Source organism: Kocuria sediminis, from assembly GCF_009735315.1.
Taxonomy (GTDB): domain Bacteria; phylum Actinomycetota; class Actinomycetes; order Actinomycetales; family Micrococcaceae; genus Kocuria; species Kocuria turfanensis.
The window spans coordinates 112,566-169,259 of the sequence record NZ_WOGU01000008.1 but is presented as its reverse complement, the minus strand read 5'-3'; the positions used below and the strand labels follow the sequence as shown (position 1 = coordinate 169,259).

The window sequence follows — 56,694 nt, the reverse complement described above, 5'->3', positions numbered from 1 at the left end:
CCGGGAACACCCACTGATATCCCACGGCCGCGAGCCCGCCGGCGAGCAGGCAGTAGCCGAGGTAGACGAGGGCCTGCAGAACGCCGCAGGCGACGTACTCCCAGGTCCGCGCGTCCGCGGGCGGCGGCGTCTCCGGCACGGACGCCAGGGCTGGTGAGGGCTCCTGCGGCCGGTCCTGCTGCGTGGGGTCGTGCAGGGCCGCGGCCAGGGCGGAGACGGTCGGGTGGCTGTAGACGTCCTTCATGGACACGGTCGGCAGGTCCGGCTGCTTGCGCACCCGGGCGCAGAACTTCGCCATCACCAGTGAGTCCGCGCCCAGGTCGTCGAAGAAGTGGGCGTCCACCGGCACCTGCTTCCCGCCCAGCACCGCGGTCAGCACCTCGGCCAGCCGGTCCTGCACCGGCACCGACACCGGCTCTGCCGGCGCCAGAGCTCCGGCCAGCGCCGCGATCGTCGGGTGCTGGTAGACGTCCTTCATGGACACGGCCGGCAGGCCGGGCTGCTTGCGCACCCGGGCGCAGAACTTCGCCATCACCAGCGAGTCCGCGCCCAGGTCACCGAAGAAGTCGGCGTCCACGGGGACGTCGTCCAGCTGCACCACGGAGGCGAGCAGGTCCGCCAGGCGGCGCTCGAGCGGCGCGTCCGCACCGGGCGCCTCGGGCGCCGGTGCGGACGGAGGGCTGCTCCTCGGGGGAACCCTGGGAACCGCGGGAACCGTGCGGCTCGGAGACATCGGAAGGGTTTCGGCGAGCTTCTTCACTGCGAGGGGCTCCTGGGGGAGGACGTGGCCACGGAATCAGTCGCCGGTGCGGCGGTCCGGTGCCGTGGCTCCGGGCAGGGCCGCCGGTCCGGAGCCGCCGGCGCGTCGTCGCGGGCGAGCGCTGCGGCCCCGAAGTGGTCGAGCACCCAGTCGGGCTGGTAGATCGTGTCCAGGTACGGGCGGCCCAGGTCCGGAGAGATGGCCACCGCCGTGACGTCCCGGGCGTGGTGGTCGGTGAGCCAGGTCATGGCGCCGTGGACCACGGTCCCGGTGGAGCCGCCGAGCAGGAACCCGTGCCCGGCCAGGCGGTGGCAGGTGCGCACCGTGTCCAGCTCCTCGACGAGCACCACGTCGTCGACCAGGGACTCGTCCAGCTGGGGCGGTCGTACGCTCATGCCCAGCCCCGGGATCAGGCGGGTGGCGGGCGGGCCGCCGAACGTGACCGAACCCACGGCGTCGACCGCGACGATCCGGACGTCGGGGCGGTGCTCCCGGAAGTACCGGGCGCACCCCATCAGGGTGCCCGTCGTCCCGGCGCCGACGAACAGCACGTCCAGCTCCGGGAACTCCGCGGCGATCTCGGGGGCGGTCCAGCGGTAGTGCGCTCCCCAGTTGCCGGGGTTGCTGTACTGGTTGAGCCAGACGTACCGGTCGTCGGACGCGCACAGGTCCCGGACGTGGTTCAGCCGGGCCCCGAGGAGACCGTCGACCGGATCCGGCTCGGTGACCAGGTCCACCTGCGCCCCGAGCGACTCCATGAGCTGCCGGGTCGCGGGGTTGCAGCGCGGATCGATGACGCACACGAAGCGGTACCCCTTGCTGGCAGCGATCATGCTGAGCGCCACGCCCAGGTTTCCCGAGGAGGACTCCACGAGCACGGAACCGGGGCCGACCCTCCCTTCTCGCTCCGCTCGCTCCACCATCTCGACGGCGGGCTTGAGCTTGATCGAGCCGGCGAGGTTGAATCCCTCGATCTTCAGGTAGAGGTGGTGGCTGAGCACGCCGTCCAGGTCGATGAACAGGCTCGGCTCGTTGAACTGGTGTGGATGCCTGATGATGGGCATGGTTTCCCTCGTTCTGTGGTCGTGCGCTCGACTTGTGGGGCCGCCGAGGGACGGTGCCTCGGGTGCGGGCCGGCGCGTCGCTGGAGCAATCGGCGCCGCAGGGGATCTCCTGTCGGCGTGCCGATCGAGAAGGGTGTCCCTCCTGGGGAGCACCGTCTCGGGTGACCGGTGCAGCGCAGGGCTGCGATGCGGGTGCGATCGACGTCGGTGGGTTCCCTGCTACGGCAGGGTTCGTAGCTCGGGAGTGCCTGCCGCGACGGCGGCGGCCTGGACTGCACTGGGAATTCTTCGCATGGTGGTGTCCCATCCGGGATGGAAGCGAGGACCGCTTCGCGGCTGGTGTCGGCCCGTGGCGCGTTCCCCCGAACGCCTTCTCGAGCCCCATGTCTGATGCGACGTCACCAAAGTAACCGCAGGTCAGGGATCATCGTCCAAGATTTGCAAAGATGACGGACACGATTCGGACACGGTCGCCGTGGAGGGCCGGCGGCCAGGCACCTGCAGCGTCACAAAGCAGCACAGAGCGTTGCAGAGCAGAACGGATCAGACCTCGCCGGGGGTGACGCGCACGGTCAGCGCCGCCCGCACGTCCTCGCGGGCCGGGCTGGGACCCGGTGGAAGGGCCAGGTCCAGGATCCGCCAGTCCGCCACGGGCCGCCCCGGGACGGGGCCGGCCCCGACGTCGTCCACGGAGAGGTCGCGGAACAGTCCCGACCCCAGCGCCTTGAGCAGCGCCTCCTTGCGCGCCCACACCGTGGTCACGGCGGCCGGACGGTCGGCGGCGGGCAGGGCCCGCAGGGCGGCGATCTCGGCGGGGTGGAGCAGGGAGAGCACCTGCTCGGCGGCGGCCGGGTCCTGGACGTGCTCCACGTCCACCCCCACCTCGCGCTCGGCGGTGGCCACGAGCACCAGGTCGCCGCTGTGCGAGAGGGAGAAGCGCAGGGCGTGCTCCTCGAGCCGCGGCTTGGGCCGGGGTCCCCGGGCCGGGACCGGCGGCCCCAGGCGCAGAGCCCCCGGGGCCGCGCCCGTGCGGGCAGCCAGCTCGTGGCGCAGCACGCAGTGGGCCACCACGAACCGGCGCCGGTCGGAGTCGTAGCGGAACGCGGCGGCCCGGGCCCGCTCCTCCTCGTCCAGGCAGTCCCGGACCGACTCCGCCCAGCCGGCCAGTGCGGCCACACGGGCCAGGACCACCCGCACGTCCGCGGCGCCCGGCACCGGCAGCTCGACCGCGCCGGGCACGCCCGGCGGTCGCTCCGTCACCGCGGTCCCTTCGTGACGACCCGCGCACGACGACGCACCGGCCACGGGTCGCTCACCATGACCTGCTCCCCACGACGTGCTGACCTTCGCCGGTGCACCGTGCGGGGCTCATCCGGAGCGGCCGGGCGCGGCGCACGCCATGAGGTCCCCGAGCAGGCGGTCCCGGTGGTCGGCGAACGGGTGGTGGCCACCGGGATACTCCCGCCGCTGGACGGGCCCGGTGCTGACCGGACGCCAGGCGTCCAGGCCGGCGGGGTCCACGGTGTCGTCCTCGGTGCCGCGCAGCAGCAGCAGGGGCGCCCCGACCGGGGCGGGCAACCGGCCGTAGGCCATGGAGGCCCGCAGATCCGCCCGCAGGGCGGGCAGCTGCAGGGCCAGCAGCTCGGGGTGTTCCAGCACCGCCTCGGGGGTGCCGCCCAGCCGCCGGAGCCACCGGACCATCGCCTCGTCCGCGCCCGGGGCCTGCGGATCGAGCCCGGCCCACAGGTCCTCGTCGGTGCCGGCTCCCGCGCCCGCGACCTCGGCGGCGCCCGGGGCGGTCTTCGCGGACAGCGCGAGCAGCGCGACCCGGATCCCCTCCCGGTGCTCGAGCCGCGAGGCGAGCTCGGCCGCGACGGCCGCGCCCATGCTGTGGCCCAGGACCACGAGCGGGACGTCGGCGGCCGCCCCGGGGGAGGCCACCGCAGGTGCCCACGGTGCGGCGGCGACGGCCGCGGCCGCCTCCGCGGCGAGCGCCTCGATCGAGGGCGCCGCGGGCTCCCGGAACCGGGACTCCCGACCCGGGTACTGCACGCCCAGCACGTGGACGTCCTCGCGGACCAGGAACCGCCAGTAGCCGGCGGCGGCGCCCGCGGGCGGGCAGCCCAGCACCCGCAGCCGCGGCGCGCGCTCGGAGGCGCCGCGGCGCAGCCGGTCCTGCGCGGAGAGGTCCACGAGGCAGCGCCCGGCGGCCGGTCGTGTGCTCATGGACAGCTCCCCGTCGCGATGGTCAGGCGTTGGCGGCACTCAGCAGACGGCGGTGCTCAGGAGATGGTGGCCAGGACGGTGCCGGCGGAGACCGTGTCCCCGGGGCTGACGGAGAGCCCCGAGACCGTGCCCGCCTTGTGCGCGGTCAGCGGCTGCTCCATCTTCATGGCCTCGAGCACGAGCACGAGGTCCCCTTCGGCGACCTCCTCGCCGTTGTCCACCGCGATCTTCACGATGGTCCCCTGCATCGGGGAGCTCAGGCTGTCCCCGCCCGCGGCGGCGGAGCCCCCGCGGGAGGACCTCGACTTGCGCGGCTTGGCCGCGGTGCCGTTGGGCTTGGCGGGGCCCGGCAGCGCGGGCAGCACGACCTCGAGGCGCTTGCCGGAGACCTCCACGACGATCGCCTGGCGCTCCTCCGCCTCGGGCCCGGCCTGCGGGACCCCCTCGAACGGCGGGATGGTGTTGTGGAACTCGGTCTCGATCCAGCGGGTGTGCACGGTGAAGGCGGAGTCGTCGGCCGGGGCGAACGCGGGGTCGGCCACCACCGCGCGGTGGAAGGGCACCACGGTGGGCATGCCCTCGATGCGCAGCTCCGCGAGGGCGCGGCGGGAGCGCTCGAGCGCCTGCTGCCGCGTGGCGCCGGTGACGATCAGCTTGGCGAGCATGGAGTCGAAGTTCCCGCCCACGGTCTCGCCGGCCTGCACGCCGGAGTCCACGCGCACCCCGGGCCCGCCCGGCAGGGCGAGGGCCGTGATGCCGCCCGGGGAGGGCATGAAGTGCCGGCCCGGGTCCTCGCCGTTGATCCGGAACTCGATGGAGTGGCCCCGGACCGGCGGGTCGTCGTAGCCGAGGGCCTCCCCGCGGGCCAGCCGGAACTGCTCCCGGACCAGGTCGATGCCGGTGACCTCCTCGGAGACGGGGTGCTCGACCTGCAGCCGGGTGTTGACCTCCAGGAACGTGATGGTGCCGTCGCGGCCCACGAGGAACTCGCAGGTGCCCGCGCCCTGGTAGCCGGCCTCCCGGAGGATGGCCTTGGAGGACTCGTAGAGCAGCCGGTTCTGCTCCTCGGACAGGAACGGGGCGGGCGCCTCCTCCACAAGCTTCTGGTTGCGCCGCTGCAGGGAGCAGTCGCGGGTGGAGACGACCACCACGTTGCCGTGGGCGTCGGCGAGGCACTGGGTCTCCACGTGCCGCGGCGCGTCCAGGAAGCGCTCCACGAAGCACTCGCCGCGCCCGAACGCGGCCGTGGCCTCGCGCACCGCGGACTCGTAGAGCTCCGGGATGTCGGCGCGGTCGCGCACGACCTTGATCCCGCGGCCGCCGCCGCCGAACGCGGCCTTGATGGCCAGGGGCAGCCCGTGCTCGTCGGCGAACGCGAGGACCTCCTCGGCGGAGCCGACGGGGTCGGTGGTGCCGGGGACCTGCGGGGCGTTCACCTTCTCGGCGATGTGCCGGGCGGCCACCTTGTCCCCGAGCTTGGCGATCGCCGCCGGCGGCGGGCCGATCCAGGTCAGGCCGGCCTCGAGCACGGCCAGCGCGAAGTCGGCGTTCTCGGAGAGGAAGCCGTAGCCCGGGTGCACGGCATCGGCGCCGGAGCGGGCGGCGGCGTCGAGGATCTTGTCGACCACGAGATAGGAGTCCGCGGCGGTGGACCCGCCCAGCCCGTAGGCCTCGTCGGCCATCCGCACGTGCACGGCGTCGCGGTCGGGCTCGGCGTACACGGCCACGGAGGCGATGCCCTCGTCCCGGGCGGCACGGATCACGCGCACCGCGATCTCGCCGCGGTTGGCCACGAGCACCTTGGTGATGGGGCGGATGGCGCCGTCCGCGGGGTAGTTACCGGTCACGTCTCACTCCTTGTCGAAATCCTCGGATGCACTGTATTCCCCGCCGTCGGCAATCGCCCAACTGCTCGGCGGGCGGCCGGAAATGCGACGCGGTTTCTGTAGGACTCCTACAAAGACCGGGCGCCGGTCAGCGGTGCGCCGCCCACAGCTCGGGCACGGAGACGCCCGCCCGGCCCAGCAGCGTGCGCAGGGTGTTCAGGCTGAGCCCGACGACGGCGTGCACGTCCCCCTCCACGCGCTCCACGAACGCCGCGCCCAGGGAGTCGATGGTGAAGGACCCGGCCACGTGCAGGGGCTCGCCGGTGGCCACGTAGGCCGCGACCTCGTCGTCGGACATCTGCGCGAAGAACACCTCGGCCGCGGCGGGCGCCCCGCCGCTGAAGCCGCTGCCGCCCTCCGCCGGGTCCCGGGTGTCCACCAGCCAGTGGCCCGTGTGGAGCACCCCGGAGCGCCCGCGCATCGCGCGGATCCGGGCCGTGGCCGTCGCCGCGTCGAGCGGCTTGCCGTGCACCTCGCCGTCGAGCTCGAAGACCGAGTCGCAGCCGATCACCAGGGCGCCGGCCGCCGCCGGCAGCGCCGCCACCGCTTCCGCCTTGGCCCGGGCCAGCACCATCGCGGTCTCCTCGGGCTCCGTCACGCCGCGCTCGGCCACCACGGCGTCCTCGTCGACGTCGGAGACGAGACGGTCGTGGGCGATCCCGGCGTCGGCGAGCAGCTTGGTGCGGGCGGGGGAGCGGGAGGCGAGGACGAGGCGGGGAGTCACCGCTCCAGGATACGCACCCCCGCTCACCGCCCGGTCCGGAGCGCCCCGTCCCGGGGCCGCTCCCGCCCGGACCGCCGTCGCCGGGATGCTCGCCCGGGCTCCCCGGTCGGGCGGCACGCCCGGCCCCGCGACGCCCGGGGCTCGGCGAGCACGGCCGAGGGGCCGCTCCCCGGTCCGGTGCGCGGGGCACCGGGCCGGGGAGCGGCCCCTCGGGTGCGGAGGGGAGCGGGCGGTCAGTACTCGATGACCACGCGGCCCTCGATCTTCGCCTTCTGCATCTCGTCCAGGACCGCGTTCACGTCCCCCAGCGGGCGGGTGCTGTAGGTCGGGTGGATCAGGCCCCGCGCGTAGAAGTCGAGGGCCTCGACCATGTCCTGGCGCGTGCCCACGATCGAGCCGCGGATGGTCAGGCCCTTGAGCACGATGTCGAAGATCGGCGCCGGGAAGTCCCCCGGCGGCAGGCCGTTGAACACGATCGTCCCGCCGCGGCGGACCATGCCGATGGCCTGCCCGAACGCGTCCGGGTGCACGGCGGTCACCAGGACGGCGTCCGCGCCGCCCGGGATCTGCGCGTGCACCGCCTCGGCGGGGTCCTCGGCGAAGGCGTTGACCGTCACCTCGGCCCCGTGCCGGCGGGCCAGGGCGAGCTTGTCGTCGGCGACGTCCACCGCGGCCACGCGCAGTCCCATGGCCACCGCGTACTGCACGGCCAGGTGGCCCAGCCCGCCGATCCCCGAGATCACCACCCACTGGCCGGGCCGGGCCTCCGTCACCTTCAGGCCCTTGTAGACGGTGACGCCGGCGCACAGCACCGGGGCCACCTCGTAGGGGTCGGCGCCCTCGGGGATGCGGGCGGCGAAGCGGGCGTCCACGACCATGTACTGGCCGAAGGAGCCGTCGATGCTGTAGCCGCCGTTGACCTGCTGCTCGCACAGGGTCTCCCAGCCGGTGCGGCAGTTGCGGCAGTGCCCGCACGCGGAGGCGAGCCAGGCGTTGCCGACGAGGTCCCCCTCCGCGAGGTCCTCCACGCCGGGGCCGAGGGCCACGACCCGCCCCACGCCCTCGTGGCCGGGGATGAACGGCGGGGTCGGCTGGACCGGCCAGTCCCCGTGGGCGGCGTGCAGGTCGGTGTGGCACACACCGGTGGAGATGAGCTGGACGAGGGCCTGCCCGGGACCGGGCTGCGGGACGGGGACGTCCTTGACCTCCAGCGGCGCGCCGAAGGCGGTCACGACGGCGGCGGTCATGGTCCCGGGCACGGCGGCTGCCGTGGCCTGCTGGGTGGTCGAGGCCTGCTGGGCGTTCATGGGTGCTCCTTTCGCGGAACGGGACGGAACGGTGTCGGCACCGGGCGCGGTCTAGAAGAAGCCCTGGGCGTCCTCGGAGTAGGAGACCAGCAGGTTCTTGGTCTGCTGGTAGTGGTCCAGCATCATCAGGTGGTTCTCGCGGCCGATGCCGGAGGACTTGTAGCCGCCGAAGGCGGAGTGGGCCGGGTAGTTGTGGTACTGGTTCACCCACACCCGTCCGGCCTCGATGTCCCGGCCGGCCCGGTAGGCGAGGTTGCCGCTGCGGGCCCACACACCGGCACCGAGGCCGTAGAGGGTGTCGTTGGCGGTGCGGATCGCGTCGGCGTAGTCGGAGAACCGGGTCACGGACAGCACCGGCCCGAAGATCTCCTCCTGGAAGATGCGCATCGAGTTCTGCCCCTCGAACACCGTGGGGGAGACGTAGAAGCCCTCGGCGAGGTCGCCGTCCAGGACGTTGCGCTCGCCGCCCACGAGGACCTTCGCGCCCTCCTGCTTGCCGATGTCGATGTAGGACAGGATCTTCTGCAGCTGGTCGTTGGAGGCCTGCGCGCCGACCTGCGTGTTGAGGTCCAGCGGGTTGCCCTGGACCATCTGCTGCACGCGCTCCACACCGTCGGCCAGCAGCCGGTCGTAGATGCCCTCCTGGATCAGGGCGCGGGACGGGCAGGTGCAGACCTCGCCCTGGTTCAGGGCGAAGAACGCGAAGCCCTCGAGCGCCTTGTCGTAGAAGGAGTCCTGGGCGGCGGCGACGTCCTCGAAGAAGATGTTGGGGGACTTCCCGCCCAGCTCCAGGGTGACCGGGATGATGTTCTGCGAGGCGTACTGCATGATGAGCCGGCCGGTGGTGGTCTCGCCGGTGAACGCGATCTTGCGGATCCGCGGGCTGGAGGCCAGCGGCTTGCCCGCCTCCACGCCGAAGCCGTTGACCACGTTGACCACACCGGGCGGGAGCAGGTCCGCGATCAGCTCCATGAGCACCATGATCGACGCCGGGGTCTGCTCGGCGGGCTTGAGGACCACGGCGTTGCCCGCCGCCAGCGCCGGGGCCAGCTTCCACACGCCCATGAGGATCGGGAAGTTCCACGGGATGATCTGCCCGACCACCCCGAGGGGCTCGTGGAAGTGGTAGGAGGTGGTGTTGTCGTCCAGCTGGGAGAGCGTGCCCTCCTGGGCGCGGATCGCGCCGGCGAAGTAGCGGAAGTGGTCGATGGCCAGGGCGATGTCGGCGTTGATGGTCTCCCGGACCGGCTTGCCGTTGTCCCAGGTCTCGGCCACGGCGAGCATCTCCAGGTTCTGCTCCATCCGATCGGCGATCCGGTGCAGCACCAGGGCCCGCTCCGCCACGGACGTCTTCCCCCAGGCGGGGGCGGCGGCCCAGGCGGCGTCGAGGGCGGCCTCGATGTCCTCGGCGGTGCCGCGGGCCACCTCGGTGAAGGGCTTGCCGTTGACCGGGGAGATGTTCTCGAAGTACTGGCCCTTGACGGGCGGCACCCACTCGCCGCCGATCCAGTGCTCGTAGCGGGGCTTGAAGGTGATCTTCGAGCCCTCGGTGCCCGGCTGCGCGTAGACGGTGGTGAGGGACTGCGTTTCAACGCTCATGGTGACTCGCTCCTTGTGCGGGACGGTGCGTCGGGCGGGCTCTGTCGGGCCGGCTCCGCGCCGTGCTGTGACGTGGCTCACGCTACGCAGGCGCACGTTGCACGCACGTTGCACGCCGCCCGTGCGAGCGGCACGCAGGGGCTGCCGGTGCCGCGGGCTTCTCGTGCCGCGCGGGCGGTGCCCGGGTCAGTCGCGCAGCCGCTCGAGCTCGAGCACCGCCCGGGCCCGGGCGGGGGAGCGGGCCGGCAGCAGGCGCAGCAGCAGGGCCCACGCCTCGGCGTCGTCGGCGGCCTCGGGCAGGCCCAGGTACTGCCGCACGGCCTCGGCGGAGCCGTCGGAGAGGACCGCCTCGCGCAGCAGCCCGGACAGGCGGTGGCGCAGCGCCACCACCGCCGGCGCCTCGGAGTGCGGCAGCAGCGCGCCGGAGTACTCCCGCAGCGCCCGCCGATGGGCGCCGCGGTCGAGCAGCTCGAGCACCCGGCCGGCGTCCGAGGGCAGCGGGGCGCGGAGCCGGTAGGGGCGGGAGGCGATCACGGGCCCGTCCCGGGAGTCCAGCAGCCGCCGCAGGCGCAGCACCTCGGCCCGCACGGTGGCCTCCTGGGCGCGGCCGTCCCACAGCTGGGCCGACAGCTCCGCGGTGCTCAGGCCCGCCGCGGCCCGGGAGAGCGCCAGCAGGATCTCGGCGTGACGCTCGGTGAGCTCGAGGGGGCGGCCGGCCAGGACCAGGGCCGGCGGCGCGTCGCCGAGCACGCGCAGCCGGGCGGGCGGGGCGGCCGCGGGCGGTGCCGCGAGCGGCGGGACGAACGGTGCGGGGTCCGCGGTGCGGGCCGCCGGCTCGCGGCGCAGCGCCAGGGCCAGCTCCGCCCGCGCGGCGCGCACCGCCGCGCCGATCAGCGCCCGGGTGGCGGGGTCGGCGGCGGCGTCCCCGCCGGTGAGGTCCACCGCTCCCAGCAGCTCACCGGTGAGCGGGTGCAGCAGCGGGGCCGCGGTGCAGGACCACGGCCGGGCCTCGGGATAGAAGTGCTGCTCCCGGTGGACGGTGACGGGCCGGCGCAGCACCAGGGCCGTGCCCGGGGCGTTGGTCCCCACGGCGTGCTCGGACCAGTCGGCGCCCTCCACGAAGCCCATGTTCTCCGCGCGGCGGCGGGTCTGTGCGCTGCCGCGGACCCGCAGCAGCACGCCGCCGGGGTCGGTGACCGCCACCACGAGGCCGGTGTCCTCGGCCAGGGGCGTGAGCAGCTCGTCCAGCACCGGCAGCAGGGCCCGCAGGGGCGACCCGGCCTCCCGCAGGTCCGTGCGGTCCAGCACCATGCGCGGGGCGCAGCGCTCCGGGGCCGCGAGGTGGCTCAGCGACCGCGCCCAGGACAGCCGCAGCAGCGGGTCCGTGGTCGGCCCCTCCGCCGCTGCGCCCACGCGCCCTCCCCGTCCTCCGCTGTGACCCCGAGCCGTGACCCAGGTCTCGTGCCGGTGCCCAGCGTAGCCCGGGACGCGTCCACGACGAACGAGGGGCGGGGAACTGACGGAATGCGTCGGGCATTCCCTCAGGTCCCCGCCCCTCGGGCAGGTCGGGACGGTCAGCGGGCGGTGCCCGCCGCGGCCGGCTCGGCGGTTCCCGCGGGCTCCGTGCCGTCGGCCGGGGCCTCGGGCACGAACGGGTCGCCGTGACGCGGAGCGTCGTAGAGCGCCCGGTCGAGCAGGCCCTCGCGACGGGCCACGATCGTGGGCACCAGGGCCTGGCCGGCCACGTTGAGCGCGGTGCGGCCCATGTCGATGATCGGGTCCACGGCCAGCAGGAGCCCCACGCCGTCGAGCGGCAGGCCCAGGGTGGACAGGGTCAGAGTGAGCATCACCGTGGCCCCGGTGGTGCCGGCGGTCGCCGCCGAGCCCAGCACGGAGACGAGGGCGATGAGCACGTAGTGGGTGATGTCCAGGTCGATCCCGTAGAACTGGGCGACGAACAGGGCGGCGATGGCGGGGTAGACCGCGGCGCAGCCGTCCATCTTCGTGGTGGCGCCCAGCGGCACGGCGAAGGACGCGTAGGCCCGGGGCACGCCCAGGTTGCGCTCGGTGACGCGCTGGGTCAGGGGCATGGTGCCCACCGAGGAGCGGGAGGCGAAGCCCAGCTGCACGGCCGGCCACACCCCGGAGAAGTACTGCCGGACGGAGAGCCCGTGCGCCTTGACCAGCACGGGGTAGACCACGAACGCGACGATCAGCAGGCCGGCGTAGACGGTGGCCACGAAGGTCAGCAGCCCGCCCATCGAGGTCCAGCCGTACTCGAACACGGCCCGGCCGATCAGGCCCAGGGTGCCCAGCGGGGCCAGGCGGATGATCCACCAGACCACCTTCTGCACCACGGCCAGCGCGGCGCGGACGACGGCGAGGAACGGCTCGGCGGGCTCGCCCACCTTGAGGGCGGCGATGCCCACGGCGGCCGAGACCACGAGGACCTGCAGCACGTTGAAGCTCAGGGCGGTCTGCACGGTCTCCGGGTCCACCACGGTGGAGGAGACCTGCAGGCCCAGGAAGTTGGCGGGCACCAGGCCGGTGAGGAAGGCCAGCCACGAGCCCTGGGTCCCGGAGTACTCCTCGGCGGGGGCGGCGGCACCCGTGCCCGCGCCGGGCTCGACGACGAGGCCGAGCACCAGCCCGACCGTCACGGCGATCAGGGCGGTGATGCCGAACCACAGCAGGGTCTTCCAGGCCAGGCGCGCGGCGTTGGAGACCTCCCGCAGGTTGGCGATCGAGGAGATCACCGCGGTCACGATGAGGGGGACCACGGCGGCCTTGAGCAGGCTCACGTAGCTCGTGCCGATGGTGTCCAGGGCGGTCATGAGCCAGTTCGGGTCCGTGCCGGGGTCGCCGCCGAGACGGTCGGCGACGGTGCCCAGCACCACGCCCAGGAGGAGGGCGAGCACGATCTGCGGCCCGAAGGAGGTCAGCCACCGGGGCAGGCGTCGATTGCTTTCTGCGGAAATCATGTGCCCACGATAGGCCCGCGGAATATACAACACCGAATGACGATGACGAAATGTGACGTCCTTATGGCGGACCTCACAGGTCCAGGGCGTAGGCCAGCGTGTCCAGGCCCACGGACCCGAGCCGGAGGGCCCGCGAGTGGAAGTCCTTGAGCCGGAAGCCGGGACCCGCGGCGTCCCGGGCGGCGTCCCGGGCCTGCTCCCACAGCTGCTGACCGACCTTGTACGAGGGGGCCTGGCCGGGCCAGCCCATGTAGCGCATCCACTCGAAGCGGAGCATGGGGTCCTGCATCACGATGTTCGAGCGCAGGAACCGCCAGCCGTCCTCGGGCGTCCACACCTCACCGGCGCGGGCCCCGCCCAGGGCCTCGCCGAGCTCCCGGGGGATCCGGTACCCGCAGTGGAACCCGATGTCGAAGACCACCCGGGCGGCCCGCAGCCGCTGCGCGTCCAGCATGCCCATCCGGTCCCCGGGATCCTGGAGGTGGCCGAGCTCGTCCATCAGCCGCTCGGCGTACAGCGCCCACCCCTCCCCGTGGCCGGAGACCCACACGCCCATCCGCCGCCACCGGTTGAGCTCCCCGGAGTTGGCCAGCGCCGTGGCGAACTGGAGGTGGTGGCCCGGGACGCCCTCGTGGTAGACGGTCGTGGTCTGCTCCCACGTGGTGAACGTGCCGGTGCCCTCGGGCACCGACCACCACATGCGCCCCGGGCGGGAGAAGTCCGCGCTGGGCATCGAGTACCAGATGCCGCCGTCGTGGGTGGGCGCGATCCGGCACTCGAGCCGGCGCATGGGCCCGGTGATCTCGAAGTGGGTGCCCGCCAGCGCGTCCACGGCGGCGTCGGAGAGGTCCTGCATCCACGCCTGCAGGGCGTCGGTGCCGTGCAGCTGCCGGGCCGGGTCCGCGTCGAGGGCCGCCATGGCCTGGGCCGGGGTGGCCCCGGGGGCGATCCGCCGGGCGAGCGCCTCCTGCTCCGCCACGACCGTGCGCAGCTGCTCCACCCCCCACGCGTAGACCGCCGCCGGATCCAGGACGGCCCCGAGGAACTCCTGCAGGCGCAGGGTGTAGACGTCCGGGCCCACCGCGTCCGCGTGCGGGGCGTGCGCGGCGAGCTCCTCGCCCAGCACCCGGGCGAGGCGGTGGTAGGCGTGCCGGGCCTGCTCGGCCGCCTCGGCGAGCTCCCGGTGCATGCCCTCGGGCACGTGCGGACCGCCGGCGAGCCGGGCGAAGAAGCCCCGGCCGGCGGCGTAGCCCTCGCACTGGCGGGCCGCGTTGCGCAGCTGGACCACGGAGGCGCAGCGGCCCCGGGCGGCGGCCAAACGCAGCCCGGCCACGTAGGAGTCCACGGCCGCGGGCACGTTGCGCAGCCGCCCGGCGATGTGGGCCCAGTCCTCCGGGGTGCGCCGGGGCAGGTCGTCGAAGACGTCCCGGATCTCCTGCACGGGGGAGGAGATGTTGTTGACCTCCCCGCCCCGCAGGCCCTCCTCGTGCAGGAGCAGCTCCAGGCCCAGCCGCTCGCGCAGCGCGTGCACGGTCACCCGGTCGACGTCGTCGGCGGGCACCGCGCCGGTCAGCTCCGCCAGCGTCTCGCGGACGGCCTCGGCGCGGGCCTCCAGGCCCTCGGGGCCGAAGTCGCGGTACTCGGTCTCGCGGCCGGGGAAGCCGTGCACGGTGGCCTGGGCCGGGTCCAGCTCCATGGCGCGCCCGAACCAGCGCTCGGCCACGGCGTCGACGGCCGTGGGCTCACGGTGCCCGGCGCCGAGCGGGGCCGGGACGGCGGAGGACAGGGGGTCGGGCCGTGCAGTGCTCATGCACGCCACAGTAGCGCCGGGTCCCGGACGGTCCGGGCAGTCCCCGGCCGGGACGGGGCCCACGGCCGGGGGTCACCGCCGGGGCCGCGCTCCGCGGGCCAGCCCCGGGACCACTCCCGGGGCCCGCTCCTCCGGTGTCGCCGCTCCGGGTTCACTGCCCCGGGTTCACTCCTCCGGCTTGCTCCGTCGCCACGCGCCGCGGCCCGGGCGCAGGCGCAGCCCCAGCCGCATCCGGCGGAACTGGTCCCGGCGCCCCGGGGAGCCCGCGGCGGAGGACCCGCTCCCGGTCTCGCGGGCGAGCAGCACCGCCGTGACGGCGGCGACCTCCTCCGGGGTCGGGTTGCCGACCACGAAGCGCAGCGCCGGGGTGCCCTGCACGGGCTCGGGGGCGCTCACAGCGGGATGTTCCCGTGCTTCTTGGCGGGCATCGTCGCGCGCTTGTCGCGCAGCGCCCGCAGGGCCTTGAGCACCTGGACCCGGGTCTCGGACGGGGAGATCACCGCGTCCACGTAGCCGAGCTCGGCCGCCTGGTAGGGGTTGAGCAGGCTCTCCTCGTACTTCTGCACCAGCTCGGCGCGCAGCGCCTCGACGTCCTCGCCGCCGTTCGCGGCGGCCTTGAGGTCGCGGCGGTAGAGGATCTCCACGGCGCCCTGGGCGCCCATCACGCCGATCTGCGCGGTGGGCCAGGCCAGGTTGACGTCCGCCCCGAGCTTCTTGGAGCCCATCACGATGTACGCCCCGCCGTAGGCCTTGCGGGTGATCAGCGTGACCAGCGGGACGGTCGCCTCGGCGTAGGCGTAGAGCAGCTTCGCGCCGCGGCGGATGATCCCGTTGAACTCCTGGTCGGTGCCGGGCAGGAAGCCGGGCACGTCCACCAGGGTGAGGATCGGGACGTTGAACGCGTCGCAGTGCCGGACGAAGCGGGCGGCCTTCTCGGAGGCGGCGATGTCCAGGGTGCCCGCGAACTGCATGGGCTGGTTGGCCACGATCCCCACGGTGTGCCCCTCGACCCGGGCGTAGCCGATCATCACGTTGGGGGCGTAGAGCGCCTGCATCTCCAGGAAGTGCCCGTCGTCCACGACGGCCTCGATCACCGTGCGCATGTCGTAGGGCTGGTTGGCGGAGTCCGGGACCAGGGTGTCCAGCGCGGCGTCGAGGTCGGTGACCTCCTCCTCCTGGTCGTGGTCCAGCAGGGGAGCCTCCTGCAGGTTGTTGGCCGGGAGGAACTCGAGCAGCTCGTGCACGAAGTCGAAGGCGTCCTGCTCGTCCTCGGCGAGGTACGTGGCCGTGCCCGTGGTCGTGTTGTGCTGGCGCGCCCCGCCGAGGGTCTCCATGTCCACCTCCTCGCCCGTGACGGTCTTGATGACGTCGGGGCCGGTGATGAACATGTGCGAGGTCTTGTCGACCATCACGATGTAGTCGGTCAGGGCCGGGGAGTAGGCGGCGCCGCCGGCGCACGGGCCCATGATCAGGGAGATCTGCGGGACCACCCCCGAGGAGCGCACGTTCATGTTGAAGATGTCGGCGAACATGGCCAGGGAGGCCACGCCCTCCTGGATCCGCGCCCCGCCGCCGTCGTTGATGCCGATCACCGGGCAGCCGTTGCGGAGGGCGAACTTCTGCACCTTGACGATCTTCTCGCCGTTGACCTGGGACAGGGACCCGCCGAAGACCGCGAAGTCCTGGGAGTAGACGGCCACCAGGCGCCCGTCCACCGTGCCGTAGCCGCTGACCACGCCGTCCCCGGGCAGCTTCTTGGCGTCCATGCCGAAGGCGGTCGAGCGGTGGGTGGCCAGCGCGTCGAACTCCACGAAGGAGCCCTCGTCCAGGAGCAGCTCGACGCGCTCGCGGGCGGTGTTCTTCCCCCGGGCGTGCTGCTTGTCGATCGCCGCCTGCCCCGCGGGGGCCTCGGAGCGGGCCCGGCGGTCGTGGAAGTCGGCGATCTTGCCGGCGGTGGTCGTCAGGTCGTGGATCACAAGCACCTCGTGGTCTGGTACGCGGCCGAGCCGGCGGGCCGAGCGGCCCGGTCGGGGCGGCCAGGGGACCTGCTCACTCTAGTCCGCGGCCGGGGCGCCCCCCGTTGTAGGAGTCCTACAAAATCCGGGCGGGGGCGCCGGGCCCTCAGCCCACGCGGCCGAGGACCACGTTCCAGGGCCGGACGGTCCGCTCGGTGACCACCCCGTGGCGCACCAGCGGGTCCTCGTCGGTGAGCCGCTCGACCGCGGCGGCGTCCTCGGCGGCGAACACCAGCAGCGCCCCGGCGGGGCCGTCGTCGTCGTACGGCCCGGACGCCAGGAGCCGGCCCTGCGCCACGAGCCCGCCGAGGTACTCCCGGTGCTCGGGCCGGCGGGCGGCCAGGACGTCGGCCGGGCCGCCGTAGACGTAGGTGACGGCGAACGTCGTGGGGTTCTCGGCTGCGCTCACGGTGACTCCTGAGGAACGTGCCGCGGTCCTCCGCCACCGGGCGGGGAAGCGCCCAGGCGGCTCCCGGGCAACGCGGCTATTAGTGTGGACGGAACCCGACACTACGCGGAGCGCGCCCGGGCGGACAGCACCGGCCCGCCCGCGTCGCCGGAGACCGCCGACCCGAGGAGCGCCGTGCCCGACCCCCTTGCCGCCGACCTGCGCGACCCCGCCGTGCTCGCCGCCCTGGAGGCCCTGGGCGCCGGGCGGATCGACGTCCTCGACGAGGTCGGCTCCACCAACGAGCAGCTGAGGGCGGCCGTGACCCGGCAGGCGCGCGGACCGGCCCCCGCCCGGCCGTGGACGGACCTGTCCCTCCTGCTGACCGGCCACCAGAGCGCCGGGCGCGGCCGGCTGGACCGGGTGTGGACCACCGAGCCCGGCACCGCCCTGACCTTCAGCGTCCTGCTGCGCCCGGCCGGCGCGGGCGGACGGCCGCTGCCGACCCAGTACTTCCCGTGGCTGACCCTGCTGATGGCCGCGGCCGTGGTCGAGGCCCTGGCGGACGTGGCGGGTGCCGGGGCGCGGATCAAGTGGCCCAACGACGTGCTCGTCGACGGGCGCAAGGTCGCGGGCCTGCTGGCGGGCCTCGTCCTGGACCCGCACCGGGCCCCGGCCGTGGTCCTGGGCACCGGGATCAACGTCGCCCAAGATGAGCTGCCCGTGGCCACGGCCACGTCCGTGCGCCGGGCCACCGGCCGGGACGTGGCGCGCGCGGCCGTCCTCGAGGCCGTGCTGGCCGCCTTCGTGCCCCGCTACCGGCAGTTCTGCGCGGACCCGGCCGCCGCCACGGGGCCCGGCGGGCCGCTGCGCCGCCTCGTCGAGGACCGGATGGAGACCCTCGGGCGCTCGGTGCGCGCCGAGCTGCCCGGGGGCGCCGAGCCCGTCACGGGCACCGCCGTGGGCCTCGGCGCCCACGGCGGGCTGCTGCTGCGCGACGGCGCCGGCGCGGAGCACGAGGTGACCGCCGGCGACGTCGTGCACCTGCGCCCGGCCGCCCCCGGGAAGGCCTGACGGTGCCCGCCCGGCCCGCCCTGCAGCCCGGCGAGCGGGTGCTCGTCGCCACCCGGGCCCACGGCGCCCGCCTGCTGCGCCCCTTCCTCGTGCTGCTGCTCGTCGTCTTCGCGCTCTCGCTGGCGCAGCGGGCGCTCGAGCTGCGCTGGCGCCCCGTGGCGGAGCCCTGGACCACGGTGCACGCCGCACTGGACGTCCTCCTGCTGGTGGCTGCGGCCGCGTGCCTGCTGCGCTGGTGCCTGCGCCCGCTGCTGCGCTGGTGGCGCACCCGCTACGTGCTCACCACCCGCCACCTGGTGCTCGTGCGCCCGGGCGGGCCCCGCCGGGACGTGGCCCTGCCGCTGGAGCAGCTGCGCCGGGCCGTGGTGGAGCGGCCCCGGGGCCCGTCGCTGGGCCGGCGCGACGGGCGCGTCGTGGCCGACTTCGGCTTCCTGGGCGGGCTACGCCTGGAGCACGCCCCGGAGGCCGACCGGCTGGCCGAGCTGATCCGGCAGGCCGCGGACGAGCAGCGCGCGGGCGGATCCGGCGGGGGTGCGGGGGACCGGCGTCCCACTAGAGTGGGGCAGGACGGGGTCGTGGCACCACGCCCGGACCCGTCCGTCCTTTCGCGCCGGCCGTGGGGCCGGCGGACCGTCCCCCAGGAACAGGAGTGACGCGTGGCCAATGAGGACCCGGAGGACCGGGGCGAGCCGGCGCTCGGCCCCCAGACGGAGCAGCTGAACCTCAACCTGCACAACCCGGTGCAGGCCAACCTCTACCGCTCGGACGAGTCCAAGGCGGCCGTCCAGGCCCTGGAGCGCACCCTCCTGGGCTCCGAGCGCGTCCTGCGCCGCCGCGAGGCCGCGCGCCGGGGTGGGCTGTCCCTGCTGTCCTCGCGGAAGGTGTGGCGGGCCCTGGGCTTCCCGAACCTCACCGACGACGACGTGTGGTTCACCGAGCAGGACTCCGAGGCGCTGCGGGTGCTCTCCACCATGGTGCTCGAGGAGAAGGTCACCGAGGAGGCGGCCCTGTCCCTGGTGCGCTCGATCGGGCAGATGACCGACCGCATGGTCGTGTGGCAGGTCGAGGCCCTGGTCGAGGACATGGTGGTGCACGGCGGCATGACCGACGCCGCCGCCCGCCGGCAGCTGCTGCACCTGCTCCCGGACCTCATCGACGCGATCGAGAACCTGCTCGTCTACTCGTGGCGGCGCCAGATGAACGCCGCCGTGCAGCGGCTGGCGATGCGCGTGGAGCGCCCGGACGGCTCCACCGCCACCGGCGCGGTCGACGAGGACGGGCCCTCCTCCATCCTCCCGCTCGCGCGCGGGGTCGGCTTCGCCGACCTCGTCTCCTACACCTCCCTGTCCCGGCAGATGAACGAGCGGACCCTGGCCAACCTCGTGCAGCGCTTCGAGCAGCGCTGCGCCGAGGTGATCGCCGTGGGCGGGGGTCGGCTGATCAAGACCATCGGGGACGAGGTCATGTTCCTGGCCGAGACCCCGCAGGGCGGGGCGCAGATCTCCCTGGCCCTCTCGCGCGCCATCCGCGACGACCCCGAGCTCCCGCAGGCGCGGGTGGCCTTCGTCTGGGGCCGGGTGCTGCCGCGGCTGGGGGACATCTACGGACCCACGGTGAATCTGGCCTCCCGGCTCGTGGCGCTCACCGAGCCGGGCTCCGTGCTCGTGGACGCCTCGACCGCCGCCGTGCTCTCCGGCGACGACCGGTTCATCCTCCTCCCGCAGCCCACGCGCAACGTCCGGGGCTTCGGCGACGTCCAGCCCGTCGCGCTCGCCCAGGGCGCCGGCCCCGGGCTGGAGGTCGACTTCGAATGAGCGCACCCCTCGTCATCCGGGCCGGGGCGGCCACCGACCGCGGTCTGCGCCGGGAGTCCAACGAGGACGCCCTGGTGGTCACCGCCACGATGTGCGCCGTGGCGGACGGGATGGGCGGGCACGAGGCCGGGGAGGTCGCGAGCGCCCTGTGCGTGCGCACGCTCGGGGCGTCCCCGCTGTTCCGGCTGGAGGACTTCCGGGAGTTCACGGTCTCGGAGCCGGACCCGGCCCTGGACATCGCCCGGTTCCGCGCCACCGTGGAGCGGGAGCTGCGGCTGGACCCGGAGATCCCCGACGCCGCGATCGAGGCCGTGCGGCGGGTCCGCTCGGTGCTGTGGCAGGCGGACCAGCACATCCAGAGCGCGTGCGAGGGCCGGGCCGGGACCACGGTGACCGGGGTGTGGCTGGCGCAGCTGGACGGGCGGATGTTCTGGATCGTCTTCAACACGGGCGACTCGCGCACCTACCGGCTCCTGCCGCCCCCGGACGGGACGGGCCAGGGCGACGGCACCCCGGGGCTGGCGCAGCTCACCGTGGACCACTCCGAGGTGCAGTACCTGGTCTCGATCGGCCAGCTGACCTCCGCCCAGGCGCTGGTGCATCCGCGGCGCAACGTGATCACCCGCGCCCTGGGCACCGGCCAGGTGTGGGAGCCGGACGTGTGGGTGCTGCCCGCCCAGCCGGGGGAGCGGCTGATGCTGTGCTCGGACGGGCTGACCAACGAGCTCAGCCCCGCCCACATGGCCCGGGTGCTGGGCTCGGTGCCGCACCCGAAGGAGGCCGCCGACGTCCTGCTGCAGGCCGCGCTGCGGACCGGCGGGCGGGACAACGTGACCGTCATCGTCGCCGACGCGGTGTCCCCGGAGGAGTACGCCGCCTGGGTCTGAGCGCCGCCGTCCGCTGAGCGCCGCGGGGCGCCGTGTCCCCGGAACCACGCCGGAACCTGCCCGGCAGCTCTCCCGCGCATCCCCGGAAGTGGGGGCGATCACGAACCGTCACACCGGTCCGCCCGCCCGGGAACACTCTTTACATTGGGGAACATGGTCGTCTCCCGCCGTTCCCTCGTCCGCTCCGGGGCGCTGCTGGCCGTCTCCGGGGCGCTGGGGGGCGCGCTGGTCCGGCCGGGGGCGCAGGGCTCCGGCTTCGTGCTGTGGGGCTCGTCCTCGGCCGCCAGCGCGCTCCACCGCGAGCACCCGCCCGGCTACGGACCGGTGCGGATCGACGTGCTCCTCTCGCGCCTCCTGGGCGTGCCCGGGACCTGCCGGGCCGTGGGCGGGGACGAGTCCTGGCAGACCCTGGCGATGCGCAGCTACGACCACCCCTACCGCCCCGACCTCAGCGCCGAGGGCTGGCGGCTGCCGGTCCAGGGGCAGGTGGTCGTGCCCACCGCGGACGGGCGGGCACCCGACGGGGCGCCCCCGCTGCCCGGCACCGTTGACGGGGTGGTCTGCTCGATCCGGGCGGTGCCGGGCCGGGAGGGCGCGGTGGTCCTGCGCCGGCACGTGCCCGGGCCCGCCGTCGAGCTCGGCCCCGGCCCGCGCAGCTGGTGGCACACCGACCTGGAGAGCCGCCACCGCGGACAGGTGCACCTGTTCTGGACGGGCAAGAACAACATCGAGGACCCCGGACGGGTGCTCGCCGACACCCGGGCGGCCTGGGCGGTGGAGCCGGCGCGGTCGGTGGTGATGGGCCACTGGCACACCTGGCGGGACCGCCGCGGCACGGCCGGCTGGGAGCAGGTGCGCGCCGTCAACGCCGCCTACCGGGCGGAGTACGGGCCCGCCTACCACGACACGATGGCGGACCTGTGCGACCCGCAGCTGTGGGCGCTGCCCGCGCTGCGTCCCTACCGGATCGGCGAGTCGCCGGAGGACCGGCGGTGGCTGGCCCTGGGCCTGCCGCCGTGCTCGGTGGTCGCCGGCGACCGCAAGCACCTCAACGCCCTGGGCAACACGCTCGTGGCCCACGGCCTGCACCGCCGCCTCACCGGCCCGGCGGGACCGTACTGAGCCGGCGATCCGGGCCGCTGCTCCGCGCCGGCGTTGCCGAACCGTGACGCAGGACTGCTTGCCCGCCGGGGAGACCCGGCCTAACCTACAACCAAATGGTTGTAGAACATGAGCTGACGGACGACGAGGTCGACCGCCTCTTCCAGGCCCTGGCGGACGCCACCCGGCGGGACATCGTGACGCGGGTGCTGCGGCAGGAGCAGTCGGTCTCCGCGCTGGCGGGGCACTACGCGATGAGCTTCGCCGCGGTGCAGAAGCACGTGGCGGTGCTCGAGAGGGCCTCGCTGGTCACCAAGCAGCGGCGCGGCCGCGAGCAGGTGGTGCACGCCGCGCCGGACACCCTCCGCCGGGCGGCCCAGCTGCTGGAGTCCTACGAGGAGCTCTGGCGCGGGCGCGCCCGCCGCATCGACGACCTCCTCGCCGAGGGGGTGCCTCCCGGGGACCGGGGGGCCGAGTAGGAAGGAACAGGACATGCCGGTCATCGACGTGCAGAAGGACGTGGAGGCGCTGGCCCTCACCTTCGTGGCCGAGTTCGACGCGAGTGTCGAGCAGGTCTGGCAGGTGTGGGAGGACCCGCGCCGGCTCGAGCGCTGGTGGGGGCCGCCCGAGTGGCCCGCCACCTTCGTCGAGCACGACATGCAGGAGGGCGGGCGCTGCCGGTACTACATGACCGGCCCCGACGGGGAGAAGGCCGCCGGCTGGTGGACGGTCACCGCCGTGGACACCCCGCGGCGGCTCGAGTTCGACGACGGCTTCGCCGACGAGCACGGCGAGCCCGACCCGGCCATGGGCACCACCCACGCGGTCGTCACGCTCGAGGACGTCGGCGGGCGCACCCGCATGACCACACGCTCCACCTTCGAGAGCGCCGAGCAGCTCGAGCAGATGCTCGCCATGGGCATGGAGGAGGGCATGCGCCAGGCCATGGGCCAGATCGACGGCCTCCTCGTCGGGGCGCGGAGCGGGAGCGACGCGCCGCGCCGCTGAGCTCCCGCCCGCGGCAGGACGGCGCGACGACGCCGCCCCGGGACTCCCGGGACGGCGTCGTCGCGCCGTGGTCGTGGCGGTGGCCGTGGAGGCGCGGGCGCCCGGCTCAGGCCTGCTGCGGCACCTCGGCGACGGGCGCAGGACCCCCGGGCGCCGCTGCGTCGGCCGACGACCGGTCCTCCGGGGCCGGGGTCGCCGGCTCCCCGGCGGGCCCGGCGCCGGCGGCCCGCTTCGCCGCGACCTTCCGCGGCTTCAGCTCGAGCCGGCGCTCGTGCTTGCGCTCGGTCCGCCGCTCCGCCTGCTTCTCGGCCCGGCGCTCCTTCCGGCGCTCGTCCTTGGCCTCCTCGGCCGTCTTCTCGCCGGCGGCGCCGGCCCCTGAGGTGGCGGTCTCCCGGCGGGGGGCCCGCTCCTTGACGGGGGCGTCGCCCGAGGCGCGCAGCCGGCGGTAGTGCTCGGCGGCCTCCTCCTGGCGCCGCGCCTCGATCCCCGTGGCGATCTCGGCCCGCAGGTGCTCCGGGGCGAGCTCGAACGCCGCCACGAGGTCGAGGGCGTGGGGGCGCAGCCGGGCCAGCAGGCGGTCGATGTACTCGTCGAGGCTGCGCCCGCGCCGCATGGACAGCCGGCCGTAGGAGAGGTACCAGGCGAGGTTCTTCTCGATCAGCCGCAGCCCGAACACGTCGCGCAGCCAGGTCAGCACCGTGCGGGTGCCCGGGTCCTCCACCTGGGCCAGCCCCCGGGTGAAGGCCTCCCACTGCAGCAGCTCCGCGTGCGCCCGGGCCGTGGCGATGATCCGGTGCTGGTTCTCGTTGAACAGCGCCGCGGCCTCCGCGCGGGGCAGCTTGGCACTGGGCCGCAGGTTCTCCGCGATCTCGGCGACCATCGTCTCCACCCGGTCGGTCAACAGCGCGTGCTGGGCCGACTCCTCGCGCAGGGCGTTGACCGAGCGGCGCACGTCCCCGGTGTCGCGGAACGCCTGCCCCAGCTTGCGCAGGCCCGAGCGGTGGTAGGTGGCCTCGGTGGCCCGGCCCGCCACGTAGCGGGCCATCACCCCCACGTCCACCTGCTTGAACTCGTCCGCCCAGTCGGAGAGCAGCCGCTTGGCCACGAGCTGGAGCAGCACCGTGTTGTCGCCCTCGAACGTCGCGTAGATGTCGAGGTCGTGCCGCAGGGAGGTCAGCCGGTTCTTCGTCAGGAAGCCCGCGCCGCCGCAGGCCTCGCGGCACTCCTGCACGGTCTCGAGGGCGCTCCACGTGGACAGCGCCTTGAGCGCCGCGGCGAGGGTCTCGAGGTCCTGGCGGTTCTCGTCGGTGTCCTCCCGCCCGGAGAACACGGCGTCGTACTTGTCCAGCAGCTCCTGGTGGGCGAAGTTCATGGCGTAGGTCTCGGCGAGGCGGGGCAGCAGCCGGCGCTGGTGCTGCTGGTAGTCCAGCAGCACCTCCTCCTGGACATCGGAGGAGGCGTTGAACTGGCGCCGCTCGCTGCCGTAGCGCACCGCGATGGTCAGCGCGGCCTTGTTCGCCAGCACCGCGGCCCCGTCCAGGGAGACCCGGCCCTGCACCAGGGTGCCGATCATCGTGAAGAACCGGCGCCCGGGGCTCGCGATCGGCGAGCTGTAGGAGCCGTCGGCGGCCACGTGGCCGTACTTGTCGAGCAGGTGGGCGCGCGGGACCCGGACCCGGGTGAAGTGCAGCCGGCCGTTGTCGATGCCGTTGAGCCCGCCCTTGTGGCCGTCGTCCTCGCCGCCGACGCCCGGCAGGAACCGGCCGTCCTCGTCGCGGATGTCCACGTAGAAGGCGTGCACCCCGTGGTTGACGCCCAGCGTCACCAGCTGCGCGAACACCACGGCCGCGCGCCCGTGCACGGCGGCGTTGCCCAGGTAGTCCTTCCACGCGGCCTTGAAGGGCGTGTGGATCTCGAACTCCTCGGTGGCGGGGTCGTAGGTCGCGGTGGTGCCGATCGAGGCCACATCGGAGCCGTGGCCGATCTCGGTCATCGCGAAGACCCCCGGGATCCGGAGGTCGCGGATGTCCGCGAGCCACCGGCGGTGGTGCTCCTCGGTGCCGAGGTTCAGCACGGCGGAGCCGAACAGGCCCCACTGCACCCCGGCCTTGATCTGCATGGACGGGTCCCCGAGCAGCAGCTCCTCGAAGCCGGAGACGTTGCCGCCGGGATCGTTGTGCCCGCCGTACTCCTCCGGCAGCCCGCGGCTCATGGCGCCGTGCTCGACCAGCAGGTGCAGCTGGCCCAGCACGCGCTCGCGGTGCTCCTGGTAGGTGAGGTTCTCCTGCTGGTGCAGCCGCTCGTCCAGCAGCATCCGACGGGTCTGCCGCCGGATCCCGGCCCAGCGCCCGAGCAGGACCTCGCCCAGGGCGGCGACGTCCACGGCGGGCGCCGGGGAGTCGGTGCGGTCGGTGTCGGCGGGTCGGTCGACGGTGGTGGTCATGCTCGCTCCTGTCGTGGGTGACCGGCGGTGGCCGGTGCGGTGACGGGGTGGTGGGGCCGGCCGGGGTCCGCCCGGCCCGGGACGGTGGTCAGGTGGCGGGCGGCACGGGCGCCCCGGGCGGGCGCAGGCCGTTGACGGCCCAGCCCACGATGAGCTCGGTCATCCGCTCGCGGGAGGGGCGCTCCGCCCCGGCGGGGGTGCTCATCCAGGCCTCCCCTGCGCCGCGGACCATGCCGATCGTGGACGCCGCCCAGTAGCCGAGCACCGGTTCCGCCAGGCGCCGGTCGGCCGGGGTGTGGCGCACGTGCGCCTGCGCCAGCAGGGCGGTGACGGACTCCACGAACTCCTGGATGACGTAGCGCTCCCCGGCGGCCTCGGCCGGGGCCTCCTCCGCGCCGGAGCGCTCGCCGCGGGCCCGGTCGCCGCGGCCGCGCTCGGCGCGGTGGCGCTCGTGGCGGGAGCGGCCGGTGTCGGGGGGCAGGGCGACGACGAAGCGGTAGACGGGGGCGGAGCGCTCGATGCTGAGCAGGTACTCCGCGACCATCGCCTCGACCGTGTCCTCGAAGCTGCCGGCCGCGCGGGCCGCCTCCTCGAGCCGGTCCCGCATCCGGGTCACCGTGTACTCGCCGACGGCCCGCTGCAGCCCGGCCTTGTCCCCGAAGTACCGGTAGTACACGGACTTGGAGGTCTGGCACGCGGACGCGATCTCCTCCATCGAGGCCTGCGCGCCGAGCTCGTCCACGGCGCTGCGGGCCGTGCGGATCAGCTCGATCCGCCGCTGGGCGCGGTGCCGGGCCCAGCGGGAGGAGCGGCCGTCCACGGCCGGGGCCGGCTCCGGCGCGGTCCCCTCCGGGGCGGGTTCGGGTGTGTCGACGTGTTTCACGATACCCAGGGTATCAGGTAATATCGTCCGTGACGTGATCAGCATCACACCACCACCGAGGAGTTCCCTGTGACCGAGTCCACCCCCGAGCAGACCGCCGACCCCACCGCCGAGCACACCACCCCCAGCGGCGCCGGGCGCACCGGCGTGGCCCGGCGCGCCGTCGTCGTCGGGGCCAACCGCATCCCCTTCGCCCGCGCCCACGGCGCCTACGCGAGCGCCGGCAACCAGGACATGCTCACCGCCGCCCTCGACGGCCTGGCCGCCCGCTACGGCCTGGCCGGGGAGCGGATCGGCGAGGTGGCCGCCGGCGCCGTGCTCAAGCACCCCAAGGACTTCAACCTCACGCGCGAGTCCGTGCTCGGCTCGGTCCTGGACCCGCGCACCCCGGCCTTCGACGTGCAGCAGGCCTGCGCCACCGGCATGGAGGCCGTCTCCACCCTGGCCAACAAGATCCGGCTGGGCCAGATCGACTCCGCGGTCGCCGGGGGCGTGGACTCCGCCTCGGACGCCCCGATCGTGGTCAGCGAGCGGCTGCGGCGGACCCTGCTCCAGCTCAACCGGGCGAAGACCACCCAGCAGAAGCTCAAGGCCCTGGCGGGTCTGCGCCCGGCCGACCTCAAGCCGGTGGCCCCCGGCACGGGGGAGCCGCGCACGGGACTGTCCATGGGCGAGCACCAGGCGCTCACCACCGCCCGCTGGGGCATCTCCCGCGAGGCCCAGGACGAGCTCGCCGCCGCGAGCCACCGCCACCTCGCCGCCGCCTACGACCGCGGGTTCTTCGACGACCTCGTCACCCCCTTCCGCGGGCTGTCCCGGGACAACAACCTGCGCCCGGACAGCACGGTCGAGAAGCTCGCCGGGCTCAAGCCCGTCTTCGGGAAGTCCCTCGACGCCGCGGCGACGATGACGGCCGGCAACTCCACCCCGCTCACCGACGGCGCCTCCACCGTGCTGCTCGCCTCCGCGGAGTGGGCGGCCGAGCGCTCCCTGCCCGTGCTCGCCGACATCGTGGACGTCGAGGCCGCCGCGGTCGACTTCGTGCACGGGGACGAGGGGCTGCTCATGGCCGGCGCCTACGCCGTGCCCCGGCTGCTGGCCCGGCAGGGCCTGGCCCTGGAGGACTTCGACTTCGTGGAGATCCACGAGGCCTTCGCCGCGACCGTGCTCTCCACCCTCGCGGCGTGGGAGGACGAGCAGTTCGGCCGCGAGCGCCTCGGCCTGACCGGTGCCTTCGGCACCGTGGACCGCGACCGGCTCAACGTCACGGGCTCGTCGCTGGCCGCCGGGCACCCCTTCGCCGCCACCGGCGGGCGCATCGTGGGCACCCTCGCCAAGCTGCTGCGCGAGCGCGCCGACGAGACCGGGCGCCCGGCGCGCGGGCTCATCTCGGTGTGCGCCGCCGGCGGCCTGGGCGTCACCGCGGTGCTCGAAGCCCGCTGACCCCGTCCCCCCACCGACCAGCACAGCAAGGACCCACCCCATGGCAGACACCTATCTCGACCTCGTCAGCTCCGCCCCCGGCGGGAAGCTCGCCCGGCAGCTCGGCCTGCCGGCCCCGGTCCGGCTGCGCCGGCACCGGCCGGGCGCCCCGCTGCTCCCGGGCCCCGTCCTCGTGCTGGGCCGCGGGGAGGAGGCCGACCGGATCGCGGCGTCCCTGCTCGGCTGGGACCTCGACGTGCGCCGCCACCCCGAGGACGTCCACCGGTTCGGGGCGGTCGTGCTCGCCCTCACCGAGCTCACCGAGCCGGGGGAGCTGGCCGAGCCGGCCCTCGGCCTCGGCGCGGTGCTGCGCTCCCTCGCCCCCGGGGGGCGCGTGGTCACGGTGTCCCGGCCCGCGCCGGGGATCGGCACGGGCGCGGCCTCGGCCACCCCGGCGGCCGCCGGGCCGATCGCCCCGGCGGTGGCCGCGGCGCGGCAGGCGGTGGTGGGCCTGCTGCGCTCCGTGGCCCAGGAGCTGCGCGGCGGGGCGACCGCCAACGGCGTGCTGCTCGCCGAGGGCGTGGCCCCGGAGGCCCCGAGCGTGCTGGGGGCCCTGCGGTTCCTGCTCTCGGGGCGCAGCGCCTTCGTCTCCGGACAGTTCGTGACGGTCGGCGACGACGCCGGGGGGCTCCCGGACGACTGGGAGGCCCCGCTGCGGGGCAAGGTCGCCGCCGTCACCGGCGCGGCGCGCGGCATCGGCGCCCAGATCGCCCGCACGCTCACCGAGGCCGGGGCCCGCGTCGTCGTCGTCGACGTCCCGGCCGCGGGCGAGCCCCTGGCCGCCCTGGCCAACGAGCTGCGCGCCGTGGCCCTCCAGCTCGACGTCACGGACCCGCGCGCCGGGGAGCGGATCCTCGGGCTGGCCCGGGAGCGCTTCGGGCGGCTGGACGTGGTGGTGCACAACGCCGGGATCACCCGGGACAAGCTGCTGGCCAACATGGACACCGCCCGCTGGTCCTCGGTGCTCGCCGTCAACCTCGAGTCCCAGCTGCGGATGAACGAGCAGCTCCTGGCGGGCGAGGGGCTCGGGCAGTCCCCGCGGATCGTCTGCCTGGCCTCCACCAGCGGAGTGGCCGGCAACCGGGGGCAGACCAACTACGCCGCCTCCAAGGCCGGGGTGATCGGCATGGTCGCGGCCACGGCACCGCTGCTCGCCGCCCGCGGCGGCACCGTCAACGCGGTGGCCCCCGGGTTCATCGAGACCGAGATGACCGCCCGGATCCCCGCCGCCCGCCGGCAGGTCGCCCGGCGGCTGAACTCCCTGCAGCAGGGCGGGCTGCCGGAGGACGTCGCCCAGGCCGTGCTCTTCCTCGCCTCGGACGCCGCCGGCGGGGTCAACGGCCAGACGCTGCGGGTGTGCGGGCAGAACCTGGTGGGGGCGTGAGCATGGACGGCGCGGCGCGCGAGCAGGTGGTCCTCACCGACGTCCCCTCCCTCGGCGGGCTCTACGCGCGCGCCGCCGCCGGTGCGGCCGCCGGGGCCGCCGGCCGGACCCTGACCCGCCGGCTCCCGGGCCGACGGCCCGGGCGCGGGACCGGGGCCGAGCCGGTGCTGCCCGCGGTGGAGCACGTCGTCGAGGGAGCGGCCGTCGACGCCCCCGCGCACGAGGCGTTCTGCCGCACGGTCGGGGCGCCCCTGCGGGAGGGCCCGCGCGGGACGGAGGCCTTCTCCGGCTACCTGCACACCCTGGCGTTTCCCGTGGCGATGAGCGTGCTCACCCGCGGCGACTTCCCGCTGCCGGTGCTGGGCATGGTGCACCTGGCCAACGAGGTGGAGCACCGCGGTGCCGTCACGGTGGGGGAGGACCTCACGGTCACGGCGCACGCCGAGCGGCTGCGCCCGCACCGGGCCGGGGCGCAGGTCGACCTCCTCGTCCGGCTGGCCCGGGAGGACGGCGAGCTCGTCTGGACGGGCCGCTCCACCTATCTCGCCAAGGGGGCGCGCGTGCCGGGACCGGTCGAGGACGGGCCGCGCCGGGAGTTCGTGCCCCCGGCGCCGACCGGACGGTGGCGGCTGCCGGCCCGGACGGGACGGGACTACGCGGCCGTGAGCGGGGACTGGAACCCCATCCACCTCTCCGGACCCTCCGCGCGGGCGCTGGGGATGAAGGGGGCGATCGCGCACGGGATGTACTGCGCCTCCCGCGCCCTGGCCGAGGTCGGGGCGCCGGCCGGGACGGGCTTCCGCTGGACGGTCGAGTTCGCCGCCCCGGTCCTGCTCCCGGGCACGGTGGCGGTCGCGATCTCGGACGACGGGCGGGGCGCCGGGTGGAGCCGGTCGGACTACGCGGGCTGGGACCCGCGGCGAGGGCGGCCGCACTTCACCGGAACGGTGCGCCGGCTGGACGGCTGAGGCCGCGCCCGCCGTCGTCGTCCCCGCACGCACTCCTTGACGGAGACAAAGGTGTAAGCGTGTAATTGATGTATGGATGACATCACGGGGTGGCTGGCCGGGAGACTGCCGGACGAGTGGTTCGAGGGCCCGCCGCAGGTGAGCGTGGATCGGGACGAGATCCTGGTCGTCGGAGTCCTTCCGGAACCGACCGCGGGACCGGAGGAGCCGGGGCGGCGGGCGGCGGAGGCGGGACGGATCAAGCGCTTCCGGGAGGAGACCCGGAGCCGGCGGATGCGGATCGCGGACGAGGCGGAGCAGCGCTTCGGGCGGAAGGTGGCCTGGGGCGCCTCCTGCGGTCAGACCCGGGAGGTGTTCACGAGCCTGTCCGTGCCGGTGATGACCCGGCTGCGGCAGCCCGAGCGCATGGTGCTGGACACCCTGGTCGAGGCCGGGGTGGCGCGATCGCGCTCCGAGGCCCTGGCCTGGTCCGTGCGCCTGGTCGGTCAGCACCAGCGGGAGTGGATCGACCAGCTGCGCGAGGCGCTGGTGGCGGTCGAGGCGGCGCGGGCGGCGGGACCGGTCACATGAGCCCGGGTGTGGTGGCGGAGAGCCTCCGGCACCACATCGACGAGGACCGCCGGTCCGGGGGTGCGCAGACCGCCGGCACCGGCCGGCCGGGGCCCGCCGCCCGCCCGGTGGTGCGACGGGGGTGGCGCGCCGCCCCGCCCTCCGCGGGTTGAGCCGGTCGCCATGCGGCGGACGGCCCTGACCCGCGTGCAGCCCACCGACTCCACCCACCGGGTCACCACCCTGGAGCTGTTCTTCGACCTGGTGTTCGTCTTCGCCTTCACCCAGGTGACCCAGCTGATGGCCGACGACCCCACCCCCGTCGGGGCCCTGCGCGGACTGGTCGTGCTCGCGCTGCTGTGGTGGGCCTGGTGCTCCTACGCGTGGCTGGGCAACCAGGCCCACGCCGACGAGGGCGTCGTGCGGCTGACGCTCATCGTCGCGATGGCGGCCATGTTCGTCGTGGCGCTCACCATCCCGGAGGCCTTCGCCGATCTGCCCGGCGGCCTGTTCGCGCCGTTCGTGTTCGCCGCCTGCTACGCCGCCGTGCGCCTGCTCCACCTCGGCTGCTACCTCATCGCCGCGGGGGAGGACGCCGGGCTGCGCCGTCAGCTGCTGCTCACCGCGGTCCCGGTCACGGCGGCCGTCGCGCTGCTCGTGGCCGGCGGCGCACTCGGCCCGCCGTACCAGACCGTGCTGTGGGCGCTGGCGCTGCTGGTGGACTACACCGGCATCTGGCTGGTCGGCACGACCGGGTGGCGGGTGCACAGCCCCGTGCACTTCGCCGAGCGCCACGGGCTGATCGTCATCGTCGCGCTGGGCGAGTCCCTCGTCGCCATCGGCGTCGGCGTCGCCGAGCAACCGGTGTCCGCCGCCGTGATCGCCGCCTCGATCCTCGGGATCGTGGTGGCGACCAGCCTGTGGTGGCTGTACTTCGACGTCGTCGCCCACGTCGCCGAGGGGGTCCTCACCTCCGCGCAGGGCCAGGCGCGCAGCCGGCTGGCCCGGGACTCCTACACCTACCTGCACTTCCCGATCGTGATCTCCGTCATCTTCCTCGCCCTGGGGCTGAAGAAGGTCCTGGAGTACGTCGCCGACACCGAGCAGCACGCCCTCTCCGACGCCCTGACCGGCGTCCCCCTGATCGCGCTCTACGGCGGCGTCGCGGTCCATCTCCTGGGCCATGTCGGCTTCCGCCGCCGCAACGTGGGGAGCTGGAACCCCCACCGCACCGCCACGGCCGCCGTCCTGCTGCTCCTGATCCCCGTCGCCTGGCAGCTGCCGGCCCTGGCGGCCCTCGCCGTCCTGGCCGGCGTCCTCGCGGCCCTCGTCGGCTACGAGGTGGTGCGCTTCCGCCGGCCCCGCGCCCAGGTGCGCCACCACCCGCCCGCCGCGCCCTGACCCGCCCCGCGGCAGCAGGCGGCCGCGGCCGCTGGCCCCGCGGTCGGCTCCGCGGCCCGCCGTGGCGCCACCGCCCGTGTCCGGGTGGTGGGCCACAATGGTCGGGTGAGCCCACAGCAGAGGACAGACGCCCGCCCCGTCGACGCCACCGGCCAGGACCTCAACCCGGCCCCGCCGAGCGAGGACCTCAAGGAGGAGTACGCGGAGCTCGTGGACCGGGTGCGCGCCGCGCGCACCGCGTACTACGTGGAGGACGCCCCCACGATCTCGGACGCCGAGTACGACGAGCTCTACCGGCGGCTCGAGGAGGTCGAGGCGCTGAACCCCGAGCTGGTGGCCAACGACTCGCCCACCCAGGAGGTCGGCGGCGAGGTCTCCACGGCGTTCACGCCGGTGACCCACCTCGCCCGGATGTACTCCCTGGAGGACGTCTTCTCCGTCGACGAGCTCACGGCCTGGATGGCCAAGGCCGCCGCCGCGATCGAGGCGCTGCCGGACGCCCCGGAGCCCGCGTGGCTGACCGAGCTGAAGATCGACGGGCTGGCCGTGAACCTGCTCTACCGCGACGGCGAGCTCGTGCGGGCCGCGACCCGCGGCGACGGCACGACCGGGGAGGACGTCACGCACAACGTGCGCACCATCGCCACGATCCCCACCACCCTCGCCGGGGACGACGTCCCCGAGGAGGTCGAGATCCGCGGCGAGGTCTTCATCTCCTCCCGCGACTTCCGCGCCCTCAACGAGGCGATCGTGGCCGAGGGCCGCGCCCCCTTCGCCAACCCGCGCAACGCCGCGGCGGGCTCGCTGCGGCAGAAGGACCCCGAGGTCACCGCCCGGCGCCGGCTGTCCATGTACGTGCACGGCGTGGGCGCCGCCACCGGCCTGCGCGCCGAGACCCAGTCCGAGGTCTACGGGCTGCTCGAGCGGTGGGGACTGCCGGTGAGCCCCTACTACAAGGTGCTGCCGTCCACGGAGGACGTCCTGGGCTTCATCGAGGAGTACGGCCGCCGCCGCCACGACCTCATCCACGAGATCGACGGCATCGTGGTCAAGGTCGACGACCGCCGCACCCAGTTCCGGCTCGGGCACACCTCACGGGTGCCGCGCTGGTCCGTGGCCTACAAGTACCCGCCCGAGGAGGTGCACACGAAGCTCAAGGACATCCTGGTCAACGTGGGCCGCACCGGCCGGGTCACCCCCTTCGGGCTCATGGAGCCGGTGCGGGTCGCCGGGTCCACGGTGGAGATGGCCACCCTGCACAACCGGGACGTGGTGAAGGCCAAGGGCGTGCTCATCGGCGACACCGTGGTGCTGCGCAAGGCCGGCGACGTGATCCCCGAGATCGTGGGCCCCGTGGTCGCCCTGCGCGACGGCACCGAGCGCGAGTTCGTGATGCCCAGCCACTGCCCGTCCTGCGGCACGGAGCTGCGCCCGGCCAAGGAGGGCGACGTCGACATCCGCTGCCCCAACGCCCGCAGCTGCCCGGCCCAGCTGCGCGAGCGGGTCTTCCACGCCGCCGGGCGCGGCGCCTTCGACATCGAGGCCCTCGGCTACGAGTCCGCCCTGGCGCTGACCCGGCCCGACGAGCCGGAGACCCCGCCGCTGACCAGCGAGGCCCACCTGTTCGACCTCACGCCCGAGGACCTGCGCGACGTCCGGATCCGGCGGGAGAAGAAGTCCCGCGGCACCCCCACGGGGGAGACGGAGTTCGTGCCGTACTTCTGGTCGAAGGGCACCGCCAAGAAGCCGTCCGAACCCACCGCCACCACCCGCAAGCTCTTCGAGGAGCTCGAGAAGGCGAAGTCCCAGCCGCTGTGGCGGGTGCTCGTGGCGCTGTCCGTCCGGCACGTGGGCCCCACCGCGGCCCGTTCCCTGGCCACCGCGTTCGGCTCGATGCAGGCCATCCGCGACGCCGACGAGGAGACCCTCGCCCACACCGACGGGGTGGGACCCGTCATCGCCGCGTCCGTCAAGGAGTGGTTCGCCGAGCCGTGGCGGTGCGAGATCGTGGAGCGGTGGGCGGCCGCCGGCGTGCGCATGGTCGACGAGGTCGACGAGTCGGTGCCCCGCACCCTCGAGGGCACCACGGTGGTCATCACCGGCACCCTCGAGCGCTTCAGCCGGGACTCGGCGAAGGAAGCGGTCCTGGTGCGCGGCGGCAAGGCCTCCGGGTCGGTGTCGAAGAAGACCCACTTCGTGGTGGCCGGGGAGAACGCGGGCACCAAGCTGGACAAGGCCGAGCAGCTGGGCGTGCCGGTGCTGGACGAGGAGGGCTTCGAGCGCCTCCTCGCCGGCGGCCCCGACGCCGTGGCCCCCGGCGGCGCGGCCGAGGACACGGACGGGAACGCGGACGGAAACGTTCACGGGAACGCCGGCGAGGTCGCGGCCGACCCGGGCACGGCGCAGGAGAGAACGGCGCAGGAGAGAACGGCGCACGACAGCGCGGCGGACGCCGCCGCCGACGAGGACGGGGCCTGAGCATGGGACGCCACGACGACGCACTGGACGGTCTCGGCCCCACCGGCGGGGAACTGGAGGAGCTGCTGGAGCTGGCCCTGGCGGCCGCCGAGGCCGGCGCCGAGGTCCTCCGGGGCCGGGACGCCGCACGCCTCGGCGTCACCGGCAAGTCGGGGGAGGGGGACTGGGTCACCCGCTTCGACGTCGCGGCCGAGCAGGCAGTGCTGCGCACCGTGCTGGCCCGACGCCCGCACGACACGGTCACGGGCGAGGAGTCAGGCACGCACCGGCCCGAGCAGCCGTCCGGGATCCGCTGGTCGGTGGACCCGCTCGACGGCACGACGAACTTCATCCGCGGCATCGTCTACTACTGCACGTCCGTGGCCGCCGCCGACGCCGAGGGCAACTGGCTCGTGGGCGTGGTCAACGCGCCGGCCCTGCGCCGGACCTACTTCGCGGTGCGGGGCGCCGGGGCGTGGCTGGAGACGGACGGCACCACCCGCCGTCTCACCGGACCCGAGCCGGGCCGGCCGGGGCGCATCTACGGGACCGGGTTCTCCTACGACGCCGCCCGGCGCGACCGCCAGTTCCATACTTTCCTGAGCACAATGCGCCAGTACACGGACATGCGTCGTCTGGGTTCGGCCGCGCTGGACCTGTGCATGGTGGCCGACGGCACGCTGGACGGATACGGGGAACAGGGTCTGCACGAGCACGACTGGGCCGCCGGCGCGCTCATCGCCGAGGAGGCCGGCGCACTCGTCCGCCGCCCCGTCCTGCCCTCCCCGGCCGACGGCCCGGTGCCGCCCGAGGACCGGCTCGCGGCCTGGATCACCGCACGTGAGCGCGGTATTCCCGGCTGAGACGAGCCCACCCGGCCCCCGGGGGCCGGGTGTGAGATGCCTCTCGTGACTTGACCGAGACAAAACCGTTGCCATAGCGTGACATTCGAAGCGTTCTTCCCGAGGGCATGCCCTCCGCTTCCGGAGCACGGCTCCGAACCGTCGGGTTCCATCACGGCCCGACACCCCCGCGGCGACGGATGGTGTTATACCTCACGTCGAGAGTCAGGGGGGTAGCGCAACAGAAATCGTTACGCTACCGTGATAAACAGCTTCCCCGAGGATCTCCTCCGGGGATCCGGTGTGCCCCGAGCCTGCCTCGAGCACGCCACCAACTCATGCTAGGTGCTGCCGTAACACCGCACGTCGTCTGAAGGGCAGCCACCTGTAAGCACTTACCCGACAACACCTTTGACGGGTAGACGACGGCGCGAAGACATCCGGGGACGGAAACGAGCGCAGGTGGCCCAAGGGAGCATCATGACCAACGCCAACGCTGTTCGTCGCAACGTCCGTCGCGGTGCCGCCGCCCTGATCCTCGGCGGGACCGCCGTGGGCGCCATGGCCCTCCCGGCCAGCGCCGCCCCGGGCTCGACCTGGGACGCCCTCGCCGAGTGCGAGTCCGGTGGCAACTGGAACACCGCCACGGGCAACGGCTTCTCCGGTGGCCTGCAGTTCACCCCGTCGACCTGGGCCGCCTTCGGCGGCACCGGCGCCCCGCAGGACGCCTCCCGTGAGCAGCAGATCGCCGTGGCCGAGAACGTGCTCGACGGCCAGGGCTGGGGCGCATGGCCCGCCTGCTCGGCCGAGCTGGGCCTGAGCGGCAGCGCCGCCCCCTCCACCAACCCGATGGGCTCCGCCACCACCGTGGCCCCCCAGTCCGTCGAGGCCCCGGCCCCGATCGAGGCCGCCCCGGCCCCGGTCGCCGCCCCGGCTCCCGCCAAGGTCGAGGCCGCCCCCGCGCCGGCTCCGGCTGCCGCTCCCGCGGTCGAGTACGTCGCCCCGGCCGCCACCGTGGCCCCGGCCCCCGTGGCCGGCGAGTCCTACACCGTGGTCGCCGGCGACACCCTCTCGATCATCGCCCAGAAGCTGGGCGTCGAGGGTGGCTGGGAGGCGCTGGCCGCCGCCAACGCCGGCAGCATCGCCGACCCGAACCTGATCTTCCCCGGTCAGGCGCTGAACATCCCCGCCTGATCCCTCCCGGGATCGGCACCGCGCGGCCTGGCCGCGCAGCAGCACGAGACGAAGGGCCCCTCCGCGTGCGGAGGGGCCCTTCGTCTCGTGCTGCGGCCGGTCGCGACCGGCCGCAGGCGCGGCGCGAGGCGCTCAGAGCCACAGCCAGGGATCGGCGGGCTCCGCCGCCACGTCCCCGAAGCTCACGGAGCGCTCGGCGCCCTTCACCCGGTACGGCTGGATGATGCGCAGGGACTCGCCCTCGCGGTGCTGGACCTCCACGGCCACCGCGGTCTGCCCGGAGCGGTCCGGCAGGGTCACCGGGAACGCGACGCCCGCGCAGAGGATCTCGTCCCGCAGCTGCTCGGCCTTGTCCCGCAGAGCCTGCAGCGCCGCCTCCGGGGCGAGCTCCGCCACCTGCTCCGGCGGCAGGGCGTCGAGCTCGTACTCGCCGTCCTTGCGGGCGGTCACCAGGAAGGCCGGAAAGGCCCCGTGCTGCCCCAGCTGCTGCTCGGCCACGGCCTGCACGTGGGCCACGACCGTGTCGATGGTCTCGGCGGCGTCCTTGCTGACCCGCTGGCGCCAGGCGTTGGCGGCGTCCGTGGCCGAGGCCGAGCGCGTGGTCCTCCCGGGCCGGGCGCCGGCGGGGCGGTCCTTCTGGGCGCCACGGGCCTTCTTCGTGCGGGCGGGGGTGCTCTTGGCCATGTCCGGGTGCTCCTGTGTGGTGGGTGGGCGTGCCTCCAGGGTATGCCCCCGCACCGGCCCCTCCGTCCGCGCGGGCGGTGGGGCCCGCGCGGCTAGACTGGACCGGAAACCACCCCGACCACGAGCAGGAGTGCGCATGTCTGCGATCACCCGCGAGCAGGTCGCCCACCTGGCGAAGCTCGCGCACATCGAGATGACCGAGGAGGAGCTGCGGTCCATGGCCACGGAGCTGGACCTCGTCGTCGACTCGGTCGCGTCCGTCAGCGAGGCCGCCGGCCCGGACGTCCCGGCCACGAGCCACCCGATCCCGCTGCAGAACGTCTTCCGGGAGGACGTCGTGGGCGAGACCCTCACCGCCGAGGAGTCGCTCAGCAACGCCCCGGACGCCGTCGAGGGCAAGTTCAAGGTGCCCGCGATCCTGGACGAGGAGTAGCCGCATGACGACCACCGGTACCCCCCAGAGCGTCGCCGGCCTCTCGGCCGCCGAGCTCGCCCAGCAGCTCGCCGCCGGCGAGGTCAGCTCCGTGGAGGCCGTCCAGGCGCACCTGGACCGCATCCGCGACACCGACGGCGTCCCCGTCGACCCCGCCGACCGCAGCCGCGGCAAGAGCGGGCTCAACGCCTTCCTGCACGTCAACACCGAGGAGGCCCTGTCCGTGGCCGCCGAGGTGGACGCCGCCCGCGCCCGCGGCGAGGAGCTGCCCGCACTGGCCGGCGTGCCGATCGCGGTCAAGGACCTCATCGTCACCAAGGGCCAGCCGACCACCGCGGCCTCCCGGATGCTCGAGGGCTGGATGAGCCCCTACGACGCCACCGTGACCCGCCGGCTGCGCGCGGCGCGCATGCCCATGCTCGGCAAGACGAACCTGGACGAGTTCGCGATGGGCTCCTCCAACGAGCACTCCGCGTTCGGCGACACCCGCAACCCGTGGGACCTCGCCCGGATCCCCGGGGGCTCCGGCGGCGGTTCCGCCGCGGCTGTCACCGCCTTCCAGGCGCCCCTGGCCCTGGGCACCGACACCGGCGGGTCCATCCGCCAGCCGGCGGCCCTGACCGGCTCGGTGGGCGTGAAGCCGACCTACGGCGGGGTCTCCCGCTACGGCGTGATCGCCATGGCGTCCTCCCTGGACCAGGTCGGCCCGGTCGCCCGCACGGTGCTCGACGCCGCGCTGCTGCACGAGGTGGTGGGCGGGCACGACCCGCAGGACTCCACCTCGCTGCCGGGCCCGGTGGGGCCCCTCGCCGCCCAGGCCCGGGCCGGCGCCGCCGAGGGCGGGCTGAAGGGCCTGCGGGTGGGCGTGGTCCGGGAGCTCACGGGCGAGGGCTTCCAGCCCGGCGTCCAGCAGCGCTTCGGCGAGGCCGTGGAGCTGCTGCGCTCCGCCGGCGCCGAGATCGTGGAGGTCTCCACCCCGAACTTCCGCTACGCCCTGGGCGCCTACTACCTGATCATGTCCTCGGAGGTCTCCTCGAACCTCGCCAAGTACGACGGCGTGCGCTTCGGCCACCGCGTGCTGCCCGAGGACGGTCCGCTGACCATCGAGCGGGTGATGGGCGCCACCCGGGCGGCCGGGTTCGGCGCGGAGGTCAAGCGGCGCATCATCCTGGGCACATACGCCCTGTCCGCCGGCTACTACGACGCCTACTACGGCTCGGCGCAGAAGGTCCGCACCCTGGTGCAGCGCGACTTCGCCGCCGCCTTCGACCAGGTGGACGTGCTCGTCTCCCCGACGGCGCCGACCACGGCCTTCGAGCGCGGCGCCGTCGACGAGTCCGCGGACCCCATGCAGATGTACCTCAACGACATCGCGACCATCCCCACCAACCTGGCCGGCGTGCCCGCGATCTCCGTCCCCGGCGGTCTCGCCCCCGAGGACGGGCTGCCCGTGGGCATCCAGTTCATGGCCCCGGCCCGGGAGGACGCCCGGCTCTACCGCGCCGGCGCCGGCCTGGAGGCCCTGCTCGCCGACCGCTGGGGCGGGCCGCTGTGGAAGGACCTGCCGGACACCGCCGCGCTGGTCCGGGACCTGGTCGCCGAGTCCACCCTGTCCGCACCCGTCCGGGGAGGAGCCCGCTGATGACCCAGACCACCGAAGAGGTCCTGTCCTTCGACGAGGCCATGGAGAAGTACGACCCCGTCCTCGGCTTCGAGGTCCACGTGGAGCTCAACACGCGGACCAAGATGTTCGACGCCGCCCCCAACGTCTTCGGCGACGAGCCGAACACCAACGTCACGCCCGTCTCCCTGGGCCTGCCCGGGGTGCTGCCCGTGGTCAACCGGGTGGCCGTGGAGTCGGCGATCAAGCTCGGCCTGGCCCTGGGCTGCGAGATCCGCCCGGTGTCCCACTTCGCCCGGAAGAACTACTTCTACCCGGACACCCCGAAGAACTTCCAGACCTCCCAGTACGACGAGCCGATCGCCGAGAACGGCTCCGTGGACGTGGAGCTGGAGGACGGGACGGTGTTCACCGTCGAGATCGAGCGCGCGCACATGGAGGAGGACGCCGGCAAGCTCACCCACATGGGCGGGGCCGCCGGCCGCATCCAGGGCGCCGACTTCTCCCTGGTGGACTACAACCGCGCCGGGGTCCCGCTGATCGAGATCGTGACCAAGCCGATCGTGGGCGCCGGCTCCCGGGCCCCCGAGCTGGCGCGCGCCTACGTGACCGTCATCCGCGAGATCGTCAAGAACCTCGGCATCTCGGACGCGCGGATGGAGCGCGGCAACGTCCGCTGCGACGCCAACGTGTCTCTCATGCCCAAGGGCGCGTCCACGTTCGGCACCCGCTCCGAGACGAAGAACGTGAACTCGCTGCGCGCCGTCGAGCGCGCCGTGCGCTTCGAGATCCAGCGGCACGCCGCCGTCCTCGACGCCGGCGGGACGATCGTGCAGGAGACCCGCCACTGGCACGAGGACACCCGCTCCACCACCAGCGGGCGGCCGAAGTCCGACGCCGACGACTACCGCTACTTCCCCGAGCCGGACCTCGTGCCGGTGGTGACGGACGAGGCGTGGATCGAGCGGCTGCGGGCGGAGCTGCCCGAGCCCCCGGCCGAGCGCCGCAAGCGGCTGCAGGCCGCCTGGGGGTTCTCGGACGAGGAGTTCCGCGACGTCGTCAACGCGGGGGTCCTCGACGAGATCGAGCAGACCGTCGCCGCCGGGGCCGCCCCGGCCGCGGCCCGCAAGTGGTGGATGGGCGAGATCGCCCGCCTGGCCAAGCAGCGGGAGGTCGAGATCGCGGAGCTCGGCGTCACCCCGCAGCACGTCGTCGAGCTCGACGGGCTCATCGGCGCCGGCAAGATCAACGACAAGCTGGCCAAGAAGGTCCTCGCCCACGTCCTGGAGGGGGAGGGCTCCCCGGCCGAGGTCGTCGAGCAGCGCGGTCTGGCGGTCGTCTCCGACGACAGCGTGCTCACCGCGGCGATCGACGACGCCATGGCACAGATGCCCGACGTCGTCGCGAAGGTCCGGGGCGGCAAGGTGCAGGCCGTGGGCGCGCTCATCGGCCCGGTCATGAAGGCCACCCGCGGCCAGGCCGACGCGGCCCGGGTGCGGGAGCTGATCCTGGAGAAGCTCGGCGTGCAGGGCTGACCGCCCGTCCCGCCGCGGGGCCGCGGGCCGCTGGAGACCGTCACGGGCTCCGGCGGCCCGCGGCCCCGCGGCGTTTCTCCGCGGCGTTTCGGCCCGCCGTTTCCCCGCGGCGTTCCCGCCCGCCGTGTCCTTGCGGAGCCGCCCCTCGGCCGGGTCCGCCGGGACGGGGCACGGACACCGGGCGGCGTGCGAGCATGGGCGGATGGACCCTGTGCAGGACGTGCTCATCGTCGGCGGCGGCATCGCCGGACTCTCCCTGGCCTCCACCCTGGCCGACCGGCGGGGCAGCGGGGCCGGCATCGTGCTCGCCGAGGCCGAGCCGGCCCTGGCCCACCACACCTCCGGGCGCTCGGCCGAGCAGCTCATCCCCAGCTACGGTCCCGCACCGGTGCGGGAGCTCACCGCGGCCACCGTCGCCGGGCTGCTGGACCCCCGCCCCGCGCCGCCTCGGCCCCTGGCCTGGCCCAGCCGCATGGTGCTCGTGGGCACCGCGGCCGCGCTGCGCGCGGAGGCCGCCCCGGGTCTGCAGGAGCTCTCCCGCCCCGCCCTGCTGGAGCTGTGCCCCGAACTGGCCTCCTCCCCGCCGGGGGAGGTGGCGGGCGGGCTGCTCGACGACACCTCGGTGCGCACCGACGCCGGCGCCCTCGTGGCCTGGCACCGGGCGCGCGCGGCGGCGGCCGGGGTGCGGATCCTCACCGCGGCACCGGTCACGGCGGCCGCCCCCGACGGCGAGGGCTGGCGCGCCGCGGTCGGCGCCCAGCAGGTCCGCGCCCGCCGCGTCGTCGTGGCCGCGGGCGCCTGGGCGGACGAGGTGGCGGCCCGGTTCGGCGCCGCCCCGCTCGGGCTGCGCCCGCTGCGGCGCACCGCCGCCCTCGTCCGCCTGGCCAGGCCCCTGGCCCCGGACCACCCCATGGTCGTCGCCGCGGACTCCGGCTGGTACTACCGGCGGGCCGGGGACGGGGCGCTGGTCTCCCCGTCCGAGGCGGTGCCGAGCGAGCCCTGCGACGCGCAGCCGGTGCGCGAGGACGTCGAGGACCTCGTGGCCCGGCTCAACGCCGTGACGTCCCTGGGCGCCACCGGGATCGAGCGGGCCTGGACGGGTCTGCGCACCGAGTCCCCGGACGGCGTGCCGGTGTGCGGGTTCGACCCGCAGGTGCCGAGGCTGCTCTGGCTGGCCGGGCAGTCCGGCTACGGCTTCCAGACGAGCACGGCCATGGCCCGCGCCGCCGCGGACCTGCTCGTGGGCGGCGCGGTGGGCCCGTGGTGCTCCCGCGAGACCGCCGCCGCCCTGGACCCGGTGCGCTTCCGCAGCGGGCACCCGGCCTCCTGACCCCCCTGCTCCCCGGACGCACGGGCCGGCACGCCCCGGGGAACGCGGAGCGCGCCGCCCGGGCCGCAGGGGAGCCGGCCCCCGCGCCGTCGGGTCAGGCGCCGGCCAGCCCCATCCGGTCGAGCACCCAGGCGTACTCCCAGGCCGTGTCCTTCCACTGCGAGTACCGTCCGGACGCGCCGCCGTGGCCGCCGGCCATCTCGCAGCGCAGCAGCACGGGGTGGCCGGAGGTCGTGGCCTCCCGCAGCGCGGCGACCCACTTGGCCGGCTCCACGTAGAGCACCCGGGTGTCGTTGAGGCTGGTCACCGCCAGGACCGGGGGATAGGGCAGCGGGCGGACGTTCTCGTAGGGGGAGTAGTCGCGCATGTACCGGTAGACGTGCGGGTCCTCGATCGGGTTGCCCCACTCCTCCCACTCCAGGGCCGTCAGCGGCAGCGAGGGGTCGAGGATGGAGGTCAGCGGGTCCACGAACGGCACCGCCGCCAGCGCGCCGCAGTACTTCCCGGGGGCCAGGTTGAGCACCGCGCCCACGAGCAGGCCGCCGGCGGACCCGCCCATCACCAGGATCCGCCGCTCGTCGAGGTCCGGGCGGGCGGCCAGGTGGTCGGTCACCGCCACGTAGTCGGTGAAGGTGTTGACCTTGTGCAGCTTCTTGCCCTCCTCGTACCAGGACCGGCCCAGCTCGCCGCCGCCGCGCACGTGGGCAACCGCCCAGACCACGCCGCGGTCCAGCAGGGACAGCCGGGAGACGGAGAAGCCCGGGTCGGTGCTGTGCTCGTAGGAGCCGTAGGCGTACTGCACCACCGGCGCCGGCACCGTGGGGTCCAGGTCCGCCCGGCGGACGAGGGAGACGGGGATCCGGGTGCCGTCCGCGGCGGTGGCCCAGTCCCGCTCCACCGTGTAGTCGGCCGGGTCGTAGCCGCCGAGCACCGTGGTCTCCCGGCGGAGCACGGGCTCGGCCGGCAGGGCGTCGTCCTCCCCGGTGGCGCCGGCGGGGAAGACGTCGTAGACGCGCGGGGGCGTGGTGAAGGAGGTGTAGGACAGCCGGAGCACCGGGGCGTCGTGCTCCGCGGCGGCCACCCCGGCGGTGTAGAGCTGCTCCGCGAAGGCCGGCTCCACGGCCGCCGCCTGGGCGTCCGTGCCGAGGCCCGCCACGGGGAGCAGCCGCACCCGCAGCGTGGTCTCCGCCCGCACGGAGACGACCAGGTGGGTGGCCGTGACGGCGCAGCCGTTGACCCGCACGGTGTCCGAGGCCGGGACGACGTCGCGCAGGTCCACCTCCGCGATCGGGCGGCCGAGGTCGGCCGGGTCCATGAGCGAGACCCGGGAGTTCGGGGCCTCGTGGTCGTGGGTCAGCAGGATCTGCTCGCGGCCGTCCAGCAGGAAGGGCTCGGCCTCGTAGAGCACCCGGTCGGTGCGCGGCAGCACCACCTGCAGCGGGGCCTGCGGCTCGGCCACCGGCTGGATCAGCTGCTCGGAGAACTCCGAGCACATGGCCTCCACCACGATCCAGCGCCGGTCCGCGGACAGCCCCGCGCCCAGCCACAGGCCCGGGTCGGTCTCCTCGTGGACCACGACGTCCTCGGCCACCGGGGTGCCCAGGACGTGGCGGCGCAGCTGGTGGGGCCGCCAGGACTCGTCCACCACGGTGTAGTACACCGCGCGGGCGTCGGGGGTGAGGAAGGACCCGTAGAAGGTGCCGGGGATCTCGTCGGCGAGCAGCGCCCCGGTGGTGAGGTCGCGCACGCGCAGGGTGAACCGCTCGTCCCCGGTGACGTCCTCGGCCCAGGCCAGCAGCTCCCCGTCCTCGGAGACGTCGAAGCTGCCGAGGGAGTAGAAGTCGTGCTGCGCGGACTCGGCGTTGGCGTCGAGCAGCACCTGCTCGCCCGCCATGGGGGTGCCGGGCTCGACGACGGGCGGGGTCCAGTCCGCGAGGACGTCCCCGGTGGTCGTGGCCGGGACCCGGCAGAACACCTGGTGCGCGCCGCCCTCGACCGTGCGGGAGAAGTACCACCAGTCCCCGCGCCGGTTCGGCACCGACAGGTCGGTCTCCTGGGTGCGGCCCTTGATCTCCCCGAAGATCGACTCCCGCAGCCCGGCCAGGTGGGCCGTGCGGGCCTCCGCGTACTCGTTCTCCGCGGTGAGATGGGCGACCACCTCCGGGGACTCCTTCGCCCGCATCCACTCGTAGGGGTCGGAGAACACGTGGCCGTGGAAGGTGCGCTCGGCGGGGTGCCGGCGGATCTGCGGGGGAAGAGCTGTCATGTGCCCATCCTAGGGAAGGCGCCCCGTCCGCCGCTGGCCGGACCGGGCCCGCGGCGCTGACGGGCGGGCCCGGCGGCCGGCCCGGGCGGTGCCAGAATGGCCGCATGAGCACCCCCGCGCACCTCGCCCCGCGACCGCCGGCCTTCGGCTCCACCCGCGCCGACCTGTGGATGCAGGTGGTCCTGGTGCTGGGGGTCTCCCTGGGCGCCTCGGCGCTCTACGCGGTGCTCTCCCTGGCCGAGCAGCTCGCCCGCGGCCCGCTCTCGGAGGCGCAGGCGACGATGAACCCGCCGCTGAGCCCGCAGCCGCTGCTCGACCTGCTGCGCCAGCTCACGGGCATCGGCCTGGACCTGGTCCCGGTGCTGCTGGCCCTGTACCTGCTCGCCGGATCCGCGGGCGCACTCGGCACGGTGCGGCGGCGGATCGGGCTCGACGCCCGGATGCCGGTCCCGGACCTCGGGCTGGGCACCGTCCTGTTCCTCGTCATGGGCCTGGGCACCCTGGCCCTCTACGCGGCCGGGCGCGCCCTGGGGCTCACCGCGCAGGTGACGACGTCCGGGCTGGCCGAGCACTGGTGGACGGTGCCGGTGCTGCTGCTCTCCGCGCTGCGCCACGCCCTGGTCGAGGAGGTGGTGGTGGTCGCGTTCCTCACCGACCGGCTCACCCGCATCGGCTGGCGCTGGCCGGTGGTGCTGGCGGTCACGGCGCTGTTCCGCGGCAGCTACCACCTGTACCAGGGCATCGGGCCGTTCCTCGGCAACGTGGTGATGGGCCTGGTCTTCGCCGAGCTCTACCGGCGCACCGGGCGGGTGATGCCCCTCGTCGTCGCGCACTTCCTGCTGGACGCCGTGGGCTTCCTGGGCGTCGGCCGGCTGCTCGGCTGAGGCGGGCCCGGCGTGGGAGCCCGCCCCGGCCGGCGGCTCAGATGGTGACGAGCCCGTCGGGGGTGCTGAAGGACACCGAGAGCAGACCGGGCGTGCCCTCCGGGTAGCGCCACTCCACCTCCAGGTCCTCGAGGGCGGTCTCCACGGGCGCGCCCAGCCACTCGGCCACCCGCTCGGGCGCCCCGGCGATGCACATCCCCGCGAGCCCCACGTCGGTGATCCGGGCCTGGGACGGGTGCATCTCCGGGGCCGAGTCGAAGTGCACCATGAACGGCAGCTGGGGGTCGGCGATCAGGCCCTTGACGCCGATCTGGCGCCACTCCAGGCACCGGCCGTCCGGGAACACCCGGTGGCCGGGCACCGCGTGGCGGCCCAGGCGCTGCTCGAAGGGCGCGAGGTCCTCGACCTCGACGACCCAGCCCAGCCAGCCGCCGCCGGCCTCCGAGCGGGCGCGCACGGCCCGGCCGAACGGGGCCTTCTCCGCCGCGGGGTGCTCGAGGACCTCGACGACCTCGACGTACTGGTGGTTGGTGAGGGGGAGGATCATGTTGCGGGTGCCGAAACGGGGGTGCACCCCGCCCTTGACCGGCTCGATCCCGAGCTGGTCGGCAATGCGCTCGGTGGTGGCGGCGAGGCCCTCCGGGCGGCAGGCGTAGGACACGTGGTCGACTCTCATGGGCTCATCGTGGCACCGTGTGACTTTCGTCTCCAAATCGGCCCCCGCCGGGGCGGTCCCCGGCCCGTCCGGCCCGTGCGCGGGACGCTCGCCGCGCCCCGGCTTGACGCCGTGTCGCCCGAATCCGGAGAATGTCGTCCAGGTCATGAGCGCCAGCGTCCAAGCCCCAGCTAGCTGGCCGGCAACCCTCCACCGCGGTGGGGTGCCCTGGGTGAAGACCGGGCTCCTCGCGACCGGCGAGCGAGCAAGCGCGGGTCCTCGGTGCCCGGCCGTCGCACGGCAGCACCACCACGGTCGGACACCGGACCCCTGACACCCGCAAGGAGTCTCCCGGCATGTCCGAGTCCACTGCTTCCACGACCGACCGCCCCGCGACCGCGCTGCCCACCCCGGAGCACCCGGCCGGCTGGTCGTTCGAGACCCAGCAGATCCACGCCGGCCAGCGCCCCGATCCGGTCACCGGCTCCCGCGCCCTGCCCATCCACCAGAGCACGTCCTTCGTCTTCCCCGACGCCCAGGCCGCCGCGGACCGCTTCGCGCTCGCGGAGCTGGGGCCCATCTACACCCGCATCGGCAACCCGACCACGGAGGTCGTGGAGAACCGCATCAGCGCCCTGGAGGGCGGGGTGGGGGCCCTGATGCTCAGCGCCGGGCAGTCGGCCACGACCTTCGCGGTGCTCAACCTCGCCGGGGCGGGGGACCACGTGGTGGCCAGCCCGAGCCTGTACGGCGGGACGTACAACCTCTTCAAGTTCACGCTGCCCAAGCTGGGCATCGAGACCACCTTCGTGACCGACCCGGACGACCCGGAGGCGTGGCGGCGGGCGGTGCGGCCGAACACCAAGGCGTTCTTCGCCGAGACCATCCCGAACCCGCGCAACGACGTCCTCGACATCGAGACGGTCTCCGGGATCGCCCACGAGCACGAGGTCCCGCTCATCGTGGACAACACGGTGGCGACCCCCTACCTCGTCCAGCCGTTCCGCTGGGGCGCGGACATCGTGGTGCACTCGGCCACGAAGTTCCTCGGCGGGCACGGCACCGCGCTCGGCGGTGTGATCGTGGACTCCGGCGCGTTCGACTTCGGCCGGTACCCGGAGCGCTTCCCCGGCTTCAACCAGCCCGACGAGTCCTACGGCGGGCTGGTCTACGCCCAGGCCCTCGGCGCGGAGGGCGCGTTCGGGGTCAACCTCTCCTACATCCTCAAGGCCCGGGTGCAGCTGCTGCGCGACCTCGGCTCGGCGATCTCCCCGTTCAACGCGTTCCTCATCGAGCAGGGCATCGAGACGCTGTCGCTGCGCATGGAGCGCCACGTGGCCAACGCCGGGGAGGTGGCCCGCTGGCTGGAGGCGCGCGAGGACGTGCGCTCGGTGAGCTGGGCGGGGCTGGAGTCCTCGCCCTGGCACGACCGGGCGCGCAAGTACGCGCCCCGCGGCGCCGGGTCGGTCCTCGGGTTCGTCCTCGAGGGCGGCCGGGCGGCCGGGGCGGCGTTCGTGGACGCCCTGACGCTGCACTCCAACGTGGCGAACATCGGCGACGTCCGCTCCCTGGTGATCCATCCCGCGTCCACCACCCACAGCCAGCTGCTGCCCGAGGAACAGCTCGCGGCGGGCGTGGAGCCCGGCTTCGTGCGCCTGTCCGTGGGGCTGGAGAACGTCAAGGACATCCTGGCGGACCTGGAGCAGGGCTTCGCCGCGGCCGCGGCCGTGGCCGGAGGGCAGGGGTGAGCGTGACGGTGCTGCGCGGTGCCGGCGCGGACGTGCGCGAGGACGGCGTGCCGCGGCACGCCGAGATCGGCACGCTGGAGCTGGAGTCCGGCTTCCGGCTGCCGGAGGTCCGGATCGCCTACGAGACCTGGGGCGTGCTCGCCCCGGACGGCTCCAACGCCGTGCTCGTGGAGCACGCCCTGACCGGGGACACCCACGTGGCCGCCGGGCGGGCCCGGCCCGGGGCCCCGGAGGCGCAGCGGCGCGCCGCCGAGAGCGGCGGCTGGTGGGACGGGCTGGTCGGCCCCGGCGCCGCCATCGACACGGACCGCTACTTCGTGGTGTGCGCCAACATCGTGGGCGGCTGCTACGGCTCCACCGGGCCGTCCACCCCGGCCCCGGCCGAGGTGGACCCCGAGCGCCGGCCCTGGGGCTCCCGCTTCCCCCTGGTCACCGTGCGCGACTCCGTGCACGCGGAGGCCGCCCTGGCCGACGCCCTGGGCATCGACGCGTGGCGCCTGGTCGTCGGGGGGTCCATGGGCGGGGCGCGTGCCCTGGAGTGGGCCGTGACCTACCCCGAGCGGGTCCGGGCCTGCGCGGTGGTCGCCGCGTGCGCCCAGTCCAGCGCCGAGCAGCTGGCCTGGGGGCAGGCGCAGAACCTCGCGATCCGCCAGGACCCGGACTTCCGGGGCGGGGACTACTACGACGGGCCCTTCCCGTTGACCGGGCTGGGCCTGGCCCGGCGGATCGCCCACATCACCTACCGCTCCGCCGACGAGCTGCACCACCGGTTCGGGCGCACCCCGCAGGCCGAGGAGCAGGTGATCGGCACCCGTCCCGGGGAGCGCGGGCGCTACCAGATCGAGAGCTACCTCGACCACCAGGCCTCCAAGCTCGCGGGCCGCTTCGACGCGAACAGCTACCTCGCCGTCAACGAGACGCTCATGTCCCACGACGTCTGCCGCGGCCGCGGCACGCTCGAGGAGGCCCTGTCGGTGACCTCGTGCGAGTGGCTCGTGGCCGCGGTCGACTCCGACCGCCTGTACCTGCCGCGCGAGTCCGACGTCCTGGCCGCCGCCCTGCCCGGGGACGTCCGGCGGCACACCCTCACGTCCCCGTCCGGGCACGACGGGTTCCTCATCGAGGCGCCGCAGGTGGGCAAGCTGCTCGTGGAGACCGTGCTGGCCCGGCCCTGACGCACGGCCCGGGGACCCGGGCCGTGCGTCGGGGCCCGGGCGGGCGGCGCCGCGGGTGGCACACTGGTGCCATGACCGACGCCCCCGCCCCGACCGGAACCGCCCCGACCGCGCCCGCCGCCCCGCACGCCGTGTGGAGCACCGACGCCGACGCCCGCCCCGGCACTCCGCTGCTCGTGCTGCTGCACGGCTACGGCTCGCACGAGCACGACCTGATGGGCCTCGTCCCGGAGCTGCCGGGCGAGTTCAGCGTGGCCTCCCTGCGCGCGCCCCAGCCCGTGCAGCTGGGCTTCCAGTGGTTCCCGCTCGCGGCCGACCTCAGCTTCTCCACGGAGCGCGTCGCCGAGGCGGTGGCGCCGGTGGCCGCCTGGCTGCGCGAGCGCGCCGCGGAGCACTCCAGCATCACGCTGCTGGGCTTCTCGCAGGGCATGGCGATGGCCACCTCGCTGGCGCGCACCCTGCCCGGGGAGATCGCGGCGGTGGTGGGCCTGTCCGGGTTCGTGGTGCCGGGCGAGCACCCCACGTTCGCCGACGAGAGGCTGCGCGAGCGCCCCCTGCCGATGTTCTGGGGCCGCGACCCGCAGGACCCTGTCATCCCGCAGCAGCTCGTCGACAGCACGGCGGAGTGGATGCTCGAGCACGCCGACGTCATGAAGGTGCACTACACCGGGGTGGGCCACGGGATCAGCCCGCAGGAGCTGCGCCACGTGCGGGAGTACCTCACGCACGTCGTCCTGGGGGGCTGACCCCGACCGCTCAGCCGCCGGCGGTGATCCGGACGGCGGCGTCCCCGGTCGAGACCACGTCGCCCGGGTGCAGCTGCCGGCCGCGCCGCGTCTCGACCTCGCCGTTGACGCTCACCCGCCCCTCCTCCACGAGGGAGCGGGCCTGGGCGCCGTCCTCGGCGAGGTTGGCCAGCTTCAGCGCCTGGCCGAGCCGGATCATGTCGTCGCGGATGGGCAGATCGTCGGTGTGCCGGGGCGTCGGGGAGCTCGTCATGCCCCCAGTGTCCCAGGTCCTGGCGCCCGGCGGGCCGCGCGGTGCTGCCGGGCCCGGTTCCGCCGGTCGGCGACGGCCTCGGCGATTGGCTACCCTGGGTCGGGGACGCCGCCCGCGGCGTCCCCGACCCGTGACGGCCGACGACGGCCGCATCCCCGGCGCCGACGCGCCGGGCCACGCAACCCACCACGCGCGTCCGCAGCCGGCGGTCGGGCGAGAACCTGGAGTGAACCCCATGGCCCCCAAGTCCACGTTGGACAACGTCATCTCGCTGGCCAAGCGCCGCGGTTTCGTGTTCCAGGCGGGTGAGATCTACGGCGGCTCCCGCTCCGCCTGGGACTACGGGCCCCTCGGCGCCGAGCTCAAGGAGAACATCAAGCGCGAGTGGTGGCAGACCTTCGTGCGCGGGCGCGAGGACATGGTGGGCCTCGACTCCTCGATCATCCTCCCGAAGGCCGTCTGGGAGGCCTCCGGGCACGTGGCGACCTTCACGGACCCGCTGGTGGAGTGCACCTCCTGCCACCGGCGCGCCCGCCAGGACCACCTGATCGAGGCGTTCGAGGAGAAGAAGGGGCGCGCCCCGGAGAACGGGATGGCCGAGATCCCCTGCCCCAACTGCGGCACCAAGGGCCAGTGGACCGAGCCCCAGCAGTTCTCCGGCCTGCTGAAGACCTTCCTCGGCCCGGTCGACAACGAGGAGGGCCTGCACTACCTCCGGCCCGAGACCGCGCAGGGCATCTTCGTGAACTTCAACAACGTGGTCACCGCCTCGCGCAAGAAGCCCCCGTTCGGCATCGGCCAGATCGGCAAGGCCTTCCGCAACGAGATCACCCCGGGCAACTTCATCTTCCGCACCCGTGAGTTCGAGCAGATGGAGATCGAGTACTTCACCCACCCCTCGGAGGCCGGGCACTGGTTCGACGAGTGGGTCGAGGCGTGCTGGAACTGGTTCACCGACCTCGGCATCGACCCCGACCACATGCGCCGCTACGACGTCCCCGAGGACGACCGCGCGCACTACTCCGCCGGGACGATCGACATCGAGTACCGGTTCGGCTTCCAGGGCAACCCGTGGGGCGAGCTCATGGGCGTGGCCAACCGCACCGACTACGACCTCGGCGTGCACAACCAGCACTCCAACGCGGACCTCAGCTACTTCGACCAGCAGACCAACGAGCGCTACGTGCCCTACGTGATCGAGCCCTCGTTCGGGCTGACCCGTTCGATGATGGCCTTCCTGGTGGACGCCTACACCGAGGACGAGGCGCCCAACGCCAAGGGCGGGGTGGACAAGCGCACCGTGCTGAAGCTGGACCCGCGGCTGGCCCCGGTCAAGGCCGCGGTCCTGCCGCTGTCCCGTAACGAGGACCTCTCGCCGAAGGCCCGGGACCTGGCCGCCGAGCTGCGCCGGAACTGGAACATCGACTTCGACGACTCCGGGGCGATCGGGCGCCGCTACCGCCGCCAGGACGAGATCGGCACCCCGTACTGCATCACCGTGGACTTCGACACCCTCGAGGACCAGGCCGTGACCATCCGCGAGCGGGACGCGATGACCCAGGAGCGCGTGGCCCTCGACCAGGTGAAGTCCTACCTGGCCGGGAAGCTCGTCCGCTGATGAGCGCCGCGCTCATCCTGCGCCCCTGGCGCGACGGCGACGACCTGCGCCTGCTGGAGGTGTGGCCGGACCCGGAGACCCCCCAGGCCGCCGCGTTCCGCGCCGTGCTGCGCCCCGACGCCGACGCCCCGTGGTCGCGGACCGTGGTCGCGGAGGACGCCGGGGTGCCGGTGGCCGCCGGCACCGTCTACGAGTCGGCGCTGCACCCCCTGCGGCTGTGGGTCTACGTCGAGGTCGCCCCCGACCGCCGCGGCGAGGGGATCGGCCGGGCCCTGCTGGAGCGGCTGCGCGCCGAGGCCGCGGGCTCGCCCTCGGGCGTGCGGGCGCTGCGCACCAAGGCCGAGCCCGGCTCGGCGGGGGAGCGGTTCGCCCGCGCGGCCGGCCTGGAGCCCGTCCAGGTCTCCACGGTGGTCCGCGTCGGCGCCGGGGCGCTGCCCCTGCAGCCGCTGCGCGAGCACCCCGACGGCACGCCGGCCCAGGCCGTGGAGGACCTGGCCACCGGGTCCGTGGAGCTCACCCGGGCGCTGTGGGAGTTCTACCGCTCCGTGCACGCCTGGGACGAGCCGGCCGAGCTGCCGATCGGGCGGGTCAACCAGCTGTTCCTCTCCGACGCCGCGCACGCGTACGGGGCCGTGGTGCTGCGCAACGGCGTGGCGGCGGGGGAGCGGGGGCGGATCTCGGCCTTCGCCGTCAGCTACCGCCCGGTCGAGCTGGACGCCGCCCCCGGCGGCGACCCGGATCCGGCCGCGGGGCGGGCGGCCGAGGACGCCCCGGCGCACGTGGTGCTCGGCTGGGCCCCGGGGGACGCCGCGGCGGGACCGGCACTCGAGCGGCTGCTGGCGCTGCTGGCCCACCAGCACCCGGTGCAGTTCCAGGTGGACGGGTCCATGGCGCCGCTGACCGCCGTCGTCGAGAACCTGCTCGCCGCCGGCGCGGCCACGGTCGTGGAGACCACCGTGGTCCTCGCGGAGCCGCCCGCCGCCTGAGCGCCCGCGGCACGGGCCGGGCCCCGGGACCGCGCGGTCCCGGGGCCCGGCCCGTCGGCCGTCCGTGAGAGAATTCCCCGGTGATGGATACGCGACCGACCGACACCCTGCCCGGGCCCGCCCGGCTCGACCTGCCGCCGCTGCAGCTGGGCGGCCTCACGATCGACGTGCCCGTGGTGCTGGCCCCCATGGCCGGGGTGACCAACAAGGCGTTCCGCCGGCTGTGCCGGGAGTACGGCGGCGGGCTCTACGTCACCGAGATGGTCACCGCCCGCGCCCTCGTGGAGCGCCGGCCCGAGTCCATGCGGATCATCGACCACGACCCGGACGAGACCCCCCGCTCCATCCAGATCTACGGGGTGGACGCCGTCCACGTGGGCCGGGCGGTGCGCATGGTCGTGGAGGAGGACCGGGCCGACCACATCGACCTCAACTTCGGCTGCCCCGTGCCCAAGGTCACCAAGCGCGGGGGCGGGTCGGCCCTGCCCTGGAAGACCGACCTGTTCACCGCGATCGTGCGCACCGCCGTGGAGGAGGCCTCCCGCGGCGGCGTCCCCGTGACCGTCAAGATGCGCAAGGGCATCGACGAGGCCCACCTCACCCACCTCGAGGCCGGCCGGATCGCCCGTGACCTCGGCGTCGCGGCCGTGTCCCTGCACGGGCGCACCCTCGAGCAGCACTACTCCGGGACCGCGGACTGGGACGCCATCGCCGAGCTGCGCGAGGCCCTGCCGGACGTGCCCGTGCTCGGCAACGGCGACATCTGGAGCGCCGAGGACGCCGTGCGGATGGTCGAGCAGACCGGTGTGGACGGCGTGGTCATCGGCCGCGGCTGCCAGGGCCGGCCCTGGCTGTTCGGGGACCTGCAGGCCGCGTTCGAAGGCCGCCCCGACCGCTTCCGGCCCGGCGTCGCCGAGGTCGCCCGCACGATCTACCGGCACGCGGAGCTGCTCGTCGAGATGTTCGGCGACGAGGCCAAGGGGCTGCGCGACATCCGCAAGCACGTCGCCTGGTACTTCAAGGGCTACCCGGTGGGCGGGGAGCTGCGCGCGCGGATGGCCCAGGTGCCCGACCTCGCCACCCTGCGCGAGCTGCTGGCCGAGCTGGACCTCACCCTGGGCTACCCGGGCCCGGCGGTGGAGGGCCCGCGCGGACGGGCCGGCTCGCCCAAGCGGCCGCACCTGCCGCAGGGCTGGCTGGACTCGCGCGAGCTGGGCGACGCCGAGCGGCTGGGCCTGGTCGCCGCGGAGCTCGACGTCTCCGGTGGCTGAGCCGCCCTTCCCCGACCAGAGAGGACCGGGCATGCCCCACACGTCCATCGAGATCGACCGCACCGGTTCCCCGGCCCCGGGCTACGAGGCCCGCGACGTGGCGCGCTGGGTGGCCGAGGACCACCACAACAAGTACCGCTCCGACTTCGAGCGGGACCGCGCCCGGATCCTGCACTCCTCGGGGCTGCGGCGCCTGGCGTCCAAGACCCAGGTGGTCTCCCCGGACACCGACGACTTCGTGCGCAACCGCCTGACCCACTCCCTGGAGGTCGCCCAGATCGGCCGGGAGCTGGGCCGGATGCTGGGCTGCGACCCCGACGTCGTCGACGCCGCCTGCCTCTCCCACGACCTCGGCCACCCGCCCTTCGGGCACAACGGGGAGTCGGCCCTGCACCGGCTGACCCAGCACATCGGCGGCTTCGAGGGCAACGCGCAGACCCTGCGCCTGCTCACCCGGCTCGAGCCGAAGGTGCTCGACGACGCCGGGGCGCCCGCGGGGCTGAACCTGACCCGCGCCGTGCTGGACGCCGCCTGCAAGTACCCGTGGCAGGCGCACGAGGCGCCGCTGCGCCCGGACGGGACCCGCTCCCCGAAGTTCGGGGTGTACGCCGACGACCTGCCGGTGTTCGAGTGGCTGCGGGAGGGTGCGCCCGCGCGCACGAAGTGCCTCGAGGCCCAGGTCATGGACCTCTCCGACGACATCTCCTACTCGGTGCACGACGTCGAGGACGCGATCGCCTCCGGATACGTGCAGCTGGGCTGGCTGGCCGACACCACGCAGCGGGACAAGGTGCTCGAGATGACCCGGCGGTGGTACCTGCCCGGGGCCGCCCCCGCCGCCCTCGACGCGGCCCTCACCCGCCTGGAGGAGTCCTCCCTGTGGGTGCGGGAGATGGACGGCTCCCGCAAGGACCTCGCCCGGCTCAAGAACATGACGAGCCAGCTCATCGGGCGCTTCGCGATGTCCGCGGTGGGCGCCACCCGGGACATCTACGGCGAGGACCCGCTGACCCGCTACGACGCCCAGCTCGTCGTCCCGCAGGACACGGCGGTGGAGATCGCGGTGCTCAAGGGCATCGCCACCACCTACGTCATCACGGTGCGGGACGCCCAGCCGATCTACGACAACCAGCAGGAGGTGCTCTCCATCCTCGTGGGCGCGCTGATGGACTCGGACGGCCGCTACCTCTCGCACGCCTTCGCCGCCGACTGGCACGAGATCGGCGAGGGCCCGGGGACGGAGACGGCCCGGCTGCGCCTCGTGGTGGACCAGATCGCCTCCCTGACCGACCTCTCCGCCGTGGCCCTCCACGACCGGATCCGGGGCACGCACTGGCGGGTGGGGGACAAGCCGCTCTGGTGATCCCGGCGTCCGGCACCACGGATCCCGTTCAACGGGTGTGAGCTGGGTCTCCCCGGCGGGCGCTTCCTAGAATCGTCGGACCTGTGCTCCTCCTCACAAAAGGGTCTGAACGCCATGAGCTCCTCTCCCGGGTCCGCCGCGCGCGCGGCGTCCACCACCGCCGGGCGGCCCACGCCCGTGCTCCGCTCCCGCGCCTGGGTGGCGCCCCTGTGCTGGACGGCGGTGCTGCTCGACGGCTTCGACGCCGTGGTCCTGGGCGCGGTGCTGCCCTCCATGCTCGAGAGCGGTGCCCTGGGCATGACCACCGCCCAGGGCACCGCCGTGGCCACCGCCGGGCTCCTGGGCATGATGATCGGCGCCCTCGCGATGGGCTACCTCACCGACCTGCTCGGCCGCCGCAAGATGCTCATCGGCGCCGTGGTCCTGTTCTCCCTGCTGACCTTCGCCGCGGCCTTCTCCCCGAACGTGCTGGTCTTCGGTCTCCTGCGCTTCCTCGCCGGTCTGGGCCTGGGCGGGTGTCTGCCCACCGCCATCGCGATGGTCACGGAGTTCGCCCGCCGCGGGCGGGGCTCCAACGCCACCACCCTGGTGATGACCGGCTACCACGTGGGCGCCGTGCTCACCGCGGCGGTCGCCATCGCCGTGGTCCGCCAGTTCGGCTGGCAGGAGATGTTCGTCCTCGGCGCCCTCCCGGCCCTCGTCCTCGTGCCGCTGATGGTCGCCTTCCTGCCCGAGTCCCCGTCCTGGCTCGCGTCGCAGGGCCGCGCGGCCGAGGCCCGCGCGGTGGCCGAGCACTACGGCCTGGACATCGCCCACCGCTCCGCCGCCGAGGAGCAGGCCGAGAAGGTCGGCGCCCGGATGCTGCTGGCCCCGGGCTGGCGCCGCAACTCCGTGGCGATCTGGGTGGCATCCTTCATGGGCCTGCTGCTGGTCTACGGGCTCAACACCTGGCTCCCGCAGATCATGCGCGCCGCCGAGTACGACCTCGGCAACTCCCTCGGCTTCCTGCTCATCCTCAACGTGGGCGCCATCCTCGGCCTGGCGGTCGCCGGCCGGGTGGCCGACCGGATCACCCCGCGGGTGGCGGGCATCGTCTGGTTCCTCGGCTCGGCCGCGCTGCTCGCGGCGCTGGCGATCAAGCTGCCCCTGCTCGGGATCTACGCCCTGGTCCTGGTCACCGGCTTCTTCGTCTTCTCCTCCCAGGTGCTCGTCTACGCCTTCACCGCGGCCAACCACCCGCCGCGGGTGCGCGCCACCGCCCTGGGCATGTCCGCCGGCGTGGGCCGGCTCGGGGCGATCTCCGGGCCCATCATCGGCGGCGCCCTGCTGACCGCGGGGCTGGCCTACCCCTGGGGCTTCTTCGCCTTCGCCGCGGTGGGCGGGCTGGGCGGGCTGGCCCTGGCCGGCACGAAGACCCGCCAGGAGCTGCGCGAGACCGCCCGCTGAGCCCGGCCGCTCCCGGGCGGCACCGGCCGGGCCCCGGCGGCACTGCACCGCCGCCGCTCCCGGCCGGGCGCGTCGGGCCGCGCGCCTAGACTGGTCCCGTGGCAGGACTGATCAGACGCGAGGACATCGACGAGGTGCGCGCGCGCACCGACATCAAGGAGATCGTCGACGGCTACGTCACCCTCAAGAGCGCCGGTATCGGCTCCTGGAAGGGCCTGTGCCCGTTCCACGACGAGCGCTCGCCGTCCTTCCACGTCCGGCCCCAGATGGGGACCTACCACTGCTTCGGCTGCGACGAGTCCGGGGACGTCATCGCGTTCCTGATGAACATCGACCACACCACGTTCGCGGAGACGGTGGAGAAGCTCGCCGCCCGCCTGGGCTACGAGCTGCACTACGAGCAGGGCTCGGGGCCGAAGAAGGAGGAGGTCGG

The 56,694-nt window shown here is 74.4% G+C and carries 49 protein-coding genes and 1 riboswitch (2 of these 50 running past the window's edge); of the genes, 29 read left to right on the top strand and 20 right to left on the bottom strand.

Annotated elements, in window-relative coordinates; translation table 11 throughout:
- From GMA12_RS11225 to GMA12_RS19555, 14 genes are all read right to left on the bottom strand, one after another.
- Positions 1 to 733, bottom strand: the start of a protein-coding gene (locus GMA12_RS11225; protein WP_156269581.1) for a Pls/PosA family non-ribosomal peptide synthetase. The gene continues 2,141 nt to the left of window position 1, outside the view; only the first 733 of its 2,874 coding nucleotides appear in the window; the start codon lies at positions 731 to 733; the stop codon falls past the left edge of the window.
- 23 nt (positions 734 to 756) lie between these two features.
- The gene (gene sbnA / locus GMA12_RS11220; protein ID WP_156269580.1) at positions 757 to 1,824 is read right to left on the bottom strand and encodes a 2,3-diaminopropionate biosynthesis protein SbnA; all 1,068 of its coding nucleotides are present in this window, start codon (positions 1,822 to 1,824) and stop codon (positions 757 to 759) included.
- 543 nt (positions 1,825 to 2,367) lie between these two features.
- Complete coding sequence (locus GMA12_RS19560) at positions 2,368 to 3,084, bottom strand: 4'-phosphopantetheinyl transferase family protein (RefSeq protein ID WP_156269579.1); 717 nt, start codon at positions 3,082 to 3,084, stop codon at positions 2,368 to 2,370.
- Between the two features lie 108 nt (positions 3,085 to 3,192).
- A complete protein-coding gene (locus tag GMA12_RS11210; RefSeq protein WP_156269578.1) occupies positions 3,193 to 4,050 on the bottom strand; it encodes a thioesterase II family protein in 858 nt (285 codons plus the stop codon).
- Between the two features lie 56 nt (positions 4,051 to 4,106).
- Positions 4,107 to 5,897, bottom strand: coding sequence for an acetyl/propionyl/methylcrotonyl-CoA carboxylase subunit alpha (locus tag GMA12_RS11205; protein ID WP_162459750.1), 1,791 nt, complete (start codon positions 5,895 to 5,897; stop codon positions 4,107 to 4,109).
- Between the two features lie 127 nt (positions 5,898 to 6,024).
- Complete coding sequence (locus GMA12_RS11200) at positions 6,025 to 6,660, bottom strand: Maf family protein (protein ID WP_162459749.1); 636 nt, start codon at positions 6,658 to 6,660, stop codon at positions 6,025 to 6,027.
- A 233-nt stretch (positions 6,661 to 6,893) separates the two neighbouring features.
- On the bottom strand, positions 6,894 to 7,967 hold the full coding sequence (adhP, locus tag GMA12_RS11195) for an alcohol dehydrogenase AdhP (RefSeq protein WP_156269577.1): 1,074 nt from the start codon (positions 7,965 to 7,967) through the stop codon (positions 6,894 to 6,896).
- A 51-nt stretch (positions 7,968 to 8,018) separates the two neighbouring features.
- Entirely contained in the window at positions 8,019 to 9,566 is a 1,548-nt protein-coding gene (gene exaC / locus GMA12_RS11190) for an acetaldehyde dehydrogenase ExaC (RefSeq protein ID WP_156269576.1), read from the bottom strand.
- Between the two features lie 186 nt (positions 9,567 to 9,752).
- Positions 9,753 to 10,979 carry a sigma-54-dependent transcriptional regulator family protein gene (locus tag GMA12_RS11185; RefSeq protein ID WP_156269575.1) on the bottom strand — a complete coding sequence of 409 codons (1,227 nt, stop codon included), beginning with the start codon at positions 10,977 to 10,979 and terminating at the stop codon, positions 9,753 to 9,755.
- Positions 10,980 to 11,140: 161 nt separating this feature from the next.
- Entirely contained in the window at positions 11,141 to 12,547 is a 1,407-nt protein-coding gene (locus GMA12_RS11180; RefSeq protein ID WP_156269574.1) for a dicarboxylate/amino acid:cation symporter, read from the bottom strand.
- A gap of 73 nt (positions 12,548 to 12,620) precedes the next feature.
- Entirely contained in the window at positions 12,621 to 14,357 is a 1,737-nt protein-coding gene (locus GMA12_RS11175; protein ID WP_156269573.1) for a DUF885 domain-containing protein, read from the bottom strand.
- A 165-nt stretch (positions 14,358 to 14,522) separates the two neighbouring features.
- Complete coding sequence (locus tag GMA12_RS11170) at positions 14,523 to 14,753, bottom strand: acyl-CoA carboxylase subunit epsilon (RefSeq protein WP_162459748.1); 231 nt, start codon at positions 14,751 to 14,753, stop codon at positions 14,523 to 14,525.
- Positions 14,750 to 16,333 carry an acyl-CoA carboxylase subunit beta gene (locus GMA12_RS11165; RefSeq protein WP_162459747.1) on the bottom strand — a complete coding sequence of 528 codons (1,584 nt, stop codon included), beginning with the start codon at positions 16,331 to 16,333 and terminating at the stop codon, positions 14,750 to 14,752. Before GMA12_RS11165 ends, GMA12_RS11170 begins: the two co-directional genes overlap by 4 nt.
- 145 nt (positions 16,334 to 16,478) lie before the next feature.
- Positions 16,479 to 16,781, bottom strand: a complete 303-nt coding sequence (locus GMA12_RS19555) for a YciI family protein (RefSeq protein ID WP_162459746.1) — start codon at positions 16,779 to 16,781, stop codon at positions 16,479 to 16,481.
- A gap of 174 nt (positions 16,782 to 16,955) precedes the next feature.
- Between GMA12_RS19555 and GMA12_RS11155 the strand changes: the two genes are divergently transcribed.
- The 7 genes from GMA12_RS11155 (at position 16,956) to GMA12_RS11125 (ending at position 22,644) form a co-directional block, all read left to right on the top strand.
- The gene (locus tag GMA12_RS11155; protein WP_156269572.1) at positions 16,956 to 17,834 is read left to right on the top strand and encodes a biotin--[acetyl-CoA-carboxylase] ligase; all 879 of its coding nucleotides are present in this window, start codon (positions 16,956 to 16,958) and stop codon (positions 17,832 to 17,834) included.
- 2 nt (positions 17,835 to 17,836) lie between these two features.
- Positions 17,837 to 18,487 carry a hypothetical protein gene (locus GMA12_RS11150; protein ID WP_156269571.1) on the top strand — a complete coding sequence of 217 codons (651 nt, stop codon included), beginning with the start codon at positions 17,837 to 17,839 and terminating at the stop codon, positions 18,485 to 18,487.
- Between the two features lie 3 nt (positions 18,488 to 18,490).
- Positions 18,491 to 19,648 carry an adenylate/guanylate cyclase domain-containing protein gene (locus GMA12_RS11145; protein ID WP_162459745.1) on the top strand — a complete coding sequence of 386 codons (1,158 nt, stop codon included), beginning with the start codon at positions 18,491 to 18,493 and terminating at the stop codon, positions 19,646 to 19,648.
- Positions 19,645 to 20,535 carry a PP2C family protein-serine/threonine phosphatase gene (locus GMA12_RS11140; RefSeq protein WP_156269570.1) on the top strand — a complete coding sequence of 297 codons (891 nt, stop codon included), beginning with the start codon at positions 19,645 to 19,647 and terminating at the stop codon, positions 20,533 to 20,535. Before GMA12_RS11145 ends, GMA12_RS11140 begins: the two co-directional genes overlap by 4 nt.
- A gap of 153 nt (positions 20,536 to 20,688) precedes the next feature.
- The gene (locus tag GMA12_RS11135) at positions 20,689 to 21,657 is read left to right on the top strand and encodes a hypothetical protein (protein WP_156269569.1); all 969 of its coding nucleotides are present in this window, start codon (positions 20,689 to 20,691) and stop codon (positions 21,655 to 21,657) included.
- Between the two features lie 95 nt (positions 21,658 to 21,752).
- A complete protein-coding gene (locus tag GMA12_RS11130; RefSeq protein WP_156269568.1) occupies positions 21,753 to 22,115 on the top strand; it encodes an ArsR/SmtB family transcription factor in 363 nt (120 codons plus the stop codon).
- Between the two features lie 13 nt (positions 22,116 to 22,128).
- Positions 22,129 to 22,644 carry an SRPBCC family protein gene (locus tag GMA12_RS11125; protein ID WP_156269567.1) on the top strand — a complete coding sequence of 172 codons (516 nt, stop codon included), beginning with the start codon at positions 22,129 to 22,131 and terminating at the stop codon, positions 22,642 to 22,644.
- A gap of 106 nt (positions 22,645 to 22,750) precedes the next feature.
- On the opposite strand, the gene GMA12_RS11120 is transcribed toward GMA12_RS11125, so the two are convergent.
- On the bottom strand, positions 22,751 to 25,087 hold the full coding sequence (locus GMA12_RS11120; protein WP_240898777.1) for an acyl-CoA dehydrogenase family protein: 2,337 nt from the start codon (positions 25,085 to 25,087) through the stop codon (positions 22,751 to 22,753).
- Between the two features lie 88 nt (positions 25,088 to 25,175).
- On the bottom strand, positions 25,176 to 25,970 hold the full coding sequence (locus tag GMA12_RS11115) for a TetR/AcrR family transcriptional regulator (RefSeq protein ID WP_370831278.1): 795 nt from the start codon (positions 25,968 to 25,970) through the stop codon (positions 25,176 to 25,178).
- Positions 25,971 to 26,039: 69 nt separating this feature from the next.
- On the opposite strand from GMA12_RS11115, the gene GMA12_RS11110 reads away from it, so the two are divergent.
- From GMA12_RS11110 to GMA12_RS11075, 8 genes are all read left to right on the top strand, one after another.
- On the top strand, positions 26,040 to 27,413 hold the full coding sequence (locus GMA12_RS11110) for an acetyl-CoA C-acetyltransferase (protein ID WP_162459744.1): 1,374 nt from the start codon (positions 26,040 to 26,042) through the stop codon (positions 27,411 to 27,413).
- Between the two features lie 40 nt (positions 27,414 to 27,453).
- Entirely contained in the window at positions 27,454 to 28,836 is a 1,383-nt protein-coding gene (locus tag GMA12_RS11105; RefSeq protein ID WP_156269565.1) for a 3-oxoacyl-ACP reductase, read from the top strand.
- A gap of 2 nt (positions 28,837 to 28,838) precedes the next feature.
- The gene (locus tag GMA12_RS11100) at positions 28,839 to 29,804 is read left to right on the top strand and encodes a MaoC/PaaZ C-terminal domain-containing protein (protein WP_156269618.1); all 966 of its coding nucleotides are present in this window, start codon (positions 28,839 to 28,841) and stop codon (positions 29,802 to 29,804) included.
- Positions 29,805 to 29,876: 72 nt separating this feature from the next.
- Positions 29,877 to 30,374: an ATP-binding transcription factor AbmR gene (gene abmR / locus GMA12_RS11095; protein ID WP_156269564.1), complete on the top strand. Its 498-nt coding sequence runs from the start codon at positions 29,877 to 29,879 to the stop codon at positions 30,372 to 30,374.
- Positions 30,375 to 30,536: 162 nt separating this feature from the next.
- The gene (locus tag GMA12_RS11090) at positions 30,537 to 31,754 is read left to right on the top strand and encodes a low temperature requirement protein A (RefSeq protein ID WP_156269563.1); all 1,218 of its coding nucleotides are present in this window, start codon (positions 30,537 to 30,539) and stop codon (positions 31,752 to 31,754) included.
- 105 nt (positions 31,755 to 31,859) lie between these two features.
- Positions 31,860 to 34,232, top strand: a complete 2,373-nt coding sequence (ligA, locus tag GMA12_RS11085) for an NAD-dependent DNA ligase LigA (protein ID WP_370831272.1) — start codon at positions 31,860 to 31,862, stop codon at positions 34,230 to 34,232.
- A 2-nt stretch (positions 34,233 to 34,234) separates the two neighbouring features.
- Complete coding sequence (locus GMA12_RS11080) at positions 34,235 to 35,074, top strand: inositol monophosphatase family protein (protein ID WP_156269562.1); 840 nt, start codon at positions 34,235 to 34,237, stop codon at positions 35,072 to 35,074.
- Between the two features lie 459 nt (positions 35,075 to 35,533).
- Positions 35,534 to 36,247, top strand: coding sequence for a LysM peptidoglycan-binding domain-containing protein (locus GMA12_RS11075; RefSeq protein ID WP_156269561.1), 714 nt, complete (start codon positions 35,534 to 35,536; stop codon positions 36,245 to 36,247).
- 132 nt (positions 36,248 to 36,379) lie between these two features.
- Here GMA12_RS11075 and GMA12_RS11070 read toward each other — a convergent pair whose 3' ends face one another.
- Positions 36,380 to 36,931, bottom strand: coding sequence for a hypothetical protein (locus GMA12_RS11070; RefSeq protein ID WP_206064676.1), 552 nt, complete (start codon positions 36,929 to 36,931; stop codon positions 36,380 to 36,382).
- A gap of 136 nt (positions 36,932 to 37,067) precedes the next feature.
- On the opposite strand from GMA12_RS11070, the gene gatC reads away from it, so the two are divergent.
- From gatC to GMA12_RS11050, 4 genes are all read left to right on the top strand, one after another.
- Positions 37,068 to 37,364, top strand: a complete 297-nt coding sequence (gatC, locus tag GMA12_RS11065; RefSeq protein WP_156269560.1) for an Asp-tRNA(Asn)/Glu-tRNA(Gln) amidotransferase subunit GatC — start codon at positions 37,068 to 37,070, stop codon at positions 37,362 to 37,364.
- A 4-nt stretch (positions 37,365 to 37,368) separates the two neighbouring features.
- Positions 37,369 to 39,006, top strand: coding sequence for an Asp-tRNA(Asn)/Glu-tRNA(Gln) amidotransferase subunit GatA (gene gatA, locus GMA12_RS11060; RefSeq protein ID WP_156269559.1), 1,638 nt, complete (start codon positions 37,369 to 37,371; stop codon positions 39,004 to 39,006).
- The gene (gene gatB, locus GMA12_RS11055; protein ID WP_156269558.1) at positions 39,006 to 40,520 is read left to right on the top strand and encodes an Asp-tRNA(Asn)/Glu-tRNA(Gln) amidotransferase subunit GatB; all 1,515 of its coding nucleotides are present in this window, start codon (positions 39,006 to 39,008) and stop codon (positions 40,518 to 40,520) included. Before gatA ends, gatB begins: the two co-directional genes overlap by 1 nt.
- A gap of 202 nt (positions 40,521 to 40,722) precedes the next feature.
- Positions 40,723 to 41,850 (top strand): NAD(P)/FAD-dependent oxidoreductase, encoded by a 1,128-nt coding sequence (locus GMA12_RS11050; protein WP_156269557.1) that lies wholly within the window; start codon positions 40,723 to 40,725, stop codon positions 41,848 to 41,850.
- 94 nt (positions 41,851 to 41,944) lie between these two features.
- Here the strand turns inward: GMA12_RS11050 and GMA12_RS11045 are convergent, their stop codons facing one another.
- Positions 41,945 to 44,116 carry a S9 family peptidase gene (locus tag GMA12_RS11045; RefSeq protein ID WP_156269556.1) on the bottom strand — a complete coding sequence of 724 codons (2,172 nt, stop codon included), beginning with the start codon at positions 44,114 to 44,116 and terminating at the stop codon, positions 41,945 to 41,947.
- A gap of 104 nt (positions 44,117 to 44,220) precedes the next feature.
- Here GMA12_RS11045 and GMA12_RS11040 point away from each other — a divergent pair, with 104 nt between their 5' ends.
- Positions 44,221 to 45,000: a CPBP family intramembrane glutamic endopeptidase gene (locus GMA12_RS11040; RefSeq protein WP_156269555.1), complete on the top strand. Its 780-nt coding sequence runs from the start codon at positions 44,221 to 44,223 to the stop codon at positions 44,998 to 45,000.
- Positions 45,001 to 45,037: 37 nt separating this feature from the next.
- On the opposite strand, the gene GMA12_RS11035 is transcribed toward GMA12_RS11040, so the two are convergent.
- Positions 45,038 to 45,676 carry a VOC family protein gene (locus GMA12_RS11035; protein ID WP_156269554.1) on the bottom strand — a complete coding sequence of 213 codons (639 nt, stop codon included), beginning with the start codon at positions 45,674 to 45,676 and terminating at the stop codon, positions 45,038 to 45,040.
- 141 nt (positions 45,677 to 45,817) lie between these two features.
- A riboswitch (SAM riboswitch) is annotated at positions 45,818 to 45,933 on the top strand.
- Positions 45,934 to 46,011: 78 nt separating this feature from the next.
- Here GMA12_RS11035 and GMA12_RS11030 point away from each other — a divergent pair.
- The 3 genes from GMA12_RS11030 to GMA12_RS11020 all read left to right on the top strand — a co-directional run bounded on the left by GMA12_RS11030 (position 46,012) and on the right by GMA12_RS11020 (position 49,324).
- Positions 46,012 to 47,403 carry a bifunctional o-acetylhomoserine/o-acetylserine sulfhydrylase gene (locus GMA12_RS11030; protein ID WP_240898776.1) on the top strand — a complete coding sequence of 464 codons (1,392 nt, stop codon included), beginning with the start codon at positions 46,012 to 46,014 and terminating at the stop codon, positions 47,401 to 47,403.
- A complete protein-coding gene (gene metX / locus GMA12_RS11025; RefSeq protein ID WP_162459743.1) occupies positions 47,400 to 48,578 on the top strand; it encodes a homoserine O-acetyltransferase MetX in 1,179 nt (392 codons plus the stop codon). The genes GMA12_RS11030 and metX overlap by 4 nt, the downstream gene beginning before the upstream one ends.
- A 71-nt stretch (positions 48,579 to 48,649) precedes the next feature.
- Positions 48,650 to 49,324, top strand: coding sequence for an alpha/beta hydrolase (locus tag GMA12_RS11020; RefSeq protein ID WP_156269553.1), 675 nt, complete (start codon positions 48,650 to 48,652; stop codon positions 49,322 to 49,324).
- Between the two features lie 10 nt (positions 49,325 to 49,334).
- Here GMA12_RS11020 and GMA12_RS11015 read toward each other — a convergent pair whose 3' ends face one another.
- Positions 49,335 to 49,577, bottom strand: a complete 243-nt coding sequence (locus GMA12_RS11015; RefSeq protein WP_075873062.1) for an RNA-binding S4 domain-containing protein — start codon at positions 49,575 to 49,577, stop codon at positions 49,335 to 49,337.
- 235 nt (positions 49,578 to 49,812) lie between these two features.
- Here GMA12_RS11015 and GMA12_RS11010 point away from each other — a divergent pair, with 235 nt between their 5' ends.
- The 6 genes from GMA12_RS11010 to dnaG all read left to right on the top strand — a co-directional run.
- Complete coding sequence (locus GMA12_RS11010; protein WP_156269552.1) at positions 49,813 to 51,195, top strand: glycine--tRNA ligase; 1,383 nt, start codon at positions 49,813 to 49,815, stop codon at positions 51,193 to 51,195.
- Positions 51,195 to 52,181 carry a GNAT family N-acetyltransferase gene (locus GMA12_RS11005; RefSeq protein ID WP_156269551.1) on the top strand — a complete coding sequence of 329 codons (987 nt, stop codon included), beginning with the start codon at positions 51,195 to 51,197 and terminating at the stop codon, positions 52,179 to 52,181. The genes GMA12_RS11010 and GMA12_RS11005 overlap by 1 nt, the downstream gene beginning before the upstream one ends.
- Positions 52,182 to 52,264: 83 nt before the next feature.
- A complete protein-coding gene (gene dusB, locus GMA12_RS11000) occupies positions 52,265 to 53,452 on the top strand; it encodes a tRNA dihydrouridine synthase DusB (protein WP_156269550.1) in 1,188 nt (395 codons plus the stop codon).
- Between the two features lie 31 nt (positions 53,453 to 53,483).
- A complete protein-coding gene (locus GMA12_RS10995; protein ID WP_156269549.1) occupies positions 53,484 to 54,815 on the top strand; it encodes a deoxyguanosinetriphosphate triphosphohydrolase in 1,332 nt (443 codons plus the stop codon).
- Positions 54,816 to 54,929: 114 nt separating this feature from the next.
- The gene (locus tag GMA12_RS10990; RefSeq protein WP_156269548.1) at positions 54,930 to 56,261 is read left to right on the top strand and encodes an MFS transporter; all 1,332 of its coding nucleotides are present in this window, start codon (positions 54,930 to 54,932) and stop codon (positions 56,259 to 56,261) included.
- A 98-nt stretch (positions 56,262 to 56,359) separates the two neighbouring features.
- Positions 56,360 to 56,694, top strand: the 5' portion of a protein-coding gene (gene dnaG / locus GMA12_RS10985; protein ID WP_162459742.1) for a DNA primase. The gene runs 1,540 nt beyond the window's last position; the window shows 335 of its 1,875 coding nt (coding positions 1–335); it begins with the start codon at positions 56,360 to 56,362; the stop codon falls past the right edge of the window.

What these genes read in the sequence shown, in the direction of transcription:
- sbnA (WP_156269580.1), bottom strand. Translation starts at nt 1,824, where the DNA reads ATGCCCATCATCAGGCATCCACACCAGTTCAACGAGCCGAGCCTGTTC.
- GMA12_RS11210 (WP_156269578.1), bottom strand. Translation starts at nt 4,050, where the DNA reads ATGAGCACACGACCGGCCGCCGGGCGCTGCCTCGTGGACCTCTCCGCG.
- adhP (WP_156269577.1), bottom strand. Translation starts at nt 7,967, where the DNA reads ATGAACGCCCAGCAGGCCTCGACCACCCAGCAGGCCACGGCAGCCGCC.
- exaC (WP_156269576.1), bottom strand. Translation starts at nt 9,566, where the DNA reads ATGAGCGTTGAAACGCAGTCCCTCACCACCGTCTACGCGCAGCCGGGC.
- GMA12_RS11180 (WP_156269574.1), bottom strand. Translation starts at nt 12,547, where the DNA reads ATGATTTCCGCAGAAAGCAATCGACGCCTGCCCCGGTGGCTGACCTCC.
- GMA12_RS11175 (WP_156269573.1), bottom strand. Translation starts at nt 14,357, where the DNA reads ATGAGCACTGCACGGCCCGACCCCCTGTCCTCCGCCGTCCCGGCCCCG.
- GMA12_RS11140 (WP_156269570.1), top strand. Translation starts at nt 19,645, where the DNA reads ATGAGCGCACCCCTCGTCATCCGGGCCGGGGCGGCCACCGACCGCGGT.
- GMA12_RS11135 (WP_156269569.1), top strand. Translation starts at nt 20,689, where the DNA reads ATGGTCGTCTCCCGCCGTTCCCTCGTCCGCTCCGGGGCGCTGCTGGCC.
- GMA12_RS11130 (WP_156269568.1), top strand. Translation starts at nt 21,753, where the DNA reads ATGGTTGTAGAACATGAGCTGACGGACGACGAGGTCGACCGCCTCTTC.
- GMA12_RS11125 (WP_156269567.1), top strand. Translation starts at nt 22,129, where the DNA reads ATGCCGGTCATCGACGTGCAGAAGGACGTGGAGGCGCTGGCCCTCACC.
- GMA12_RS11120 (WP_240898777.1), bottom strand. Translation starts at nt 25,087, where the DNA reads ATGACCACCACCGTCGACCGACCCGCCGACACCGACCGCACCGACTCC.
- GMA12_RS11105 (WP_156269565.1), top strand. Translation starts at nt 27,454, where the DNA reads ATGGCAGACACCTATCTCGACCTCGTCAGCTCCGCCCCCGGCGGGAAG.
- GMA12_RS11100 (WP_156269618.1), top strand. Translation starts at nt 28,839, where the DNA reads ATGGACGGCGCGGCGCGCGAGCAGGTGGTCCTCACCGACGTCCCCTCC.
- abmR (WP_156269564.1), top strand. Translation starts at nt 29,877, where the DNA reads ATGGATGACATCACGGGGTGGCTGGCCGGGAGACTGCCGGACGAGTGG.
- GMA12_RS11090 (WP_156269563.1), top strand. Translation starts at nt 30,537, where the DNA reads ATGCGGCGGACGGCCCTGACCCGCGTGCAGCCCACCGACTCCACCCAC.
- GMA12_RS11080 (WP_156269562.1), top strand. Translation starts at nt 34,235, where the DNA reads ATGGGACGCCACGACGACGCACTGGACGGTCTCGGCCCCACCGGCGGG.
- GMA12_RS11075 (WP_156269561.1), top strand. Translation starts at nt 35,534, where the DNA reads ATGACCAACGCCAACGCTGTTCGTCGCAACGTCCGTCGCGGTGCCGCC.
- GMA12_RS11070 (WP_206064676.1), bottom strand. Translation starts at nt 36,931, where the DNA reads ATGGCCAAGAGCACCCCCGCCCGCACGAAGAAGGCCCGTGGCGCCCAG.
- gatC (WP_156269560.1), top strand. Translation starts at nt 37,068, where the DNA reads ATGTCTGCGATCACCCGCGAGCAGGTCGCCCACCTGGCGAAGCTCGCG.
- gatA (WP_156269559.1), top strand. Translation starts at nt 37,369, where the DNA reads ATGACGACCACCGGTACCCCCCAGAGCGTCGCCGGCCTCTCGGCCGCC.
- gatB (WP_156269558.1), top strand. Translation starts at nt 39,006, where the DNA reads ATGACCCAGACCACCGAAGAGGTCCTGTCCTTCGACGAGGCCATGGAG.
- GMA12_RS11050 (WP_156269557.1), top strand. Translation starts at nt 40,723, where the DNA reads ATGGACCCTGTGCAGGACGTGCTCATCGTCGGCGGCGGCATCGCCGGA.
- GMA12_RS11045 (WP_156269556.1), bottom strand. Translation starts at nt 44,116, where the DNA reads ATGACAGCTCTTCCCCCGCAGATCCGCCGGCACCCCGCCGAGCGCACC.
- GMA12_RS11040 (WP_156269555.1), top strand. Translation starts at nt 44,221, where the DNA reads ATGAGCACCCCCGCGCACCTCGCCCCGCGACCGCCGGCCTTCGGCTCC.
- GMA12_RS11035 (WP_156269554.1), bottom strand. Translation starts at nt 45,676, where the DNA reads ATGAGAGTCGACCACGTGTCCTACGCCTGCCGCCCGGAGGGCCTCGCC.
- GMA12_RS11030 (WP_240898776.1), top strand. Translation starts at nt 46,012, where the DNA reads ATGTCCGAGTCCACTGCTTCCACGACCGACCGCCCCGCGACCGCGCTG.
- GMA12_RS11020 (WP_156269553.1), top strand. Translation starts at nt 48,650, where the DNA reads ATGACCGACGCCCCCGCCCCGACCGGAACCGCCCCGACCGCGCCCGCC.
- GMA12_RS11015 (WP_075873062.1), bottom strand. Translation starts at nt 49,577, where the DNA reads ATGACGAGCTCCCCGACGCCCCGGCACACCGACGATCTGCCCATCCGC.
- GMA12_RS11010 (WP_156269552.1), top strand. Translation starts at nt 49,813, where the DNA reads ATGGCCCCCAAGTCCACGTTGGACAACGTCATCTCGCTGGCCAAGCGC.
- GMA12_RS11005 (WP_156269551.1), top strand. Translation starts at nt 51,195, where the DNA reads ATGAGCGCCGCGCTCATCCTGCGCCCCTGGCGCGACGGCGACGACCTG.
- dusB (WP_156269550.1), top strand. Translation starts at nt 52,265, where the DNA reads ATGGATACGCGACCGACCGACACCCTGCCCGGGCCCGCCCGGCTCGAC.
- GMA12_RS10995 (WP_156269549.1), top strand. Translation starts at nt 53,484, where the DNA reads ATGCCCCACACGTCCATCGAGATCGACCGCACCGGTTCCCCGGCCCCG.
- GMA12_RS10990 (WP_156269548.1), top strand. Translation starts at nt 54,930, where the DNA reads ATGAGCTCCTCTCCCGGGTCCGCCGCGCGCGCGGCGTCCACCACCGCC.